Source organism: Halorubrum sp. CGM4_25_10-8A (assembly GCF_005435025.1).
In the GTDB taxonomy this organism is placed as follows: Archaea; Halobacteriota; Halobacteria; order Halobacteriales; family Haloferacaceae; genus Halorubrum; species Halorubrum ezzemoulense.
Genome location: NZ_SGTX01000012.1, coordinates 55,798 through 111,116, shown reverse-complemented (window position 1 = coordinate 111,116; position 55,319 = coordinate 55,798). Strand labels below are relative to the sequence as shown.

At 69.6% G+C, this 55,319-nt stretch carries 54 protein-coding genes, 1 tRNA gene and 1 pseudogene (2 of these 56 only partly in view); 26 read left to right on the top strand and 30 right to left on the bottom strand.

Annotation, left to right across the window (positions count from 1 at the left end; translation table 11 throughout):
- The 6 genes and pseudogenes from EXE52_RS13140 to EXE52_RS13115 form a co-directional block, all read right to left on the bottom strand.
- On the bottom strand, positions 1-470 hold the start of the coding sequence (locus tag EXE52_RS13140; RefSeq protein ID WP_089307583.1) for a DEAD/DEAH box helicase. It extends 1,975 nt beyond the left edge of the window; the window shows 470 of its 2,445 coding nt (coding positions 1-470); it begins with the start codon at positions 468-470; its stop codon lies off the left edge, out of view.
- Positions 471-593: 123 nt separating this feature from the next.
- Positions 594-1,259 carry a GNAT family N-acetyltransferase gene (locus EXE52_RS13135; protein ID WP_089307582.1) on the bottom strand — a complete coding sequence of 222 codons (666 nt, stop codon included), beginning with the start codon at positions 1,257-1,259 and terminating at the stop codon, positions 594-596.
- A 104-nt stretch (positions 1,260-1,363) separates the two neighbouring features.
- The gene (locus EXE52_RS13130) at positions 1,364-2,152 is read right to left on the bottom strand and encodes a mechanosensitive ion channel domain-containing protein (protein ID WP_049929411.1); all 789 of its coding nucleotides are present in this window, start codon (positions 2,150-2,152) and stop codon (positions 1,364-1,366) included.
- Positions 2,153-2,155: 3 nt separating this feature from the next.
- A complete protein-coding gene (dacZ, locus tag EXE52_RS13125) occupies positions 2,156-2,965 on the bottom strand; it encodes a diadenylate cyclase DacZ (RefSeq protein ID WP_089307581.1) in 810 nt (269 codons plus the stop codon).
- Positions 2,966-3,120: 155 nt separating this feature from the next.
- Positions 3,121-4,739: pseudogene (locus EXE52_RS19160) on the bottom strand (GMC family oxidoreductase).
- A gap of 110 nt (positions 4,740-4,849) precedes the next feature.
- Positions 4,850-5,578: an SDR family NAD(P)-dependent oxidoreductase gene (locus tag EXE52_RS13115; protein ID WP_049929408.1), complete on the bottom strand. Its 729-nt coding sequence runs from the start codon at positions 5,576-5,578 to the stop codon at positions 4,850-4,852.
- Between the two features lie 269 nt (positions 5,579-5,847).
- Here EXE52_RS13115 and EXE52_RS13110 point away from each other — a divergent pair, with 269 nt between their 5' ends.
- From EXE52_RS13110 to EXE52_RS13095, 4 genes are all read left to right on the top strand, one after another.
- Positions 5,848-6,468: a class I SAM-dependent methyltransferase gene (locus EXE52_RS13110; RefSeq protein WP_089307579.1), complete on the top strand. Its 621-nt coding sequence runs from the start codon at positions 5,848-5,850 to the stop codon at positions 6,466-6,468.
- A gap of 83 nt (positions 6,469-6,551) precedes the next feature.
- Positions 6,552-7,664, top strand: a complete 1,113-nt coding sequence (locus tag EXE52_RS13105) for an aldo/keto reductase (RefSeq protein WP_089307578.1) — start codon at positions 6,552-6,554, stop codon at positions 7,662-7,664.
- A 57-nt stretch (positions 7,665-7,721) separates the two neighbouring features.
- Positions 7,722-8,378: a hypothetical protein gene (locus EXE52_RS13100; protein ID WP_089307577.1), complete on the top strand. Its 657-nt coding sequence runs from the start codon at positions 7,722-7,724 to the stop codon at positions 8,376-8,378.
- Positions 8,378-9,730 (top strand): hypothetical protein, encoded by a 1,353-nt coding sequence (locus EXE52_RS13095; protein WP_137703730.1) that lies wholly within the window; start codon positions 8,378-8,380, stop codon positions 9,728-9,730. Before EXE52_RS13100 ends, EXE52_RS13095 begins: the two co-directional genes overlap by 1 nt.
- A gap of 145 nt (positions 9,731-9,875) precedes the next feature.
- Here EXE52_RS13095 and EXE52_RS18540 read toward each other — a convergent pair whose 3' ends face one another.
- On the bottom strand, positions 9,876-10,046 hold the full coding sequence (locus EXE52_RS18540) for an HVO_0758 family zinc finger protein (protein WP_167373059.1): 171 nt from the start codon (positions 10,044-10,046) through the stop codon (positions 9,876-9,878).
- Positions 10,047-10,217: 171 nt separating this feature from the next.
- Between EXE52_RS18540 and EXE52_RS13090 the strand changes: the two genes are divergently transcribed.
- The 3 genes from EXE52_RS13090 to EXE52_RS13080 all read left to right on the top strand — a co-directional run bounded on the left by EXE52_RS13090 (position 10,218) and on the right by EXE52_RS13080 (position 13,224).
- The gene (locus EXE52_RS13090; protein ID WP_049929403.1) at positions 10,218-11,402 is read left to right on the top strand and encodes an MFS transporter; all 1,185 of its coding nucleotides are present in this window, start codon (positions 10,218-10,220) and stop codon (positions 11,400-11,402) included.
- A gap of 110 nt (positions 11,403-11,512) precedes the next feature.
- Positions 11,513-12,697, top strand: a complete 1,185-nt coding sequence (locus tag EXE52_RS13085; RefSeq protein WP_089307576.1) for a glycosyl transferase family 2 — start codon at positions 11,513-11,515, stop codon at positions 12,695-12,697.
- Between the two features lie 2 nt (positions 12,698-12,699).
- Positions 12,700-13,224: a hypothetical protein gene (locus tag EXE52_RS13080; protein WP_089307575.1), complete on the top strand. Its 525-nt coding sequence runs from the start codon at positions 12,700-12,702 to the stop codon at positions 13,222-13,224.
- A gap of 19 nt (positions 13,225-13,243) precedes the next feature.
- Here the strand turns inward: EXE52_RS13080 and EXE52_RS13075 are convergent, their stop codons facing one another.
- Positions 13,244-13,696 carry a DUF5804 family protein gene (locus tag EXE52_RS13075; protein WP_049929400.1) on the bottom strand — a complete coding sequence of 151 codons (453 nt, stop codon included), beginning with the start codon at positions 13,694-13,696 and terminating at the stop codon, positions 13,244-13,246.
- Positions 13,697-13,845: 149 nt separating this feature from the next.
- Entirely contained in the window at positions 13,846-15,048 is a 1,203-nt protein-coding gene (locus tag EXE52_RS13070; protein WP_049929399.1) for a methionine adenosyltransferase, read from the bottom strand.
- Between the two features lie 182 nt (positions 15,049-15,230).
- Here EXE52_RS13070 and EXE52_RS13065 point away from each other — a divergent pair, with 182 nt between their 5' ends.
- Positions 15,231-16,238 (top strand): hypothetical protein, encoded by a 1,008-nt coding sequence (locus EXE52_RS13065; protein WP_089307574.1) that lies wholly within the window; start codon positions 15,231-15,233, stop codon positions 16,236-16,238.
- Positions 16,239-16,263: 25 nt separating this feature from the next.
- On the opposite strand, the gene EXE52_RS13060 is transcribed toward EXE52_RS13065, so the two are convergent.
- The 4 genes from EXE52_RS13060 to EXE52_RS13045 form a co-directional block, all read right to left on the bottom strand.
- A complete protein-coding gene (locus EXE52_RS13060; protein ID WP_089307573.1) occupies positions 16,264-17,385 on the bottom strand; it encodes a pyridoxal phosphate-dependent aminotransferase in 1,122 nt (373 codons plus the stop codon).
- A gap of 84 nt (positions 17,386-17,469) precedes the next feature.
- Entirely contained in the window at positions 17,470-18,507 is a 1,038-nt protein-coding gene (locus EXE52_RS13055) for a DUF5821 family protein (RefSeq protein WP_089307572.1), read from the bottom strand.
- 75 nt (positions 18,508-18,582) lie between these two features.
- Positions 18,583-19,323: a tRNA (adenine-N1)-methyltransferase gene (locus tag EXE52_RS13050; RefSeq protein ID WP_089307571.1), complete on the bottom strand. Its 741-nt coding sequence runs from the start codon at positions 19,321-19,323 to the stop codon at positions 18,583-18,585.
- Entirely contained in the window at positions 19,320-19,730 is a 411-nt protein-coding gene (locus EXE52_RS13045; RefSeq protein WP_049929393.1) for a nascent polypeptide-associated complex protein, read from the bottom strand. Before EXE52_RS13045 ends, EXE52_RS13050 begins: the two co-directional genes overlap by 4 nt.
- A 142-nt stretch (positions 19,731-19,872) precedes the next feature.
- Here EXE52_RS13045 and EXE52_RS13040 point away from each other — a divergent pair, with 142 nt between their 5' ends.
- Entirely contained in the window at positions 19,873-20,655 is a 783-nt protein-coding gene (locus EXE52_RS13040) for a creatininase family protein (protein WP_089308080.1), read from the top strand.
- Positions 20,656-20,661: 6 nt separating this feature from the next.
- Here EXE52_RS13040 and EXE52_RS13035 read toward each other — a convergent pair whose 3' ends face one another.
- The 3 genes from EXE52_RS13035 to EXE52_RS13025 form a co-directional block, all read right to left on the bottom strand.
- Entirely contained in the window at positions 20,662-21,387 is a 726-nt protein-coding gene (locus EXE52_RS13035) for a 6-hydroxymethylpterin diphosphokinase MptE-like protein (protein WP_089307570.1), read from the bottom strand.
- A 162-nt stretch (positions 21,388-21,549) separates the two neighbouring features.
- Positions 21,550-22,812, bottom strand: a complete 1,263-nt coding sequence (gene folP, locus EXE52_RS13030) for a dihydropteroate synthase (RefSeq protein ID WP_199239151.1) — start codon at positions 22,810-22,812, stop codon at positions 21,550-21,552.
- 405 nt (positions 22,813-23,217) lie between these two features.
- A complete protein-coding gene (locus tag EXE52_RS13025) occupies positions 23,218-23,790 on the bottom strand; it encodes a DUF192 domain-containing protein (RefSeq protein WP_049929391.1) in 573 nt (190 codons plus the stop codon).
- 231 nt (positions 23,791-24,021) lie between these two features.
- Here EXE52_RS13025 and EXE52_RS13020 point away from each other — a divergent pair, with 231 nt between their 5' ends.
- Genes EXE52_RS13020 through EXE52_RS13005 form a run of 4 tightly spaced genes read left to right on the top strand, consistent with a single transcriptional unit; the run spans position 24,022 to position 26,472 of the window.
- The gene (locus EXE52_RS13020; protein ID WP_049929390.1) at positions 24,022-24,609 is read left to right on the top strand and encodes a hypothetical protein; all 588 of its coding nucleotides are present in this window, start codon (positions 24,022-24,024) and stop codon (positions 24,607-24,609) included.
- Entirely contained in the window at positions 24,606-25,427 is an 822-nt protein-coding gene (locus tag EXE52_RS13015; protein ID WP_086215588.1) for an RNA methyltransferase, read from the top strand. Before EXE52_RS13020 ends, EXE52_RS13015 begins: the two co-directional genes overlap by 4 nt.
- 2 nt (positions 25,428-25,429) lie before the next feature.
- Entirely contained in the window at positions 25,430-26,119 is a 690-nt protein-coding gene (locus EXE52_RS13010) for an AzlC family ABC transporter permease (protein WP_049929387.1), read from the top strand.
- Positions 26,116-26,472 carry an AzlD domain-containing protein gene (locus EXE52_RS13005; protein WP_049929386.1) on the top strand — a complete coding sequence of 119 codons (357 nt, stop codon included), beginning with the start codon at positions 26,116-26,118 and terminating at the stop codon, positions 26,470-26,472. The genes EXE52_RS13010 and EXE52_RS13005 overlap by 4 nt, the downstream gene beginning before the upstream one ends.
- Positions 26,473-26,504: 32 nt before the next feature.
- Here the strand turns inward: EXE52_RS13005 and EXE52_RS13000 are convergent, their stop codons facing one another.
- Together EXE52_RS13000 and EXE52_RS12995 are read right to left on the bottom strand one after the other, a co-directional pair.
- Positions 26,505-26,837 carry a hypothetical protein gene (locus EXE52_RS13000; RefSeq protein WP_086215587.1) on the bottom strand — a complete coding sequence of 111 codons (333 nt, stop codon included), beginning with the start codon at positions 26,835-26,837 and terminating at the stop codon, positions 26,505-26,507.
- 99 nt (positions 26,838-26,936) lie between these two features.
- On the bottom strand, positions 26,937-28,868 hold the full coding sequence (locus EXE52_RS12995; RefSeq protein WP_089307569.1) for an aldehyde ferredoxin oxidoreductase family protein: 1,932 nt from the start codon (positions 28,866-28,868) through the stop codon (positions 26,937-26,939).
- 278 nt (positions 28,869-29,146) lie between these two features.
- On the opposite strand from EXE52_RS12995, the gene EXE52_RS12990 reads away from it, so the two are divergent.
- On the top strand, positions 29,147-29,629 hold the full coding sequence (locus tag EXE52_RS12990) for a VanZ family protein (RefSeq protein ID WP_394334920.1): 483 nt from the start codon (positions 29,147-29,149) through the stop codon (positions 29,627-29,629).
- Between the two features lie 12 nt (positions 29,630-29,641).
- Here EXE52_RS12990 and EXE52_RS12985 read toward each other — a convergent pair whose 3' ends face one another.
- On the bottom strand, positions 29,642-31,534 hold the full coding sequence (locus EXE52_RS12985) for a bifunctional UDP-sugar hydrolase/5'-nucleotidase (RefSeq protein ID WP_089308078.1): 1,893 nt from the start codon (positions 31,532-31,534) through the stop codon (positions 29,642-29,644).
- 275 nt (positions 31,535-31,809) lie between these two features.
- On the opposite strand from EXE52_RS12985, the gene EXE52_RS12980 reads away from it, so the two are divergent.
- Together EXE52_RS12980 and EXE52_RS12975 are read left to right on the top strand one after the other, a co-directional pair.
- A complete protein-coding gene (locus tag EXE52_RS12980) occupies positions 31,810-32,904 on the top strand; it encodes an archaeosine biosynthesis radical SAM protein RaSEA (RefSeq protein ID WP_089307568.1) in 1,095 nt (364 codons plus the stop codon).
- Between the two features lie 264 nt (positions 32,905-33,168).
- A complete protein-coding gene (locus tag EXE52_RS12975; protein WP_089307567.1) occupies positions 33,169-33,372 on the top strand; it encodes a hypothetical protein in 204 nt (67 codons plus the stop codon).
- A gap of 27 nt (positions 33,373-33,399) precedes the next feature.
- Here EXE52_RS12975 and EXE52_RS12970 read toward each other — a convergent pair whose 3' ends face one another.
- Positions 33,400-34,149, bottom strand: a complete 750-nt coding sequence (locus EXE52_RS12970; protein WP_089307566.1) for a 5-formyltetrahydrofolate cyclo-ligase — start codon at positions 34,147-34,149, stop codon at positions 33,400-33,402.
- Between the two features lie 86 nt (positions 34,150-34,235).
- Here EXE52_RS12970 and EXE52_RS12965 point away from each other — a divergent pair, with 86 nt between their 5' ends.
- Both EXE52_RS12965 and engB read left to right on the top strand, forming a co-directional pair.
- The gene (locus EXE52_RS12965) at positions 34,236-34,931 is read left to right on the top strand and encodes a DUF4013 domain-containing protein (RefSeq protein ID WP_086215583.1); all 696 of its coding nucleotides are present in this window, start codon (positions 34,236-34,238) and stop codon (positions 34,929-34,931) included.
- 53 nt (positions 34,932-34,984) lie between these two features.
- Entirely contained in the window at positions 34,985-35,605 is a 621-nt protein-coding gene (engB, locus tag EXE52_RS12960; protein ID WP_089307565.1) for a GTP-binding protein EngB, read from the top strand.
- Positions 35,606-36,097: 492 nt separating this feature from the next.
- Here the strand turns inward: engB and EXE52_RS12955 are convergent, their stop codons facing one another.
- On the bottom strand, positions 36,098-37,144 hold the full coding sequence (locus EXE52_RS12955; RefSeq protein WP_089307564.1) for a hypothetical protein: 1,047 nt from the start codon (positions 37,142-37,144) through the stop codon (positions 36,098-36,100).
- A 59-nt stretch (positions 37,145-37,203) separates the two neighbouring features.
- Complete coding sequence (locus tag EXE52_RS12950; protein ID WP_089307563.1) at positions 37,204-37,911, bottom strand: DUF1405 domain-containing protein; 708 nt, start codon at positions 37,909-37,911, stop codon at positions 37,204-37,206.
- Positions 37,912-38,023: 112 nt separating this feature from the next.
- On the opposite strand from EXE52_RS12950, the gene EXE52_RS12945 reads away from it, so the two are divergent.
- Both EXE52_RS12945 and EXE52_RS12940 read left to right on the top strand, forming a co-directional pair.
- Entirely contained in the window at positions 38,024-38,647 is a 624-nt protein-coding gene (locus EXE52_RS12945; RefSeq protein ID WP_086215581.1) for an FxsA family protein, read from the top strand.
- Between the two features lie 104 nt (positions 38,648-38,751).
- A tRNA-Ile gene (locus tag EXE52_RS12940) sits at positions 38,752-38,825 on the top strand.
- A 548-nt stretch (positions 38,826-39,373) separates the two neighbouring features.
- On the opposite strand, the gene EXE52_RS12935 is transcribed toward EXE52_RS12940, so the two are convergent.
- From EXE52_RS12935 to EXE52_RS12925, 3 genes are all read right to left on the bottom strand, one after another.
- A complete protein-coding gene (locus EXE52_RS12935) occupies positions 39,374-42,049 on the bottom strand; it encodes a DEAD/DEAH box helicase family protein (RefSeq protein ID WP_089307562.1) in 2,676 nt (891 codons plus the stop codon).
- A 2-nt stretch (positions 42,050-42,051) separates the two neighbouring features.
- Positions 42,052-43,935 (bottom strand): site-specific DNA-methyltransferase, encoded by a 1,884-nt coding sequence (locus EXE52_RS12930; RefSeq protein WP_089307561.1) that lies wholly within the window; start codon positions 43,933-43,935, stop codon positions 42,052-42,054.
- Positions 43,936-44,056: 121 nt separating this feature from the next.
- Positions 44,057-46,756 (bottom strand): DNA methyltransferase, encoded by a 2,700-nt coding sequence (locus EXE52_RS12925; RefSeq protein WP_089307560.1) that lies wholly within the window; start codon positions 46,754-46,756, stop codon positions 44,057-44,059.
- Positions 46,757-46,857: 101 nt separating this feature from the next.
- Here EXE52_RS12925 and EXE52_RS12920 point away from each other — a divergent pair, with 101 nt between their 5' ends.
- A complete protein-coding gene (locus EXE52_RS12920) occupies positions 46,858-47,589 on the top strand; it encodes a hypothetical protein (protein WP_089307559.1) in 732 nt (243 codons plus the stop codon).
- A gap of 70 nt (positions 47,590-47,659) precedes the next feature.
- Here EXE52_RS12920 and EXE52_RS12915 read toward each other — a convergent pair whose 3' ends face one another.
- The gene (locus EXE52_RS12915; RefSeq protein WP_089307558.1) at positions 47,660-48,664 is read right to left on the bottom strand and encodes a Gfo/Idh/MocA family protein; all 1,005 of its coding nucleotides are present in this window, start codon (positions 48,662-48,664) and stop codon (positions 47,660-47,662) included.
- 162 nt (positions 48,665-48,826) lie between these two features.
- Here EXE52_RS12915 and EXE52_RS12910 point away from each other — a divergent pair, with 162 nt between their 5' ends.
- Positions 48,827-49,438 (top strand): peptide-methionine (S)-S-oxide reductase, encoded by a 612-nt coding sequence (locus tag EXE52_RS12910; RefSeq protein WP_049930071.1) that lies wholly within the window; start codon positions 48,827-48,829, stop codon positions 49,436-49,438.
- Positions 49,439-49,520: 82 nt separating this feature from the next.
- Here the strand turns inward: EXE52_RS12910 and EXE52_RS18780 are convergent, their stop codons facing one another.
- A complete protein-coding gene (locus EXE52_RS18780) occupies positions 49,521-49,694 on the bottom strand; it encodes a hypothetical protein (RefSeq protein ID WP_241988251.1) in 174 nt (57 codons plus the stop codon).
- A gap of 24 nt (positions 49,695-49,718) precedes the next feature.
- Between EXE52_RS18780 and EXE52_RS18775 the strand changes: the two genes are divergently transcribed.
- On the top strand, positions 49,719-50,165 hold the full coding sequence (locus EXE52_RS18775; protein WP_255510319.1) for an MBL fold metallo-hydrolase: 447 nt from the start codon (positions 49,719-49,721) through the stop codon (positions 50,163-50,165).
- A 119-nt stretch (positions 50,166-50,284) separates the two neighbouring features.
- Positions 50,285-50,881: a GNAT family N-acetyltransferase gene (locus tag EXE52_RS12900; RefSeq protein WP_086220053.1), complete on the top strand. Its 597-nt coding sequence runs from the start codon at positions 50,285-50,287 to the stop codon at positions 50,879-50,881.
- 55 nt (positions 50,882-50,936) lie between these two features.
- On the opposite strand, the gene trpB is transcribed toward EXE52_RS12900, so the two are convergent.
- The gene (trpB, locus tag EXE52_RS12895) at positions 50,937-52,100 is read right to left on the bottom strand and encodes a tryptophan synthase subunit beta (protein ID WP_049929365.1); all 1,164 of its coding nucleotides are present in this window, start codon (positions 52,098-52,100) and stop codon (positions 50,937-50,939) included.
- A 112-nt stretch (positions 52,101-52,212) separates the two neighbouring features.
- Between trpB and EXE52_RS12890 the strand changes: the two genes are divergently transcribed.
- Positions 52,213-53,409, top strand: a complete 1,197-nt coding sequence (locus tag EXE52_RS12890; RefSeq protein WP_089307556.1) for a pyridoxal-phosphate dependent enzyme — start codon at positions 52,213-52,215, stop codon at positions 53,407-53,409.
- A 65-nt stretch (positions 53,410-53,474) separates the two neighbouring features.
- On the opposite strand, the gene EXE52_RS12885 is transcribed toward EXE52_RS12890, so the two are convergent.
- Together EXE52_RS12885 and EXE52_RS12880 are read right to left on the bottom strand one after the other, a co-directional pair.
- The gene (locus EXE52_RS12885) at positions 53,475-54,677 is read right to left on the bottom strand and encodes a redox-regulated ATPase YchF (RefSeq protein WP_089307555.1); all 1,203 of its coding nucleotides are present in this window, start codon (positions 54,675-54,677) and stop codon (positions 53,475-53,477) included.
- Between the two features lie 107 nt (positions 54,678-54,784).
- Positions 54,785-55,042: a hypothetical protein gene (locus tag EXE52_RS12880; RefSeq protein WP_089307554.1), complete on the bottom strand. Its 258-nt coding sequence runs from the start codon at positions 55,040-55,042 to the stop codon at positions 54,785-54,787.
- 118 nt (positions 55,043-55,160) lie between these two features.
- On the opposite strand from EXE52_RS12880, the gene EXE52_RS12875 reads away from it, so the two are divergent.
- Positions 55,161-55,319 carry the beginning of a universal stress protein gene (locus EXE52_RS12875; protein WP_049929361.1) on the top strand. Its footprint extends 384 nt past the window's final position, so only the first 159 of its 543 coding nucleotides appear in the window; it begins with the start codon at positions 55,161-55,163; the stop codon falls past the right edge of the window.

Sequence of the window (55,319 nt, the reverse complement as noted above, 5' to 3'; positions counted from 1 at the left end):
GGGTTCGAGAGGAGGACGGTTGGGCGGCGGTCGCGCACGTCGCGCTTCTCCGCCCGCGAGAGCCGCCCGGTGTACGAGTCGACCGACACGCGGCTGCCGAAGCCGAGGTCGGCCGCGAGCTCGGACAGCGACTCCTCCTGGTCGGCTATCAGCGCGTTCTGCGGGCCGATGTACAGCGTGCGCCCGCCGTGGTCCATCGCGGCCTCGAACGCCGGGACGGTGTACGCGAGCGACTTGCCGCTGGCCGTCTCGGTCGCGAGCACGACATCGTCGCCGTCGCGGACCGCGCCGATGGCGTCGGCCTGATGCCGGTAGAGCCGCTCGATCCCGCGGTCCGCGAGCGCGTCGGCGAGCCGCGGTTCGAGGTCGACATCGGCGAACTCCGGCTCGCGCGCCGGGAGCCGCCGTTGGTCGGCGATCTGTCCCTCGTAGAAGGGGCGGTCTCGCAGCCACTCGATGGCGTCGTCCACGGTTACGATACCCTCGGGTCGGCGGGGCCTAACGGTTGCGGTGGCACCGAGGAGAGTGCGGTGTCGACCAGGCGGTTGCGGGAACGCTGTGGCGGCCAGTCGCCCGCGGGAGCGCCGTGCCGCTCAGTCGTCCGCGGGCGATCGCTCAGGCCCGCCGTCGGTCGGTGAGAGGTCGACCGCCGGCTCCGCGGGGCCCTCGCGGGCGAGCGGCGGCCAGCGGACCTCGGTCGCGATCGGCTGGTCGAGGTCGACCCGCATCCGGAGGTCGCCGCGCCGCTCGACGACTTCGAAGCCGACCGTCCGGTAGACGCTCCGCGCGGGGCGGTTCCCGGTCTCGACGTGGAGTTCGATCCCGTCGCGGCCGGCGGCCGCGGCGTTGGCGATCACGTGACGGCACAGCTCCGTCCCGACGCCGCGGTCCTGCGCGTCCGGGTGGACGAAGACGGCGAGTTCGGGGGTGTCGGCGTCGGTCGGGGTGTACATCGCGTGGCCGAACAGTTCGCCGTCCCGCTCGGCGACGACGTTGTTCCCCTCCGACAGCATGGATCGGATCCAGTCGACGCGCCGGCGCCGGCTCACCGGCGGGAGCCCCTGCGCGCGGTAGGGGCGGCCGAACCGCTCGTACATCTCTGCGAGGAACGGCTCGTCCGCGTCGGTCGCGGGCCGGATCGTCCAGCGCGCGCCCTCCTTGTCGACGAAGCGCGGACACCGCGGCGGGCAGTGCGGCGTCCCCTCGCACTCGCTCCCGTCCCAGCCGTCGCAAGCGGCGCTCGCGGTATCGGAGGTCATGTATCAACGTTGGCGTCGGGTCGTGTTATATGGTGACAACGACTTTCACAGCGTGAGAATCGGTAACGGAGTCGGCGTCGGCCGCAACGTGGTCGGATCGGGGGTTACTCCCGGATCAGCACGATCCCCTCGCGGAACACGACGTGGTTCGGGAGGACGTGCTCCTCGCCGTCGGTCTCGATGTGGGTGACGAAGAGGTCGACCTCCTGAACGACGCCGCGCTCGCCGGCGACGCGGACCTCGTCGCCGATGCCGTACGGCTGTCGGAGCAGGAGAAAGACGCCGGCGGCGGCCGACGCGACGAGGTCCTTCGTCGCGAGCGCGGCGAACAGCACCACCGCAAACGCGTACGCCGCGAGCAGCACGATGAGCGCGAGCGTCTGAACGCCCACCTGTCCGAGGGCGATGAGCGCGGCGACGTAGACGACGCTGTAGTTCACGACCGTCGGGAGGACGCCGAGTTCGGGGAGCTTGATCCCCCGGAGGCGCTCGGCGACGAGCAGCTCCGCCTTGTCGCCGACGACGACGCCGACGATGACGACGACGGCGGCGACGAACAGCCGCGGGAGGAAGGCGGCGACGCCGGACCAGAACTGTTCGAGGTAGTTCACGTCTGCGACCGTGAGGGCGACGATGACCGCGACGGCGACGATGAAGTAGCTCGACAGCTGCGCCAAGATCCGCACCGTCGAGGTGTCGAACTCGCGGGCTGTCCGCTCGAAGGTGGTCCCCTCGATCACCTCGGGGACGCCCGCCCGGCGGAGCAGCCGGCGGTTGATCACGCCGGTGAGGTACGCCAGCGCGAGACCGAAGAGGAGCACCGCCAGCGCCAGCCAGATCCGGTACCGCACGTTCAGGAGGAACTCTGGGACGGTGATCTGGACCGCGGACATGAGTCAGTACTCCTCCGGATCGATCTCCAAGACGAGTTCGCCCGCCTTGAACGCCCGGACGAGCCCGTCCGACTCGGAGAGGACGATCGCGGTCGAGTTGGTGTCGCGGGTGATCGCGGCTCCGGACATGTGGCGCGCGCCGAGGCCCTTCGGGATGTCGACCCCCTCGGCGGCGGGTTCGAGGTAACGGTACGCCGAGACGATCTTCCCGGAGTCGGAGACGACGAACGCGCCGTCCAGCCGCGAGAACTCCTTGAGCATGACGTTCACGATTGGGTCGCCGACGTGGACGTGGCTCTTCTCGAATGGGTTGTACGACAGCGGCCGCGACTTGTTCATCACCTTCCCCGCGTCGCCGACGACGAACAGCGCGCCCACCGGCTTCCCCTTTTGTCCCTTCTGACCGAGTTCGATCGCGACCTCGAACACGTCGCGGATCACGCTCGGCTCGGCGCGGGAGTTGGCGAACAGGTCGAAGATGCCGGTGTGGATACTCTCGTCGACGGTGACCCGGACGACCGCGTCCGAGCCGCCCTCGAAGACGGAGGCGACGCACGCGACCTCGTCGCCCTCGGAGACGAGGTCCGCGTCTATCGCGCCCTCGATGCCGAACCGGATCCGGTCTTTCACGTTGTCGAAGGGGAGCGGGAGATCGACGAACGTCTCAGCGTCGACGTCGTTGTCGGGCGCGACGACGACGACCTCGCTCCCGCCGTTCGCGAACCGCTCGTAGAAGGAGCTCGTCGGAGAGAACAGCAGCGCGGCGTCGACGTCAGCGACGAGGTCCGCTAGGTGGTCGGTGAGCGAGTCCATTGACGCAACTGACACGAGGAATCCGTATAGTCGTTGCGTCGGCGTCGTGCGTGCGTCTGACGCCGAGCGAGAGCGGCGGCGGCGCGGTCCGGAGCGAAGCGGCCAGCGGGGCGCGGTCCGGAACGAAGCGGCCGCTGGCGCGGGCCCGAACCAGGTCAGTCGTCGGCGGCTGCGGCCGGCTCCGTCGCGCTCGGCGTCGGCCGGTCGCGGATCAGGTCCGCCGCCCGCTCGGCGACGGCGATCGTCGGGGCGTTCGTGTTGCCGCCGACGAGCGTGGGCATCACGCTCGCGTCGACGACGCGGAGCCCCTCGACGCCGTGAACCCGAAGCTCCTCGTCCACGACCGCCGCCTCGTCGTCCCCCATCGCGCACGTGCCGACGGGGTGGTACACGGTGTGGCACGTGTCGCGGACGTGCCGGGCGATCGCCTCGTCGGTCTCGGCGTCCTCGCCGGGCCACACCTCGCGCCCGACGTGCCCGGCGAGCGCGTCCTGCCGGGCGATCTCGCGGGCGAGCTTGACCCCGTCCACGAGCGTTTCGAGGTCCGCGTCCGCGTCGAGGTAGTTCGGGTCGATGATAGGGTCGTCGAACGGGTCGGGCGAGCGAAGCGTGACGCGCCCGCGGCTCTCCGGCCGGAGTTGCGTCGCGCCGATCGACAGCCCCCGCCCGGTCTCGGGGTTCGCGAAGCCGTGGTCCATGAAGTACGAGGGAGCGAAGTGGAACTGGAGGTCGGGCCGGGAATCGGCGCCGTCGGTTCGGACGAACCCGCCGGCCTCGGCGACGTTGGAGGTCAGCTTCCCGCGCTTGCGGAGGAACCAGTTGAAGACGTCCAGCAGGCCGCCGGCGTCGTCGAGCGTGCTGATGTCGCCGTCGGTCTCGTAGACGGTGAACGCGAACAGGTGATCTTGGAGGTTCCGACCGACGCCGGGCGACGCCGTCTCGACATCGATGCCGTGGTCCGCGAGGTGGTCTGGGTCGCCCACGCCCGAGAGCATGAGGAGCTGCGGGGAGTTGACCGCGCCGGCGCTGAGGAGGACCTCCTCGGCGGCCCCCGCGGACCGGCTCTGATCGTCCTGACTGTACTGAACTCCCGTCGCGCGACCGTCCTCGATGGTCACCTCGGTCACCTGCGCGCCGGTCTCGGCGGTGAGGTTCGGTCGGTCGAGGGCGGGCTTGAGGTACGCGTCGGCGGCGCTGTGGCGTTCCCCGTTCTTCTGCGTGACATCCCCACGCCCTCCTGTGCCGCCCCGTTGAAGTCGTCCGTGCGGTCGTAGCCCGCCTGCGCAGCGGCGTCGACGAACGCCCGGGAGACCGGTCGCGGCGAGGACTGGTCCGTCACGTTGAGCGGCCCCGCGGACCCGTGGTAGGGCGATCCCGACGGCGTGAACGTCTCCGCCCGCTTGAAGTACTCCAGCATGGTCTCGTACCCCCAGCCGTTGTTGCCGAGGGCCGCCCAGTCGTCGTAGTCCGACGAGTGGCCGCGGATGTAGATCATCGCGTTCGTGGAGGAGCACCCGCCGAGCGTCTTACCGCGCGGCCAGTAGAGCCGTCGACCGCCGCAGCCGTCCTGCGGCTCGGTGTAGTACTCCCAGTCCGCGTCGCTCTCGAACAGCTCCGGAAAGCCCGCCGGGATCCGCATGTTCCGGTCGTCGTCGGGTGTGCCCGCTTCGAGGAGCAGCACGCTCCTGTCCGGGTCCGCGGTGAGTCGGTTCGCGAGGACGCAGCCCGCAGAGCCCGCCCCGACGACGACGAAGTCGTATTCCGTGTCTGTCATAGACTAGCATGTGAGAGACTAGTATTTAAACGGATCAGCGACTACGAGGTCGCTCGGGTCACGCCGAATATGACTGGACAGACCGGGGTCGAAGCCGACGGGGCCGCGCGTCAGTGCGTCGTCCACCCGCCGTCGATCGAGAGGTTGACTCCGGTGATGTACGAGGCCTTGTCCGAGACGAGGAACGCCGCCGGTTCTGCGATCTCTTCCGGTTCGGCGATGCGGCCGATCGGCGTCTGACTGAGGACGAACTCGTAGAAAGAGTCGTCGTTAAGCTCTGACGCAGTCATCTCGGTCTCGACGAAGCCGGGACAGATGCTGTTCACCCGGACGCCGGCGTCGGCGTAATCGACGGCCGTCGTTCGGGTGAAGTTGACGACAGCGCCCTTCGCGGTCGCGTACGCGGCCGTCTGCGGTCCCCCGACCAGTCCGAACACCGACGCGACGTTGAGGACCGCCCCCGAGGACTCGCGCAGGTACGGCATGGCTGCTCGCGTCCCGTAGATGACGCCGTTGAGATTGACCTCTAACAACTTGTGCCAGTCCTCGAGCGACGTCTCCTCGACCGTTCCAGTGAGCCCGATCCCGGCATTGTTCACGAGGATGTCCAACCCGCCGTGTTCCTCGACCGTCTGTTCGACCAGCGATTCGACGGATTCGTACGACGAGACGTCGCACTGGACGAACGAACAGCCGAGCTCCTCGGCGGTCTCTCGTCCCGCCTCCTCGGTCCGGTTCGCGATCACGACCGACGCCCCTTGATCGACGAACTCCGCAGCGATGGCCTTCCCGATGCCGGCCGAGCCGCCGGTGACGATAGCGGTCTTTCCGTCGAGCATATTTACTCGTTTGTGTGTATATTTTGTATTTCTTTCGGAATATTGATACTGATATGTACTTCCCTCGTTTCGTTGTACCGGGAATCCGCCGGGCGTTTGAAGTCCGCTACGACCGTACCAACGGGTTTAAACGCGCGATAACGGCCGCGTACGGAGTACGAACGTCGGAGGGCCGTCGGCGCCTGACGCGTCCGAGCGGGCCGCGGCGGCGTCGGCGCACACCGCGCGCCGTTCGACGGCGTTATGCCTCGCTGCCAGAATCGTTATCCGTGAACATCAACACCGTCCGAGACTCCTGGACGAACCGGACGGGCGAATACTCGCCGGCGTACTACGCCCACCGCGGGCCGAACGAGACGAGCGAGCTGATCCGTGAGGGCCTCGACGCGCGCCTCGACCGCGACGCGGCCGTCCTCGAGCTGGGGTGCGGGTCGGGCCGGCACCTCGACCACCTCGCAACCCACGGCTTCGAGGACCTCTCTGGCGTCGACATCAACCCCGGGGCGTTCGACGAGATGCGGGACGCCTACCCCGAGCTCGCCGCCGACGGGACCTTTCACTGCGGCGCGATAGAGGACGTGGTCGGCGGGTTTGACGACGGCGCGTTCGACGCGGTGTTCTCGGTCGAGACGCTACAACACCTCCATCCGGACGCCGAGCCGGCCTTCGAGGAGATAGCGCGGATCACCGACGAGCTTCTGATCACGGCCGAGATCGAGGCCCCGACGCAGGGGTCGGCGTCAGCTCCGCCGGACGTGAACTACGTCGACGAGGGGACGCCGCTGTTCTACCGGGACTGGGGCGAGGTGTTCACCTCGCTCGGGCTCGTCGAGGTCGACGTCACCCGCGGGAAGCGAGACACCACGCGGACCTTCCGCGCGTCCCGTTGACAGACGCCCGTTCCTGACGCGGTGTGAGCGCGACCGGCGGTCTCCCGCGCGACTTTTACCCGCGAGCCGACAACTCCGGACACATGGCGACTCGCGAGGCCCTCTGGGGGTACCGGAACCGGTTCGGCGACGCCTTCGGGCGCACCTACTTCCGGCGGTTCGGTCCCGGCGTCGTCTCCAGCGTCGGGATCGGGACGTACCTCGGCGACCCGACGCCCGCGGTCGACGAGACCTCGCGCGAGTCGATCGAGCTGGCGCTCCGGTCCGGCGTGAACCACGTGGACACCGCGGCCAACTACCGCTGCGGCCGCGCCGAGCGCGTCGTCGGCGAGGCGCTCCGGGACGCCCCCCTCGACCGGGAGTCGGTGGTCGTCGCCACGAAGGGCGGCTTCCTCCCGTTCGACGGCGAGCGACCGAGCGACCCGAGCGCGTACGTCCGCGAGCGCTTCGTCGAGCCGGGGATCGTCGACCCCGACGACCTCGCGAACGGGGCGCACGCGATGACCCCCGACTTCCTGGAGTGGTCGCTCGACCGCTCGCTCGACCGGCTCGGCCTCGACGCGGTCGACTGCTTCTACGTCCACAACCCCGAGACGCAGCTCGCTGTCAGGTCGCGTGGCGACGTGTACGACGCGCTCGAAGTCGCGTTCGAGGCGCTCGAACGCCGGCGCGCCGCGGGCGACGTCGGGGCTTACGGCGTCGCGACGTGGGACGCGTTCCGCGTTGCGGAGGACGGCGACCGGTACCTCTCGCTCGCGGAGGTGCTCTCGCGGGCCGAGGCCGCCGGCGAGGCGGTCGGCCCCGACGACGACCACGGGCTCGCGGCGGTCCAGGTCCCCTTCAACGTCGCGATGGCGGACGCGTTCACCCGGCGGAACCACCGCGCGCCGTCCGAGGGTGACGCGGACGGGCCCGTCTCGGCGCTCTCGTTCGCCCACGAGGCCGGGCTCTCTGTGGTGACGAGCGCGAGCATCGGACAGGGAGACCTCGCGGTCGAGGGCGCGGTCCCGCCCGACGTCGACGCGACGCTCGCCGGGGAGACGCCGGCCCAGCGCGCGCTCAACTTCGCGCGGAGCGCACCGGGCGTCACCTCGTCGCTCGTCGGCACGACCGACCCCGACCACGTCCGCGAGAACGTCGCCGCCGGCACCTTCGACCCGCTGGGCGCGTCGGCGTTCGACGCCGTCTTCGAGTGACCGCGGACGACGACCGGCCCCAAAAGAGGTTTACCCGGACCGACGGTATCGCCTCCTATGTCCCCCAGCCGACGAGCCCTCCTCCGCGGCGGCGCCATCGGCGCTATCGCCGCGCTCGCCGGCTGCTCCGGCGCGGACGGCACAGGATCGGAGTCGGTCCGACGGCAGGTCTCCGGGACGGACACGGACCCGACCGTCCTGAAGCCGCGGAACCCGAGCGGCGACCCGGTCCTCCTCGACGGGAGCGCGACCAACGGCGCCGGAGAGCCCGTCGCGATCGACCGCGAGCTCGTCACGAGCGCCGAGCGGGCGGCCGAGCTGCTCGTGGCCGAGGACGTCGCCGAGGCGGACCGCGATCGGATCCGGTCGTTCCTCGACGAGACCGACTACGACGCGGAGACGGTGTACGTGTCGCCCGCCGGCATCGAGTCGTGCGAACGACTCCACATCGAGTCCGTCTCGTGGGATCCCGGGCACGTGGAGTTCGAGTACTGCCGCGAGCTCAGGCCGCCGGACGAGGCCTGCGAGGCCGACGCGCGGGTCGCGCTCGCCCTCCTCTTCCGGCTTCCGGTCGTCCTCGACGACCGGCTCACCGGGTCCGGCTCCAGCGGTAGGTCGCCGTGTCGGACTACAGACACGGAGTACGCGGTGATCGACGGGAACGCGACCGTCCCCGGGAACGCCACGGCGACCGACGAGTGGGGTGAGCTCTGATGCCGCGGGGGCTCACCCGGCGCGGCGCGCTCGCCGCCGCCGGCGCCGCCGCGCTCGGCTCGCTCGCCGGCTGCTCGGGCCGAGGGAGCGAGCGGCGGTTCTGGGACGACCCGCCGTCGCTCGACGTCGACGCCGTTCCACGCGAGTTCGACGATTCCGTCCCGGCTCGGCCGCGGATCGTCCCCGTCGGCTTCGAGCCGGAGGTCGCCGCCGCGTTCGCGGACCGCGTCGACCGCCTGCTCAGCCCGATCCCGGACCCCCTGACCGCGGAGCGGCTCCCGCACGGCGGGTTCCGCGGGCGCATCGAGGCGGAGCGGGCGGCGGCCCGCGAGGCGCTGCCGGGACCCGACGAGCCGCTCGTTCCGCTGGAAGCGGTTGAGCGGTACTCAACGGCGCGCGATCACGCCGCGAGCGCCGTCGGCACGTGGGCGGGCGTGACCGTCGAGGGCGATCCGGGAGCGGTGGCGCCCGACGTCGGGGCGGTGCGTCAGCGCGCGTCTGAGACGCTGGACGCGCTCCCCGGTCCCGCCGCGGACCCCCTGGCGGGCGCCGCGGTCTACGGCCCGATCGAGCGGTGGTACGACGAGGCGCTCCGCCGGACGCTGGTCGGCAGCGGGAGTCCGGCCGACGAGGCGAACCCGATCCGCGCGGGAGAGGCGGTCGGAGACGTCGAGCGGGTCCAGTCGTACGTCGAGGCGGGACGGTACCTCGGCGACCGGTACGCGGCCTCGCTCGCCGACCCGCAGCCGGTCGCCGAACCGATCCGCCGCGAGATGGACCGCCTCGGCAGCGCGGTCGGCGACCGGCTCCGCGAGCTCCACGGCGAGGGGGTCGAGGACCTCAGGGAGAACCCCGGCCCGGAGGCCTTCGTCGACGAGCGCGCCGTCGCGCGGGACGCGCCGAGCGCCGACCTCCTGTCGAGCGCGGTCTACCGGAGCTTCGACGGGCTGTGGTTCGACCCGGTCGCGGTCGGCGAGTACGAGCCCGACCACCCGGCGACCGGGCTGACCCGGACCGCGCTCGTCCAGACCCGGCTCCGAGCGGTCGACGCCGTCGCCGCGCGCGTCGAGGCGGGCGACACGATGTTCCCGGACGACGCCGCGGCGATCGGCGCGGCGCGGGGCGCGGCGGTTGAGTCCGCCGCGGCGCTCGCGGAGAGCGAGAACCCGCTGGCGCGGTGGCTGGCGACGCAGTTCCTGCCGCTGTTCGCGGAGCAGGACGACGCGCTCGCGGCCGACGAGCGGAGCGCGCTCTCGGCCGCCACGGCGTACGCCGAGTACCGGTGGATCGAGATCGTCGCGGACGAGGCGGGGGCGGTGGCGGAGTCGGTCGCGACGGCGATCGATTCGTGAACGGCGACGGTCAGCGAGGAGAGGCGCGAGCGGTAGTCGAAGTCCGGCAGCGCGGCGGAGGCCGGTGCGGTGCGGGGGAGAGCGATTCGGAGCGGAGTGGTGCGGCGCGGGGGCCGGTGCGGTGCGACGACGGGCGAGACGACGGTCAGCGGAGCTCCTTGAACCGGCTTCCGCACTCCGGACAGATGCGGACGGAGAACACTTCGTCGGGGTCGTTCTCCTTTTTCAACACCTTTTCGCAGTCGGCACAGTTCAGCCGCTCGTAGGTGTCCTTCATCAGGTCGCCGTCGCGGAGTCCCTTGCGCGTGGATTTCATACTCCGCCGTTCGTCGTCGGGGCGGATAAAAACCCCGTACGACATCGGTCTGACGCGTCGAGCGAGATCGGCACCCGGCGGAGGGACGCGGCCGCAGCCCGCGAGCGGCTCCCGAGATCCGGGTGCGTGCGCTTCCGCAACGCTTGTGTCCGGGCGCGGAGAACCGCCGCCGTGTCACGGACCCGGCTGTTCGGATCGCTTTGCGCGCTGGTGTTCCTCGTCAACTTCGCGCGCGTCGTGTTCGCCCCTCTGGTGGGAGAGTTCATCGACGCGTTCGGGATCCGCGAGGGGACCGCCGGGCTCATCGTCACGCTCGCGTGGCTCGGCTCGGCCGCGCCGCGCATCCCGGCCGGCTGGGCGCTCACGCGCTTCGCGCGGCGGCGCGTCATCCTCGTCTCCGGCGCGATGCTGACCGCGGGGGCGCTCGGCGTCGCCCTCGCGCCGAGCGTGCTCGCGCTGATGGTCGCCGCCTTCGCGATCGGCTTAGCCTCCGGCGTCTACTTCGTCGCCGCGAACCCGTTCATCGCGGAGCTGTTCCCGCAGCGCGTCGGACGCGTGATGGGCGTTCACGGCATGGCCAGCCAGCTCGCCGCCGTCATCGCCGCGCCCGCCGTCACCGTCGCGCTGTGGTACGACTGGCGGTACGCCTTCTACGCGCTCGCGCTCGCCGCGGCCGCCAGCACGGTCGTGTTCGTCGCGCTCGCGCGGCGGACTGACCTCCCGGACGCCGGCGCGAGCGACACCGACTTCCTCGGGGCCGCCCGCGGCGAGTGGAAGCTGATCCTCGCGGGCATCGTGCTGATGGGCCTCACGAGCTTCGTCTGGCAGGGCCTGTTCAACTTCTACGAGCTGTACATGATCGACAAGGACCTGACGCGGTCGACCGCGCGGAACCTCTTGACGGTGATCTTCGCCGCCGGCGTGCCCGCCTTCCTCGTTTCGGGCGACCTCGCCGACCGGCTTCCCCACGTCCCGTACCTGCTCGGCATCGTCACGGCGTTCGTCGGCGGGGTCGTCCTCGTGGTCGTCGCCGAGGGGCTGGCGGCGGTGATCGCCGCGAGCGTCGTCGTGGGGTTCGCCATCCACATGCTGTTCCCCGCTGGCGACACGTACCTGCTCGCGTCGCTGCCGGACGAGTCCCGCGCGTCGGCGTACGCGATGTTCTCGGCCGGGATGATGTCAACGCAGGCGGCCGGCTCCTGGGCCGTCGGCGAGGCGATCGAGGCGGGCGCGACGTACGACGCCGTCTTCCTCTCGCTCGCCGGGGGGCTGGCGCTCCTCGTCGCGGCGTACGCGGTGCTGTACCGCCTCGGACGCGTTCCCGGGGGCGCGGCGGGCGCGACGCGGAGGGTCTGAGGCGACGCCCCGAGCGCCGACCTCGCGGCCCGGCCGACCCCCCGGTCGGGGACCGACGCCGGGTTGGGGCACCGCACCTGTTTTGGTCGTCGCTCCCGTGTGATCGGTAAATGGAGTACGTTCAGGAGCGCGTGACGACCCTCCACGCGTTGACCGACCACCGGCCCGACGCCCCCACGGACCGCGCGGCGGTCGTCGTGCCGATGACCGAGCGCGAGTACGGGACGCTCGCGGCCGAGCGCGTGCTCTCGACGCTAGAGACGGTCGACCCCGCCCGCGTGATCGTTCCGCTCCGGGCGTCGCCCGACCGCGCCGGCCCGTTCGCGGACTGGCTCGACGGGTTCGACCTCGACGTCGAGACGCTGTGGTGCGACGGCCCCGAGCTCGCCTCGCTGCTCGAAGCGCGCGGGCTCGACGGCGACCGCGGCAAGGGTCGGGACGTGTGGCTCGCCCTCGGTCGCGCGCTCGACGAGGAGTTCGTCGTCGTCCACGACGCCGACACGAAGACCTACTCGCCGGCGTTCGTGAACCGGCTGCTGTTCCCGCTCGGGGAAGGGTACGCGTTCTCGAAGGGGTACTACGCCCGCGTCGAGGACGGCTCGCTGTACGGGCGGCTGTTCAGGCTGTTCTTCCGGCCGCTCGTCCGCGCGCTCGGCGACGCCGCGCCGGGGCGGGAGCCGGACGTGCTGGCGTACCTCTCGGCGTTCCGCTACGCGCTCGCCGGCGAGTTCGCGGCGACGAGCGAGCTCGTCTCCGAGCTCCGCGTCCAGCGCGGCTGGGGGCTGGAGGTCGGCACGCTCGGCGAGGCGTTCGACCACGCCGGGTTCGCCGACAGCGCGCAGGTCGACCTGGGGAGCTACGAGCACGACCACCGCTCCGTCGAGGGGCCGACCGGCCTCGCGGACATGAGCCGGGCGGTCGGCGAGGCGACCCTGCGCGCGGTCGAAGACGCCGGCGTCGACGTCGACTACGACGGCCTCGCCGAGCGCTACCGCGAGGCCGCGGAGACGCTGGTCGACGGGTACGCGACCGACGCGGCGTTCAACGGGCTCTCGTACGACGCCGCCGACGAGCGGTCACAGGTGGCGACGTACGCCGAGGCGCTGGGGGAGCCCGGGCCGGACACTCGACTCCCGGCCTGGCGGAACGCTCCCGTCGACCCCGACGAGGTCTTCGAGGCCGCGACCGCCGACCTCGACGGGGCTCGGGGCGGGGGCACGGACGGCGGAACCGGCGCCGGCGGCAGCCCCGCGACCGACGCCGGACAGACGGGGCCCGCGCCGGGGGAGGACTGACGATGGCGCACGGGAGCGGGCCGAGCGTGGCCGCACGCGACGACCTCGCCGGCGTCGTCGACCTGTTCGAGTGGCTCACCCGCGCCGAGCTCTCGCGGGCGCTCTCAGAGCTGGCGTTCAAACAGCGGACCGAGGCCGACGAGGCCGCCATCGACGCCGCGATCGGCCTCGCGGTCGACGAGTACGCGCTCGTGCCGGCGCCGGACGGGGCGCTCTCCGGGGACGACGTGACGGGCCACACCGCCGAATCGACCGCGCTCGCGGTCGGTCCCGCCGCGTTCCCGACGCTCCCGGAGGGCGCCGAGGACCTCCCGCACATCCTCGACGTGCCCGACCGGGGCGTCGACCGCGAGGCGCTCGCGGACGCGGTCCTCGACCGGCTCCGCCGCGAGGCGGTGACGGCGATAGACGAGGGGGACGCCGAGCGACTGGAAACGCTCGCGGACGTGACCTACGACGTGGAGGCGTGGGCGCCGGTCGACGTGGGCCCGGTCCGGACGCGGATCCTCGCCGAAGTGGACGAGTGACGGCGTCGGACTCGGGAGCTTACCCCGAGAACTCTGACTCGCTCACGCGGACGACGAGCGTCTCGTCGACATCGCGGAGGTCGTACTCGGGCGTCTCGCCCTGTCGCCGCCGGACGTAGAGGGGTTCGACCGGGAGACCGTCGACGAGACCGAACACCTTCAATCGCTGGTCGGTCTCCTCGGGCGGCACGTCGCCGTCGCGGACCTCGCGGGCGAGGTCGCGGGAGAGCCACTCGTCGGACGCGACGGAGGGCTCTAACACGAGCGCCTCCTCGACGAAGCGGACGAGGTACCAGTCGAGGTCGTTGAGGAGCGAGACGGCGGCGCCGAGGCTCACGGTGTCGACGGCGACGCTGTTCTCGAACGGCTCCTCGATTCGGTAGGTCGCGAGCGCGTCGCGAGCCGTCTCGCGGGAGAGCAGCTCGTAGGAGAGCTCCACGTCGGGGTCGCCGAGGAGACACACCCGCGTCATGGTCCCACGTCGGACCGGCCGGCGCAAATCCGTTGCGGTCGGCGAGCCGTGGAGGGCGCGGCAGGGGGTCGCGACCGGCGGGCGGTGGAGGAGAGAGATCGCGACCGGCGGGCGGTGGAGGAGAGAGATCGCGACCGGCGGCGCCCGGCTCAGAACGTCGAGACGTCGCCCTCGATGACGCTGCGGGTCACGTCCGTCACGTCGGCCAGCTCGCGGTCGACGATGTCGACGACGTCGGCCTCGATGTCGCTCAGCGTGACGCCGTCCTCGGTGACGATCTGCGCGTCCGCGACGTGCGGCTCGTCGATCGGCCGGCCGATCTGCGAGAGGAGCCTGACCTGGAGGTCGCGGATCCCGTCGACCTCCTCGGTGACGGACTCGGCGACGCGGGTGGAGAGCAGGTTGTAGATCTTCCCGATGTGGTTGACGGGGTTCTTCCCGGAGGTCGCCTCCATCGACATCGGGCGGTTCGGGGTGATGAGGCCGTTGGCGCGGTTGCCGCGCCCGACGGAGCCGTCGTCGCCCTGCTCGGCGGAAGTGCCGGTGACAGTCAGGTAGACGGAGCCCTCGTCGTAGTCGTCGGCCGTGTTCACGTCGACGTTGACCTCGCGGTCGGTGTACTCGCGGGCGAGGTCGTCGACGTACTCGCGGACGGACGCGACCGCGTCGTCGTACTCGTCGAGCCCGTCGACGTAGGCGTCGACCATCGCGGCGGCGACGGTGATGTCGATCCGGTCGCCCTCGCGTTTACCCATGATCTTCACGTCGGGGCCGAGCTCGGGGTGGTCGTCGTGGTAGGTCGTGTTGAGCGCGCGCTCGGCCTCGCGGACGATCGTCTCCGTCTCGGTGAGCGGCGCGTGGCCGACGCCGAAGGAGGTGTCGTTGGCCATCGGAACCTCCTGCGTCTCCTCGCCGAACACGTCCTGGAGGTCACCGGAGCCCTCGCCGAGCTTCACGTCGACGACCACGTCGGTGCCGTACTCGAGCTCAGGGATCGCCTCGGCGAGGTAGTCGCGGGCGGCCGCGAGCGCGGTCGAGTCGACCGGGAGCTGCTCGCCGTCGTACTCCTTCGTGGCGCGGCCGACGATGAGGATGTAGACGGGCTCGACGACCTCGCCGCCGCCGAACGCGGGGGCCGCGCGGCCGGCGACCAGCTGCGTCTCGTCGGTGTTGTAGTGGAGCACCTTGCCGACGCGGTCCAAGTAGAGCTGCGAGAGCGCCCGCGAGACCGACTCCGCGACGCCGTCGCAGATCGAGTCTGGGTGACCGATCCCCTTTCGCTCGACGATTTCGACCTCCTGGTCCTCGACCGCCTGCCGGTCGAGGCGGCTGACCTGTATGTTCCGGTCCATTACGCACCGATACTGCGCCGTCGGCACTATAACTTGCGGAAACTCTCCACCGGTAGTGAATAACCTGTAGTTATTTATAGGCGGCTTCGGCGGCCCCGGCCCGGTCCGCGTCGCGCCGGGTGACACAAGCGGGCGCTTGAGTTTCGGCAAGGACTTTGCCGCGGCGAGTGCGACTGCCCCGTATGGACGAACTCGCGCCCTCCCGCCGTCGACTGCTCGCCGGTGCGCTCGCGGGCGGCATCGGCGCCGCCGCCGGCTGTCTCGGGACCGATAGCGACGACGAGTCAGACGACGGGCCGGAACTGCGGCTCTCGCTCTCGCGGGTCGAGGGCTCGCTGCGCGACCGGTACGTTCGCGACCCCGACGCCCCGCCCGAGCGGTGGGACGGGGCGGCGCTCGACGCCGCGCTGGCGGGCGAGCCGTACACGATCCGACACCGGAAGCCGTTCTTCGCGGAGCCGGACGACCCCGCGTACGCCCGCTTCGAGGGGACCTACTACCGGCTCGGGTCGGTGATCGTCGACGAGGTCGCCGAGACCTACCCGGTTCTCCGGCTCTTCGAGGCCGAGAGCGACGGAGCGTCAGCCGGCGACGGCGAGTCGCCGGTCGACGGCGGCGAAGACGGGGATCTCCCGGAGGCCGACCAGCGGGCCGTCCACATCGCGCACTTTGCTGCGCGGGCCCGCGGTGGCGTGGGCGGCTATCCCGTCGGACTGGTCGAGCGCGGCGGCTACACGTATCGGGCCGAAGCTTCGCGCGCGGAGAGCGCGCTGCTCGACGACGACGGTCCCGACTACGTGACCTACCGAGACACCACCTACCGGGTCGAAATCGAACGGGAGCGGTTTCACGAGGCCGTCCACCGACCGACCGCCGAGGCGGTCGCCGAGAGCCCCGAGCGAATGGAGTCGATCCTCCGGGCGGCGCTCGTCGGTCCGAGGGTCGAGCGGGACGAACTCTCCGCGGAGGCCGGACGGATCGTCGACCGGGCCGAGGCAGAGGAGTACGGCGAGACGCACCCGTACTCCGACGCGTACGCCGAACTGCTCCGCGCGATCGACGCGCGCCACTACCTCGACGGGAACGTTCGCAAGGATGCCGGCGTCCGCGAGACCGAAGAAGCGATGATCCGGCACGGCGACGAGTACTACGAGCGGTACCTCCGGATCGTGAACGACGGGGGGAACTGATCGGCCGAGGCGCTTCGCCGTCGCCTCAGCGGGCCGCCTCGTACGCTTCCGCCATCACGTCGAGCGCCTCGCGCAGGTCGCTCTCGTCGGTCGCGTACGAGACCCGCGCGTGACCGGCGCCGTTCTCCCCGAACGCCTCGCCGGGGACGACGACCACGCCGCGGTCGAGACACTCGTCGACGAATCCCTCGGGCACCCGCGGCATCGCGTAGAAGGCCCCCTTCGGGGTGGGACAGTCGAGGCCGATCTCCGCGAACCCCTCCAAGACGATGTCGCGGCGGCGCTCGAAGGACGCCGTCATCTCGTCGACCACGCCGCGGTCGCCCCGCAGCGCGGCCTCGGCGGCGTACTGCGCCGGCGCCGAGGCGCACGCCTGCGCGTACTGGTGGACGCGCAGCATGCGCTCGACGCGCTCCTCGGCGCCGTACACCCAGCCGAGCCGCCAGCCGGTCATCGAGAACAGCTTCGAGGCCGAGTTGACGACGACGACGTTGTCCGTCTCGGCGAACTCGATCGGCGAGTGATGTTCGCCGTCGAAGACGGTGTACTCGTACACCTCGTCGGAGAGACAGAGCACGTCGTGCTCGTCGGCGATGCGCGCGAACTCCCGGACGTCTTCCTCGGAGGAGACCGCCCCGGTCGGATTCCCTGGAGAGTTGACGACGAACGCCGCGGTGTCCTCGGTGATCGCCGCCTCGACCGCGGCCGGGTCGATCGTGAGGTCGTCGCGGAGCGGCACGGGGACGGGTTCGCCGCCGGCCAGCTTCGTCAGCGCGTCGTAGGAGACGAACCCGGGGTCCGGGATCAGCACCTCGTCGCCGGCGTCGACGTGCGCCTCCAAGGCGACGTGGAGCGCCTCGCTGCCGCCCGCGGTCGCGATGACGTTGTCGGGGTCGAGGTCGATCCCCTGATCGGCGCGGTGCTTCTCGGCGATCGCCTCCCGTAGCGCGGGGGTCCCCTTGTTCTCGGTGTACGCGTCCGCCTTTCCGGACTCGATCGCGTCGACGGCGGCTTGGCGGGCGTGGGGCGGCGTCGGGAAGTCGGGCTGTCCGAGCCCGAGGTTGATCGCGTCGTCGCCGGCCGCCTCGAACACCTCGCGGATCCCGCTTATCGAGATCCGTTCGACCCTGTCGGAGAACGTCGTCATACCGTTCTGAGGGCGCCGCCGCGAGTTAGTTCTTGTCACGTCGGATCGACGGGCCGCCTCCGACGGCGAGTCGCGGGCCCGCACTCACCGACGCTTCCGCTCCCAGACCGGCCGGCGTTCGCCGCGGCCGGCGTCGTGTCGGGTCCGCCCGTCCGCGTCGGTCGGCAGATCGAACCGCCCTTCGAGGACGCTCGGCACTTCCTCGGCGCGGGCGCGCAACAGGGCGTCGTCGACCGCGCGGAGGCGGAGCATCGGCCGCCCCGGTCCCGCCGGCACCTTGATCGACTCGATCAGCTCCCGCTCGACGAGGGCCTGCCGGTCGCCGGTGAACTCCTGTGCCGGGGCGATCCCGATGCCGTCGGCGCCGGCCCACGCCCGGAGGTCGCGGAAGAGGTGGTCGTGTCGGGCCGCGAGCGCGACGAGGAGCGACCGGTCCGACGGCTCCGTCGCGCGGCCGAACTCGCCCGGCGGAAGCGACTCCAGCACGGTCGCGAGGTCGTCGGCGAAGCGGTCGTCGAGGATCTCCCGCGCCACCGCGAGCAGTCGCCGCCGAGAAGGCATCTCGACCGGCTCGACCGTCGCGGCGTCGAACCGCGCCGCAGCGGTCGCGCGGGCGGCGCCGACCGCCTCCGGACGGGCACCGGCCGCCGTCGTCGCGAGGGAGCGGTCCCCGCGGGGACCGACCACGGCGTCGGCGCGCTCCGGGGTCGCGAAGAGCGTCCCGCCCGTCCCGTGCCCGAGCGGGTCGCCGGTCCGGACTCGTATTTCGTCGCGTTCGACCGCCTCGGCGACCGCGGTGCCGAGGACCGGCGCGCGAGCGAGCGCGTCGACGACGCCGGGGCGACACGCGACCCGCCACAGCGGTCCCGGCGATCGCTTGCGGGCCGCGAGCACCGCCGGGAGGAGTCGGAGCGGGACGCCGACCGCGACGACCCCGGAACGCCCCGCCAACGCGGCCTCGACCGACTCGGTCAGGGGGTCGTCGGGACGCGGAAGGGCGTCGGCGACCTCCGTCGCGTCGCCGACGCAGTCGGGGTCGGCAGCGGCAGGAGCACCTGCCGAGGCGGACCCGTCGCTTCCGGCGGCTGCGTCGGTCTCGGGTTCAGCGTCGTCCGCGCCCACACCGTTTCGACCGTCGCGATCCGAAAGAGCGTTGCGCCGACCGGGGTCGGGAGGAGAGAGGTGTCGGCGGCTGGGTCAGGGGGCCCGGGCGAACACGAGGTAGCCCGTGTGGCCCACGCCCGCGGTGGAGGGGCGCGAGCCGCGGTCGGAGAAGTCCATCTCGCGCTGGATCGTCTCTAACGTCTCGACCTCGGTGAAGCCGGCCTCACGGGCCGCGAGCGCCGCCTCGCGGGTCCCCTCGACGAACGGCGAGTAGACGGCGAGGCGGCCGCCGGGCGCGAGCAGGTCGTCCGCGCGCTCGACGACCGCGGGAGCGTCGCCGGTGTCGAGCGTCAGGGCGTCGAACGGCTCGCCGTCGGCGAGCGCGTCCAGCTCGTCGGTGAGGTCGCCGGTCCGGACGTCGACGCGGTCGGAGACGCCCGCCGTCGCCATGTTCTCGCGAGCGACGTCGGCGAACTCGGGGTCGATCTCGTAGGTGGTCACGTCGGCGCCGGCGCGCCCCAGGTACGCGGCGAGGATCCCGGTCCCGGTGCCGGCGTCGAGGATGCGGTCGCCGCCGGACGCGCCTGTATGCCCCATCACGAGGCCCACGTCGCGGGGCATCATCGGCGCGCCGGTGCGTTCGAGGTGGTTGAACAGGTCCGGGCCGCGGAGCGCGCGGACCTCGAAGACGGTGCCGAGGTGCGTCTCGACCTTGTCGCCGGCCGAGACGTCCTCGGGGACCTCGATCACGCCGAGGTCGGTGCCGAACTCCTCGCCCGGCTCCAGTAGGTACTCGCGGTCCGCGTGGACGAGCAGGTATGCGGCGTCCGTCACTGGAGGTCCGAGATCGCCCGCGCGGGCTCGCCGTTGGCCGCCTCCAGCGCCTCGCGGGCGTCGTCCTTCGAGACGCCAGCCTGCTCGGCGACCAGCCGGACGTCCTCCTCCGGAATGCCATCGTCTTCGTCGGCCGCGTCCTCGGCTTCGATCGCGCTCGCGTCCGCACCGCCCTCGACTGCGGCCGCGCCGCCCGCGTCGGCCACCGCGTCGGGCGACCCGACGATCTGGTACGTCTCCTGCCCTTGGGCGTCCATCTTGGTGACCTGCGCGCCGTCGAAGACGAGGTCGTCGCCGTCGGCCGTCTCGATGACGACCCGCTCGGCGTCGAGCTCCTCGACGTCGATCCCCATCTGTTTCATCATCTGTTTCATCTTCCGCGGGTTCATGCCGCCGCCTCCGAACATGGTCACCGGTTCGGCCGGACGACACAAAAAGGGTGTCGACACGGGTCGAAGCAACGGCGCGTCGCGGACGCTCGCCGGTCCCGATCGCGGCGAACCGGACCGAGAGAGCGGGGTTGATACGTGTCGCGCGCGAGGCGGTGATATGTACCTCGCGGACCGCACCTGGCCGGAGCTCGGCGACGCGCTGGCTCCCGGCTCCGTCGCGCTCGTCCCGCTCGGCTCGACCGAACAGCACGGCCCGCACCTTCCGCTCGGGACCGACCACCTGATCGCCGAGGGGCTGGCGACGGCGGCCGCGGACCGATCCGACGCGTTCCGGACGCCGACGATCAACGTCGGCGTTAGTCCCCACCACCGCCAGTTCCCGGGGACGATGTGGGTCGACCCGCCGGAGTTCCGCGACTACGTCGAGTCGTTCGCCCGGAACCTCGCGTACCACGGGATCGACCGCGTGGTGTTCGTGAACGCCCACGGCGGCAACGTCCAGCACCTCCGAGAGGTCGGCCGCCGGCTCCACGAGGACGAGGTCGCCTACGCTGTCGAGTGGATGTGGGACGAGTCGATCCCGGAGCTGGTCGACGACCTCTTCGAGCGCAACGGCCCCCACGCGGGCCCCAAGGAGACGGCGATGGTCACCCACCTCGCGCCCGACCTCGTCCGCGAGGACCGGCTCGAGGACGCGCGCGACGGCGGGCTCGTCGACCTCGAAAGCGCCGAGACAACCGTCCACGGCGCGCGAACCTTCTACGACGCGGTCGACAACTCAGCGAACGGCGCGTTCGGCGACCCGACCGACGTGACGCCGGAGAAGGCCGAGCGCCTGTTCGAGGCGGCCGCCGACCAGCTCGTCCAGCTGGCCGAGTGGATCGGCGAGCGCGACGAGAGCGATCTGTTCCCCGAGCCGCGCGTGGAGCGGTCGGACTGACGCGGGCTACTGGTCGGCCGCGTCTCGGGCGAACGCCTCGCCGAGTATCTCTCGGAGCGCCGCCTCGGCGTCCGCACGCCGCCCGTCGAGCACCGCGAACCGCTCGTCGCGGCGGCGTTCGAGCCAGCGCAGCAGTCTGGCCGCCCAGTCGAGCTTCAGCGCTTTCATCGGGTCGACCGCGGGGTCGTCGAACTCCCACCCCGGAAAGACCAGTTCGCCGGCCCCGAGGTGGTCGGCGAGGAACGCCGCGCGGTCGCCGTCGGTGAACCCGCCGGGGTTGCGGAGCGGCCCGACGGGCGCCGCCTGCGTCGTCGCCAGCGTCCACTCGTCGGCGAAGCGCGGGAGCCACTCGCGGACCGCCGGGAGGTTGTCGCCGTGGGCGTGCGCGGCGACTGGGACGCCATCGCGCGTCAGTTCCGCGGCCGTCTCCGGGTTCTTGTCGAGGTCTGTCACCATACAGTCGACCGCGACGCCGCGGTCAGCGAGCGCGTCCGCCGCGGTCGAGGCCGCGACGACGACATCGGCGTCGCGGGCGAGTTCGACCTCGTCGGCGAGACAGGGGGCCGCGCCCGCGACGGCGACCGTCTCGTCCGCCCAGTCACCGAGGCGGCCGAGCGAGAACGGAGTCGCGAGGTCGGCGGCAGTATCGCGGACGCGCTCGTCGTCGGCCCGGTCGAACCCGAAGTCGGCGAGGATCGCCTCGTAGACGGGCTCGAAGGTCGCGAAGTTCACGTGCGGGCCCCCCTCGGGACGCGCGACTGGGCGCCCGTCGATCGGCGCCGCCGCTCAGCGGGCGAGATATGGTATGGGCCGGAGTGGCACAGAGTACCCCTACCCGCGTGCCCCTCCGGCGTCCGGTCGATCGGTTGTCTACACGAGGGCATAAACTTTCTCTTAATTCACGTGTCGGTCGATACCGTCGATCGCGGCGTCAAGCGCCCGTGAAGCGCCGGATACCGCCTCTCTAACCGAGTCGAGCGCCGCGGGCGTCGCGATCAGGAGCCCGCGGCGGCCGTCAGCGGGGTCGTCGCCGCCTGACGACGCCCCGCCGGTGCCGCCGTCGGTCGCGGACGGGGTCGCCGCGGCCGCCCGGTTCGGATCGCCCAGCGCGAACGTCGCGCCGGTCGCGTCGTCGCCGACGGTCGCGGCGCGGAGGGCACCGACGGCGGGGTCGTCGAGCCCGGTGAGTTTGTAGGTACGAACGACGGCGGTGTCGGCGGCGCCGCGGTCGCCCTGAGCGGCCTCCGGCGCGCCGATCCGGTCGAGGTGACGCTCGGCCTCGCGGACCGTCGTCACGTCGAGCTCCTCGACTCCGACCGCGTCGGAGTCGCCGCGAGAGTCGTGTCGGTCGCGGGCGAACTCGGCGCCGACGAGCGCCGCGTCGCGCGTCTCGGCCACGTCGTGGGTGCGGATCACGTGCGCGCCGCGCTCGACCGCCATCGACGTGGCGGCGAGCGAGACCGGCAGCGCCTCCTCGGTGCTGCGGCCCGCGATGGTCTTGAGGAAGCTCTTGCGGTTGATCGAGACGAGCAGCGGGCGGCCGTACCCCCGGAACTCCCGGAGCCGGTGGAACGTCTCCCGGTCGTCCTCGTGGGTCTTGGCCTCGGACCAGCCGCCGAACGCGGGGTCGAGGATCGTCTTGTCGGTGAGGCCGTTCATCGAGAGCGCCTCGTAGATGTCGTCGACGTCCTCGACCGCGCCCGGGCGTTCGAGGTCCGGCGGCGAGGCCATCTTCGACACCGCCACGTCGTGTTCGCGACAGACGCGGGGCATCTCGGGGTCGGCGAACCCGCAGATGTCGTTGACCATGTCGAACCCGCGCGAGAGCGCCTCGTCCGCGACCTCGTGATAGCGCGTCTCGATCGACCAGACGGCGTCGCCGGAGGTCGATTCGAGGGTCTCGACCGCGGTGTCGAGGCGGTCGAGTTCCTGTTCGGCCGAGAGCACGTCGAGGTCCTTGTTCGCCGACTCAAGCCCCACGTCCACGATGTCGGCGCCCTCGCCGATCAGTTCCTCGTCGACGTACGCGGCGGCCTCGCCGGGGTCGTCGTACACGCTGGGGTCGTACGGCGACTCCTCTGAGACGTTGAGCACGCCCATGATCCGGGGCGGATGGTCGTCGCCGATCCCGAGCCCCGCGGCGTCCACGTTTCGCATACGATCACCACGGGCGCGAGCGACATAAACGGGGCGAGTACCCGAGGCGCTCGCCGGAGAACTGCCCTCGCAATCGCTTATAAATGGTCGGCGGGCGGTGGTGCGTGCGACCGAGCGGCCGGAGCGAAGCGGAGGCCGCGAGGGGCACGCGCGAAGGAGTCGCGAACGCCCGAAAGGCGTGAGCGACGAGGCTGGGGAGGCGTGAGGTGCGGTCGCGGTCGGGTGGGACTCGAAGGGGCAGTCGCGAGGGGGCGCAGGCGACGCAAGCACCGCAGGGAGCGAACGGAGTGAGCGACCGAGGAGCACAACGAGCGTGCGCCCCCTCGCGACTGGGGGTTTGGAGGTGTTCGTCGCAGGGCCACGATCGGCTGGTTATAACTGATCGCACACGCCTCCGAACCCCATTTATAGATTAAACCGCACCGAGTCGCCGACCGCGACCTCGTGGCGGTCGGTCCACTCGTAGGGGACCTCCAGCACGTACTGCCCGGAGCCGGAATACCGTTGATCTTCACCGTCCTCGTTCGGTCCCGGTTCGGGCGCGTTGTGGATCGAGGTGATCTCTCGGTCGCCGTCGACGTAGACGATGTCGATGCCGAAGTCCATTTCGCGCATCACGTACGTCAGGGGGCCGGGCGAGTCGTGTACGAATAACATCCCGCCCCCGTTGGGCAGCGATTCGGCGCCGCTGAGGCCGAGGATTCGTTTGTCACGGGTGTCCGCGATTGCCGCCGTCACCGACCCCCGAGCTCCCCCGTCCGGACCTTCGACGGTCACGGTCGTCGTCTCGTAGTCGGCGTACGTTCCGGTCGGCCAGTCTGCGTCGTCGGCTCCGCCGTTCGCGCCGTCCGGCCCGCCACCCGCGTCGCCGTCGGTCGAATCGCCGCCGTCGCTCGTCGCGTCGTCGCCCCCGAGACAGCCCGCCGCGGCGCCCGTCGTCGCGGCCGCGGCCAGCCCGAGGAGTCGCCGCCGTCTCATGTCTGCGCCGAGGGGGGCCGGAGTGATAAACGGCGGCGTCGGCGTCGCGCCGTCACGGGTCCGGGGAGGGACATGTCACTCGGTGCGCCCACGACCCGTATGAACTCTCCGTCCACTCACCGTCGCGGTCTGGCTCTCGCTCGCGGCCGCCGCTTCGACCTCGCCGCGGCGTAGCGACCCCTCGTGCCGGGAAGGACGCGCTTTTATCGCCGCCGGAGCGTAGCGTGAGACATGGCGAAAGTGAGCATCGGCCTCCGCGGGTGGCGCTTCGAGGAGGACGAGATATTCACCGACGACGAGGAGCTGAAGCCCCTCGACGAGATCCCCGAAGATCCGCGAGAGCGACTCGTGCGGCTCGTCACCCTCGTCGAAGAGCCCTGCGACGTCTGTTACCTCGAGCACGGCGACGAGGAGATCAACCGCTGTAGGCAGGCGGAGATCGTGTACGGCGAACCGGAGGGCGAGGTGCTGCTCTGCGCCGAGCACGAACCCGACCTGCTCTACTGGTTCCGCGAGGCGGGCGGCAGCGAGTACAAGGGGTCCGTCGAGTTCGCCGACCGGTTCCACGAGTGGGTCGCCGCCGGCAACGAGGCGCCGGAGGGGTACGGCTCGGTCGAGCACGTCGACGAGGACCCCGACGGCCTCCCGGACCTGCCCGATCAGCAGGAGGTCCAGGAGCGGCTCGAAGAGGACTTCCAGGGCGAGCGGATCGACATCGTCGAACTCGCCGGCAAGGAGCGCTCGGACGAGGAGCTGACGGAAGAGGAGCTCGCCGAGTCCGACCTCGACCTCTCGACCGACTACCCGTCGGACCGATGAGCGACGAGGAGTCGGACGTCGACGCAGTCGAAACGCCCGCGAGCGGTCGACGGAAGCCCGTGGTCGTCGTCGTCGAGCCCGAGACGCCGGGCAACGTCGGCACCATCGCGAGGGCGATGAAGAACTTCGGGCTCACGGACCTCAAGCTCGTGAACCCGCCGGAGATCGCGGAGGACGGCGAAGCGTACGGCTTCGCCGGACACGCCCGCGAGGACGTGCTTCCGAACGCCGACGAGGTCACATTCGACGAGGTCGTCGCGAACTACCACACGGTCGGCACGACCGCGATCACCGGCGAGGACGACCGTAGCCACGAGCGGTTCCCGTTCAAGACCCCGGTCGAGCTGCGCGAGTCGCTGAAGACGGTCGACGCGCCCACCGCGATCGTCTTCGGCCGCGAGGGACGGGGGCTCAACAACGAGGAGCTCTCGCGGCTCGACGAGGTGTGCTCGATCCCGGCCGACGACGACTACCCCGTCTTGAACCTCGGGCAGGCCGCGACGGTCCTCTTGTACGAGCTTCGCGATCTCACGGTCGAGGAGACGCAGCTGCCCGACACGGAGGTGACCCGTGCTCCGGAGGCCGACCTCGAGCGCTTCCACGAGTTCTTCGACGAGTTCCTCGCGGCGACGGGGCAGCGCGACCACGTCCGCGAGAAGAACGCGCTGCTGATGCGCCGGCTGCTCGGGCGCGCGCACCCGACCGAGCGTGAGATCCACTCGCTGCTCGGCGCCTTCCGGAAGGCGAACGCGAAGCTGGACCACGCCGACCACCTCGCGGCGAAGTACGACGAGCCGCCGTACCCGCGGGAGGAGTAGCCGTGGGCGGGGGCGTCTTCGACGAGGACCTATTAGCCGGCGTGCGCGACGTCTCGCCGCTCATGCTCGGCGTCGCGCCGTTCGCCCTCGTCGCAGGGATCGCGGCGGTCGACGCCGGGCTCGGTCTCGCCGAGGCGGTCGGGATGTCCGTGATCGTGTTCGCCGGCGCCTCCCAGCTCGCGGCGCTCGAACTGCTCGGCGAAAACGCGCCCCTCGCCGTCGTCGTCGGGACGGCGGCCGTGATCAACCTCCGGATGCTGATGTACTCCGCCTCCATCGCGCCGCACTTCGCCGACTACGGTCGCCGGCTCCGCGCGGGGCTCGCCTACCTCCTCACCGACCAGGCGTACGCCCTCTCGGTCGCTGAGTTCGATGAGAACCCGGACCGGAGCCGGTGGCGCTACTACCTCGGCGCGGCCGCGTCGCTGTGGATCGTCTGGCAGATCGGGACGGTCGTCGGCGTCGTCCTCGGCGCGGGCGTCCCCGACGCGTGGGGGCTCACCTTCGCGGTGCCGCTCGTCTTCCTCGCGCTCCTCGTCCCCGCGATGAAGGACCGACCGACCACCGTCGCGGGCGTCGCGGGCGGCGCGGTCGCGGTCGTCGCGGCCGGGCTCCCGCTCAACCTCGGCCTGCTCGTCGGCGCGCTGTGCGGGGTCGCGGCCGGCCTCGTGACGGAGGTGAGGGTGTCGTGAGCAGTGGTCTCGGCGCCCTCGCCGCCTCCCCGCGCGCTTGGGTCGCAATCGCGGTCATCGGCGTCATCACCTACGGGATCCGGCTCTCCTTCATCCACCTGTTCGGGCGGATCGACGGCGTCCCGACGCGCCTCCAGCGGCCGCTCCGGTACGTCCCGCCGGCCGTCCTCGCGGCGCTCGTCCTCCCCGATTTGGTGACGCTCGGGCCGTCCGTCACCGCGACCTTCCTCGACGAGCGGCTGATCGCGGGCGCCGTCGCCGGCGCGGTCGCGTGGCGGACCGAAAACGTGTTCGCGACCATCGCGACCGGGATGGGAACGCTGTGGGTCTTCCGGTTCGTCGTGTTCGCGTGAGCGGGCAGTAATAGAGACGAGCGAGGCCGCCGTCAGCGATCGCGCTCGGTCGCGCGCTCCGACCGGCGCTCGCTCCCGTCCGGGCTCTCACGGTCGACGGGGCGGCCGGACCGGGCGTCGCGGTCGACCTCGCGCTCGCGGGCGGCGGCGATCCGCTGGGCAGCGTCGGCGAGCGAGTCGAGCGCGGCGAACAGCCGGTACGAGAGGTACGGTCCCACGGTGAGGACGAGGACGGTCCAGACGCCGAGCAGTATCTGTCCGAGGATCAGCAGCGAGTAGACGAACACGAACAGGCTCACGGCGGCGAGCGTGATGCCGACGCGCGTGCGGAGGGCCTCGGAGGGCGAGAGCGGGTCGTGTGCCATACGCGGAGCTTCCGGCGGAGCTCACTTAAAAATAAACACGAAGCGGCGAGAGGCGTCGACGCGCGAGCGCTCTCGCCCTCGCTCGGGACGCGTTCCCGCTCAGTCGTCGGCGGGGGCCGCGGAGTCGCCGGCGGAGACGCCGGTGCCGGGGCCGACGTCGATGCCGAGGTCGGCGAGCTTCTCGTCCGGGACGACGCCGTCGACCCAGCCGCGGCTCTCGTAGTACTCGGCCTTCAGCTGGTCGAGTTCGACGAGTTCGCCCTCGCTGGCGCCCGTGCCGGGGATGGCGTCCGGGTGGCCCTCGATGAACCGGTTCGGCAGCGTGTCGTCCGCGCCTTCGAAGCCGGCGAGGTTGTTGTAGTAGCGCTCGAGGTTGTAGATGCGCTCGCCGGCCTCGAACAGCTCGTCCTCCGAGAGGTCTTGGCCGGTCACACCGTTGTACTGGAGCACGTACTCCTCGATCCCCTCAGCGAACGCGCTGAACTTACAGATATCGAACGAGTCCGACACCGCGTGGAGGTCCTGGAAGGTGGCGGTGAGCTCGCCTTTCCCCTCCCACTCGTACGGATCGACCTTCTCCGGGATCCCGAGGATCTCGGCGGCCGGCGTGTAGCCGCGCAGGTGGCACGCGCCGCGGTTCGAGGTGGCGTACGCGATCGCCATCCCCTTCATACAGCGCGGGTCGTAGGCGGCCATCGTCTGGCCCTTCACGGAGAGCTTGTTGTCGTGCGCGTCCTTCGCGTCGGCGACGCGCTCGGGACCCTCCGCGAGGAGGTCGCCGAGGTCGGACGAGCGGTGACCGATCTCCTCGATGAGGTCGATCATCGTCTCCGAGTCGCCCCAGTCGAGGTGGCCGACGCCGTCGAGTTTGCCCTCCTCGCTCATCTCCATCGCCATCGCCATCATGTTGCCGGCCTCGATGGTGTCGAGACCGAGGTCGTTACACTGCTCCAACATGCGGGCGATCTCGTCGCGGTCGGAGTGGCCCGAGTTCGGGCCGAGCGCCCACGCGGACTCGTACTCGTACGACTCCGTGCGGACATTCATCTCCTGGCCCTTGTGGGTGACGTTGACGTCGACTTCCTTCTTACACGCCACGGGACAGGAGTGGCACGTCGGTTCGTCGACGAGGATGTTCTCGCGGACGTTCTCGCCGGAGACCTGCTCCGCCTCGATGTCCGCGCCCTCCGCGTCGTGGTACGCCTCGGTCGAGGTGTACTTCGCGTTCTTCGTCGGGAGGCCGTCCATCTCCTCGGTCGCGTTCATCAGGACGTTCGTCCCGTACATCGAGAGGCCGCCCTCGTTGGGCGCGGTCACGTCGGACTCGCGGATGACCTCCATCGCCTGCTGGTACCCCTCTTGGAACGTCTCGGGGTCGGCGGGCTTCGGCATGTTGGTGCCCGACTTCACGACGACCGCCTTCACGTTCTTCGCGCCCATCACGGCGCCGGTGCCGCCGCGGCCCGAGGCGCGGTCGTCCTCGTTGATGACGCAGCCGTAGCGGACCTGATTCTCGCCGCCCTGCCCGATCGCCATCACGGAGACGTCGCGGCCGACCTTCCCGTCGACCTCCTCGCCGATCTGGTCGATCGTGTCGTGGACGCCCTGTCCCCAGAGGTGGGAGGCGTCGCGCACCTCCACGTCGCCGTCCTCAACGAACAGGTAGACCGGCTCGTCGCTCTCTCCGTCGAGGAGGACGCCGTCGAGTCCGGCCCACTTGAGCCGGGCGCCGGACCAGCCGCCGTGGTGCGAGTCGGTGACGGTCCCCGTCAGCGGGGACTTCGTCACCAAGGCGATCCGGCCGCTCATCACGGTCTGGGTACCCGTGAGCGGTCCGGTCATGAACGCCAGTCGGTTCTCCGGTCCCAGCGGGTCCACGTCGGGCCCCTTATCGAAGACGTATTTAACGCCGAGTCCGCGCGCGCCGATGTACTTCTCCGCGTCCTCGTCATCGATCCCGTGGTAGTTGACCTCCTCGCCGCTGAGGTCGACCTGTGCCACACGGTCGCGGTAGCCGCCCATTTCAGTCATGTAATGCTCTATCATTATAGAAGGACCACAGCGTGTTAGTTGTTGACCTCCGTACGAAACCGTAAAGCGTTACAAAAGTGAACGCCTCGGAGGTGCGACGTTTATCAGTAGCCCGAGCGTTCACCGCGCGAATATCCGGAGACTGCGGCGCGGTGTGAGAGATTCACAGCGTCCGGTAGCGGCGTAGTGTAAACGACCGGTTTCGGTCGGTCTTACGGGTCGGGCGCCGAATATCGCGAAGACGCAGTCCATAATTGCCGGCGACTCGAAGCACGACCGTGACCGACCGAGGCGGACGGGGAGAGGCGACCGCTCGGCGTCCGGGGGAGATCAGGCGCCGCTTAGGGTCGATCAGGCGTGAGCGAGCGAGGGCGTTCGGGTTCGCGCTCGCCGTGTTCGTCGCGTCGGTGGTCCCGGTGCCCGGATCGTCCGGCGGGGGCGAGAGCGCGCTCGGCGGCGTCCTCGACGCTCTCCCCGCCGAAATCGGACTCACCGATCCGTTCCACGTAGTCGGGTACGCGGTCCTCGCCGGCCTCCTCGTTCCGACGACGGGGAGACGGCGGGTCGACCCCTTCCTCGCGGCCGCCGCCGCGGTCGCGTTCGGGTTCGGCATCGAACTCGTCCAGGCGCCGATCCCGTGGCGCTCCTTCGCGTGGGGGGACGCCGCGGTCAACGCGGTCGGCGCGGTCATCGGAGCGGCGATCGCGGTCGCCTGGGGGCGCGGACCGGAGACGGCGGGCGACCGCGACGACGAGCGCTAAACCCGCCTGCGTTCAGCGTCCCGGCGGACCGGCGCTGCCGAGGCCCCGACCGCGGCGGCGCACGGTCGCCGACACGTCCGCGTTCAGCCGAGAGCGTTCGAAGTAGATGTGGTCGTACTCGCTAGACTCGTACTCGGCGTAGATGTCGAGCGCGACCTCGTCGCCGTCGTCCGCGTCCTCTATCGTGTCCGCCAAGTTGCTGTCGTCGACCCGGACGACGAGAGTCTCGTCCTCCTCGTCGAAGACGACCTTCTCCGCGTCGACGTGGTCACCTTCCGGCGTCCACACGGCGACGGTGTCCTCGGCGACCGACTGGACGTCGTCGGGCGCGTCGAACTGAGAGACCACCTTGCCGTTCCCGTCGACGGTGACGGCGGCGTCGGGCAGGTCGCGGTCGACGCGCTGCATCCGCCCCTCGACGGTCGGAGCGATGGTATCTTTCTCCTCTAAGTAGTTCACGACCGTCGTCGCCTGGAGTTCGCCGGTGTCCTCGACGGGCTTGTCGTCGAGCGGGTAGCTGCTCCCGCCGTTTGCGATGAAGCTGTTGACGGCCACTTCGTACGTCTCCTCGGGGTCGAGCGGCTCGCCGTCGACGTACACGTCGCGGATCGGTTCGTCGGCGTCGTTGTGGGGGACCCACTCGAAGCGCAGGCCGCTGGTCTGCTGAGAGATCTCTTCGCCGAAGTTCTGCCCGGTGTCGCTCTCCAGCGTGACGACCTGGCTCTCCAAAGTCTCGACGAGCTCCTCGCCAGTGAGCTCAAGCGAGACGACGGTGTTCGGGAACGGAAGCGTGTTGAAGATGTCTCCGCCGGTGATCTCGCCGGGCCCGTACACCGAGTCGGAGCGGATGCCGCCGGCGTTCGTGATCGCGACGTCGGCGTCGACGCGCTCGCGCATCGCGTCGGTGACCACGTTTCCGTAGTTCGTCTCGCGGTGGTAGTTCGAGCCGAACGTGGCGTCGAGCGGCGTCTCCGTCTCCACGATCACCGAGTCCAGGCTCACCTCTCCGCGGTACTCGTTGATGATGTCGGACGCGGTCGGGTCCTTCTCGATGTCGTCGGTGACCTCGATCAGCTCCCCGTCGAACGCGGTGACCTCGCCGCCGTCGATCGTCAGTTCGATTTCGCTGAGGTAACGGGCGCGGGCCCGAGCCTCGGAGACGATCGATCCGTCGACCTCCTCGGGCGGATAGAACTGCTCGTCGTCGCCGACGACGATCGCGTCGATGTCGTCGTCCGCGTCGGCCTCGGCGAGCGCCTCCGCGTCGCCGATGCCCGTGTGCGCGAGGGCGACGACGGCGTCGACGCCCTCGTCCTCCTTGAGCCGCTTCGCTTCGGCGGGGCCGGTTTCGGTGTACTCTTCGAGGGTCAATCCTTCTTCGTTGAATTTGATGTTCGTCTTTCCGAACGTCGCGCCCTCGTCGACGAGTCCGATCAGACCGACCTTGACACCGCCTCGCTCGACGATTCGGACGGACTCCGTTCCGTCGAACGCTTCGCCGGTCTCGCTGTCGACGAGGTTCGTCGCGAGCCACGGGAACTCGGAGTCGGCCGTCACGTCCGAGATAGGGTCGAGCCCGTAGTCGAACTCGTGGTTCCCGATCACGTCGGCGTCCGGCTCGACCTCGTTGAGCACGTCCACCGGCGCGCGCCACTGCGAGACGGGGCTCAGCGCGTGCGGCCCCACCTCGTCGCCGCCGCCGACCACGACGACGGGCCCGTCGGCCGCCGCCCGGCGCTGTTCGATGAGCGTCACCAGCCGCGGGAACTTCTTGTCCTCCGCCGCAGCCGTCTGAATGTCGTTGTACGACAGGACTGTGAGCGTCGTCGCGCCGTCGCCGTCGGCGGCCGTCGCCGACCCCGAGACGAGCGACCCGCCGAGTACGATTCCACCCGCTCGCAACACGTCACGCCGTCCGTAGTCACGGTCCCGTGACATCGAATTATTTCACTTAGTGATATGTATAAAATCTTTCTATGAAATAGTATATATTTATCAATTCGCGATGTTTGAGAATCTTTCACAAACAACCCTTCTGAGACGGGTCGGCGAGGGACTCGACCGCGGTGGGCGCGCGGAAGAGTGTCCCCGCGGGCCAGACGCGATCACACCCGCAGCGACGCGCCGGCCGTTCCCGCGATGACGACACCGCTTTACGCGCTCGCCCGCTTCCACCGACAATGAGCCAGCCGAGCCCCGACGCGTACGAGCAGGGGCGCGGGATGGACGCGCACAACGCCGTGATGCGCGACATCCGCGCCGAGCGCTCGGAGACGTACGACCCGACGGAGCCCACCCGCGTCTGGATCGACGAGGACAACACGCCCGACGGCGTCGTGAACTCCCTCACGATCATCCTGAACACCGGCGGCTGTCGGTGGGCGCGCGCCGGGGGCTGTACGATGTGCGGGTACGTCGCGGAGTCGGTCGAGGGCGGCAGCGTCGCGCACGAGGACCTCATGACCCAGATCGACGCGTGCCTCGATCACGAGGCCGAGGAGGCCGACGAGCCGGCCGAGCTGATCAAGATCTACACCTCCGGCTCCTTCCTCGACGAGCGCGAGGTCCCCGCGGAGACGCGGCGGGCGATCGCCGAGACGTTCGCGGACCGCGACCGGATCGTCGTCGAATCGCTGCCGGACTTCGTCGACCGCGAGAAGATCGCCGACTTCGCGGACCACGAGATCGCCACCGACGTGGCGGTCGGGCTGGAGACGGCGACCGACCGCGTCCGTCACGACTGCGTGAACAAGTACTTCGACTTCGCCGACTTCGAGGACGCCTGCGCCGAGGCGGCCGCGGCCGACGGCGAGTTCGCCGCCGACGTGGGGATCAAAGCGTACCTCCTGATGAAGCCGCCCTTCCTCGCGGAGCCCGAGGCCGCCGCCGACATGATCAATTCGATCCGGCGCTGCGCGGCCGTCGACGGCTGTCACACGGTCTCGATGAACCCGACGAACGTCCAGCGGTACACGATGGTCGACGAGCTGTTCTTCGAGGGGGGCTACCGGCCGCCGTGGCTCTGGTCGGTCGCGCACGTACTGGAGGAGACCGCCGACGTCGACGCCATCGTCGTCTCCGATCCCGTGGGGCACGGCTCCGACCGCGGCGCGCACAACTGCGGCGAGTGCGACGACCGCGTCCAGACCGCGATCAAGGACTTCGACAGGCGGCAGGACCCGAGCGTGTTCGAGCAGGTGTCCTGCGAGTGCGAGGCCACCTGGGAGTACGTGATGGACGAGGAGACGAGCTACAACATGCCGCTGGCGCGGTAAGCGCGGTCGGCGCGTCGACCCAGAGCGGGCAGGGGAGCGCCCTCGCGCGAGCACAGCCCCCGCCAAACCCCCGGACGCGACCCGCCGATCCCGCGCCGGTCTCCGCGGAACAATTGTGAACAATGCCGATCAATATTTTCCTCATTTAGTAAACATACGGCCTAGAATATTCGGAAACGGGTCACAAATCGGCGTGGCAAAGTCGATCATACTGAACGATCAGGTCGAACAAGGCCCTTATACCTCGGACCCGTACAGTAGAACATGAACGCAGACGCCAGCGGTTCCCCGCCCTCCCGCGGGAAGTCGGTCCTCTTCTGTTCGGAGTGTCGCTTCGAAAGCCCCCTGTCGGACGGGTGGCTCGTCGTCAGCGACGGCGACGAGCGGACGCTCGTCTGTCCGAAGTGCGGCCACGTCGCCGACCACCGGTCGGCGCGATCAGCACCGACGCCGCAGCACGCCGACTGATTCCCGCGGCGAGGGTCGCAGCCGTCGTTATCCTTCTTCCGGCGCCCGTTCCGCGAGAACCGGTATCTCGGACAGCTTCTCCGCGTCGAGCGCGTCCCAGTCGACGCCGTCGGGTCGCGCGTACGGCGTCTCCGTTCGGAGCGCTCGCTCCGGTGTGACGACGAGGTCGAGCGGCACGTCGTGAGCGTCGGGCTCCTGGAGGTCGACATCGGCTCCGACCGCCGACTCGGGTCCGTCGAGGACGGAGAGCTCGTGAACCGTCGTCGCGACCGTCGTGTCGTCATCCACGACGTCGAGTTCGCGGAGCACCGCCCACTCCAGGTCGCTGTACCCCTCGCCCTTGCCGACCCGGGCGCCGCCCGTCGTGACGCCAACGGAGCCGACGACGATCAGGTCGACGCGCGCGACGCCATCGGGCGCTGTCGGCGTCCCGTACTCGGAGATGCCGGAGACGGTCGTCGCGTCGTCGATCTCGTCGGGCGAGATCTCGGCCGGATCGAGGCGGAGGAACGGGTTCGGGTCGCGGAGCCGCGGCTGCGCGACGTAGACGGTCTTCCCGGCGCGGAGCGCGGCCCGACGGACCGGCAGCTGCGGCGCGTCGGGGTTGGCCTTCAGCGTCGCGGCCGACTCCCACGCCTCGGTCTCCGCGAGCCGCGTCGCCGCGGCGTCCGCGCCGGCGAAGTTCGGGATCCGGTCGTGCGGCGGGAACGGGAACCGCGCCTGATCGCCCTCGTCGAACGCGTCCCACACCGCCTCGCGGACAGCCTCTTTGTCCATGGGAGTCGGTCGGCCCTCGCGGACAAGTAGTCGGCGACGCGGCGAACGGCGGGGAGTTATATACCCGATCGCCGTCATCACGGCGTATGATCGAAGACGGACTCTCCTATCCCGTGCGCGGCGACTGGGTCGGGCGGATGGTCGTCGGCGGCGTATTGGGGCTGCTCTCGGTGTTGGTGATCCCGACGTTCCTCGTGTTCGGATATCTCGTGCGGGTGCTGGAGCGCACCGTCGCGGGGGACGACGAGCCGCCGGAGTTCGACGACTGGGGCGACCTGCTGGCGAAGGGCGTCGTCGGGACGCTGATCGCGCTCGCGTACTCGGTCGTCCCGGTCGTCCTCTACGTGGTCCTCGTCACCGTCGTCGCCGGGATCGGGTCGGGCGTCGGCGGCGATCTGGGTGCGCTCATCGGGGTGACCGGCGCGCTGCTCGCGCTGGCGTTTCTCCCGGTGCTGCTGTTCGTCTACTACGCGGTCCCGGCGGCCCTCACGGCGTACGCGGTCCGCGGCAGGGCGGGCGCGGCGTTCGACGTCGACCTGCTCAAACCCACGCTTTTCAGCGCCGACTACCTCCTCGCAGTACTGGCACCGATTCTCGTCGCGATCGGGGTGTTCGTCGTCTCCGTCGTGCTCCTCGTGACCGTCGTCGGGTCGGTGCTCGTCCCGTTCGTCCAGTTCTACGGACAGGTCGCCGTGTTCCGGATGTTCGGCGCGGCGTTCGCGGACCGGACCGACGGGATCGACGCCGGGAGGGAGAGCGTCGGCGACGCCGCGACCGCCTGAGACCGCGCCGCCGCGACGCGCCTTTTAAACCGCTCTACCGACCACGTACGCGTATGTTCGAAGACCGGCCGGACCGCGACGCCGAGGTCGTCCTCGTGGGGCGCTCGAACGTCGGCAAGTCCACGCTGATGCGCGAACTGACGGGCCACGACTTCTCGACCGGCGGCAAACCGGGCGTCACCCGCCAGCCGAACCACTTCGACTGGGCCAGCGAGAGCTTCATGTTCACGGACCTACCCGGCTTCGGCTTCATGTCCGGCGTCGAGGAGGAGCACCGCGAGCAGATCAAGACCGACATCGTCCGCTACCTAGAGGACAACGCGGACTCCATTCTCGCTGGCGTCGTCGTGATGGACGGGAAGGCCGCGGTCGACATCATCGACCGTCACGCCGAGCGGGGGAATATTCCGCACGACGTGGAGATGTTCGGGTTCCTCGAAGACGTGGGAGTCGAGCCGATCATCGCCGTCAACAAGACCGACAAGATCGACGACCTCGACGAGCGGCTCGACGCGATCTGCGACCGGCTCGACCTCTACCCGCCGTGGCAGCAGTGGTCCGACCGCGTGGCTCCGATCTGCGCGAAGCGCGGCGACATCGAGGCGCTGGAGGAGTGTCTCCGAACGCGCTTCCACGACCACAACCGCGACGACCTACTGAAATTCGTCTCTTAAGTATCGGTGTGAGACGGTGGGGTCGGTTGCGCAGAGATTTCAGCCGAATTGGTACAATCGGCCAGCTGTGGATCGGCGGAAAACACCTCCAGACCCCAGTCGCTCGGCTGTACCTGACTGACGAACGATCGACGGTGAACAGCTCCAAAGACTCAGTCGCGAGGGTTCGGTGCGCTCGCTGTCGTTCGAGACGCCGGAGGCGTCTCGTGATAACGAGAGAGCTTTGCTCTCTCGAACCACGCTCCTCGTCGCTCGCTCCACTCGCTCCTGCGGTGCTCGCGTCGCGCGCCTTCGCCCTCGCAACTGTCTATTTGAGTCCCACCCCGCAACCGCACCTCACGCCTCCCCAGCCTCGTCGGCCTCCCTCCGCTTCGCTCCGGTCGACCGACTCCCTCGCGCGTGCTGCTCGGCCGCGGAGCGGCCTCGCAGGCACGCGCCGCCGCGAATTTGTTTATAAACTACCGCGTCAGTGCCCGGCTCGAATCCCTCGCTTCAGAACTCGAAGCCGACCGCGTCATCGCTCGGGCGGAGCGGGCTCCTCGGGTACGGCGGCTCGGCGTCGGGGTCGTTGTACGCGCGCGGCGCCACGTCGTTCGGCCCGTCCGAGTAACAGAGCGCGGCGAGCGTCTGGATCGCGGTGCGGCCGCTGGCGAGTTCGAACTGGCCGCCCCCGTACATCCGGATCCCCTCGCGCTCGCAGTATGCGATCGTCTCGAACAGCGATTCGAGGGTGCCGAACCGCGAGGGTTTGATATTACACCACCCCGGCTCGACGGGGAGCGATTCGAGACTCTCGACGCCGTCGACCGGGTAGTCGAACGAGAGGCGGTCAGCCTGCGGCTCGACGAGTGCGCTGGTCGCGGGCGTGAACGCGGGGTCCTCCACGACCGCCGCCGGGAACGCCGCGAACACGTCGCGGTACAGCTCCGGGTCGGGCTCGACGTCGACCTCGGTCCCCTCGTACCACCCCTTGAGGTCGAGGACGCGCACGGCGTCGGTTTTCCGGAGAGTTTCGAACGCCGACTGCGGCCACTCCGCGGTGGGGTCGAGCTTGAACTCCAAGTCGGCGTTGCGCGCGAGCAGTTCCTCGACCCGGTCGGTCGACGGGGGATCACCGAGGCGAGTGGAGACGACAAACCGAACCGAATCGGGGTCGACGCCGAGCCGGTCGCCCAGCGTCTCCTCGCGTTGCCGGAGCGCCAGGTCGAGCGCCGCGCTCTCGACCGCCCAGCGCCGGTAGTTGCGTGCGGTCTCGTTCTCGGGCGGCGTTCCGTGGAAGAGGTCGATCTCGTCGAGTCGGTCGGAGAGCGCGTCGATCGTCCACTCGCCCTCGATGTCGATCGGGTCGGTCCCGGCGAGCGCGTCGTGGTCGGCGGTCTCGTAGGTCACGTCCTCGCCGCGCCCCACGACGCCGTCGCCGGAGAGCCGGTACTCCGTCGTCGTCCGCTCGAAGCCGCTCGTCGTGTCGGCGACGTACCGCCGGCGGGCGACGGACTCGATCGTCACCGACATGTCGGCGATCCGCTCGTAGTGGCTCATAGCACAGTCGAAGCGGGCCGATCACTTAAATCGGTGAGCGGGAGGTGGCGTCGGACTGGCTACGTCCCGAGGTCGCCCGCGCGGCGTCGGAGCGTCGCGATACGGGTTCCGAGCGTCCAGAACAGCGGGATCACGGTAAGTACGACCGCGCCGGCGGCCGCGACCTGAAGCACGGTCGTCGTGAACCACGGCTCGCCGTCGGCGTACGGCAGCGCGGTGTGTGTCACGTCGCCGATCACGGGGACAAAGTAGTCCATCAGCAGGTCGACGGTGTACCACGCGGTCGCGATCGCCACCGCGCGGAGCGGGAAGTCGGTGATGCGGTAGAGGACGAACGCCTGAACGACCATCGCGAGGTGGCTCACGAGCAGGAACGCGTACAGCCCGGGGCCGTTGACCGCGAGGAACTCCGGCCAGAAGACGACGAGGACGTACGGGGTCCACAGCCCGAGCTTGACGTTGCCGAAGAAGGCGAGCGCGGCGAGGGTGTCGCTCGACCGCCCGAGCGCCCACGCGCCGAGCGCGAGCGCGATGAGCAGCGTCGCGCCGGGGCTGTCGGGGATGAAGAGCCACATCTCCGTCGGGAGGGCGCGGAACTGGAACCGGTAGTACCAGAAGCCGAACGCGGTGCCGACGAGGTTGATGACGACGATGACCCACGCGAACCGGAAGGCGACGTCCTCCAGCCGTTTCGGGAGCGGCGCGACCCACCGCGGCAGCGACTCGCGGTCCGGCGGGTCGCGTCCGAGCGCGCCGACGATGTCCATACCGCGGGCTCGGACCGGGCGGGCAAAGCGGTGGCGGTCGCGGTGGACGCGACCGGCGATGCGGGCGACCGCGACGAAAAGGGCTATGCGTGCCCGGCGGGAAGGCGGGGGTATGCGCCCGCGAACGCTGCTCGCGCTGCTGCTCGTCGTCCCCCTCGTGGACGCGCTGTTCCTGATCGTGGTCGCGACGCGGCTCGGGTGGGCCGTCACGGTCGCGCTCGTCGTGTTGACGGCCGTCCTCGGCATGCTCCTGCTGCGCGCCGAGGGACGCGCGACGCTCGCGCGCATCCAACGCAAACTGGCCCGGGGCTCGCCGCCGACCGACGAACTGCTCGACGGCGGGCTGCTCATCGCCGCGGGTGCGTTCCTGCTCACGCCGGGGCTCGTCACCGACGCCGTCGGGTTCCTGCTTGCCCTCCCGCTCTCGCGGGTTCCGATCCGAATGGCCCTGAAGAAGTACGTCGTCGTCCCGTACCTCGAACGCGAGACGGACGGCTTCTTCTCGGGGAACGTCTACGTCGGCGGCTTCCCGGGCGACGGTGAGGGCGGGTTCTCGATGGGCGGCGGCTTCCCCGGTGGTCCCGGGGGCGACCCCGACGGGTTCGACGGCGGCAGCGGCACGGACGCCGACGAGAGCGTCGCAGGGAACGCGGGCTCCGGTGGCGCGTCGACGGACGACGACGTCGTCGACGTGGACTTCACCGTCGAAGAGGAGGAGCGGAAGGGAAGCGACTGACGGCGCCGGGGTCGCGATCCCCCGTGAAACCGCCACACGGCGGGGCGGCCTTCGAAAGGAAACCCTTAAAATCCTACCCGCGCAACGACTGAATGCGCTCACCTGGGCCAATAGCTCAGTCAGGTTGAGCGCTCGGCTGATAACCGGGAGGTCCACGGTTCAAATCCGTGTTGGCCCACCTACAACGCCCACGGTCTTCGGCCGTGGCGTGTTAGGGGCCGGGAACTCCCCAGCCACCTAATTCCGTCCTAACTCTCGATAATTAGAGCCTTCTGTACCAGTAGAATTCGACCGTCGTGTCCACGGATACCGCGACGTGGTCAGCCCCATCGTAGCCTAGCCGTAGCGCACGGCGCCACGTTCGTGGACCTCCGACCGCGTCAACGAGCGCGGACCGGTGACGGTATCGATCGAGTTGCGATCGACGACGGTGAAACTGGAAGCCGTCCCGAAGCAAGCGAGGAGAGATATGCGCGGGTCTGCCTCTGACGTGGTGTTCCGGTTACACCGACCTGCTAGAGGGACTAGAGGCGGAAAAGTTTGCTGAAATATGTTGTCGTCCCTTCGCTGAGAGCCCTCTGGCAGAGGCCATTGACAACGACCCACACGGCTCTGACTGTGGGTTCGGGCCGATACGCGAACGGTCCGACGACGAGAGGAGACCGGCCGTGAGCGAGGGCAGCGATATCGGCCCACTCCGAGACCGATCAACGCTCGGTGAGCGCCTCACTCGGCGTCGACGTCGATGTTGAGGACGTCTTCGATGATATCGTCGTCCCGAAAGTCGGTCGCGAGGTCGAAGTCGACGTTCAGCGCGTCGTAGTGAGCGCGGGCGCACTCGATCTTCGTCGCCTCGGACGGCCGGAGGTCGTCTTCGGTGCCGAACTTCGTCTCCCTGATGAGGTACAGTCGGCGGTCTTCCGCGTCCGCGCGGACCGCCGTCTCCTTGTCGAAGAGGACGGCCCAGTCCGGGTTGTACGGCCCTATCGGCGTGGGGAGCTGATACTCGCGCGGGAGCTTGATGAACAGCGCGACGGAGTCGTCCCGGTCGAGGCGGCGCGCGAACCGCCGCTCACCCTCGCTGTCGCAGATAACCTTATCGTAGACGCTCTTGTCCACGCTGACAGTATTTTCGGCGTAGGTCTCGACCTCGCTGAGGATGTCCGTCGGGTGCGCATCGCCGATCCGCTCGTAGTCGATGTGTTCGACCACGTACTCGGTTTTGACCGCGTCGATCGTCTCGCGGGCCGCGACCCGATACGCGTGGGGGTTCTTCAGTAGCTGGTCGACCGTCTCGGATTCGAGGATGATCTCTGCGACTGTTTGCTTCGTCAGCCCCGTCTCGGCGGCGATATGACTGACGACATCCGGGAGCGGGCCGTCGCGGTCGACGGACTCCACCTGCGAGGCGATGCCCACCGTCTCGATGTCGGCGCCGTCGTCCATCGATAGCTCTCCGCGGGAGACGCGGAGCCGCGGCTCGTCGACCGTGACGCCGGCGAGTTCGGCCGCCGCGCTCTCGACGAGCGCCGGCGAATCGATCGTCGTCGTGTACGTCGTTTTCGGCGCGATCCGCTCCCACAGCCTCGCGAACGCCGGGGACTCGTCGACGACCTCTGTCCGCGGCGTGACGACGGTCCGGTCCCGGTGATCATTCGTCTGCGCGCGCATGTCGTCGCCGTAGTCAGTCGCCGAACTGTACTCCGCCTGGAGGTCGTCGGCGTAGTCGGCGTAGCTCTCGTTGGCGATCACCGTGAGGCGATTGCGCCGGTCGCCCGGCGGCAGGCGCGTCCCGTCCTGATAGACGGGGAGTCGAACGCCGCGTCCGATCTCCTGGCGTTTCTTCACCGAACTGACCGTATTGTTGAGCGTACAGATCTGGAAGACGTTGGGGTTGTCCCACCCCTCCTGGAGCGCGCTGTGCGAGAAGATGAACTGCGTCGGCTCGTCGGCGGAGAGCAGCGTTTCCTTATCTCGCATGATGAGCTCGTACGACTCCACGTCGTCCCGGATCGAGCTCTCTCGCACCTTGATGTCGCCGCTCGTCGTCGTGGCGAAGTACGCGCCGGCGACGTCCTCCGGCGACTGATCGGGGAACAGATCGCTGTACCGGTCTTCGGCCTTCAGCTCGGTGAACGCCTCGCAGAAGGCTTCCCAGAGGTGGCCGGTCTCGTCGCCGCTCCTGCCGCGGAAGTTGTCGATCCGATCGATGAAAAAGAGGCTCAAGACTTTGATCCCGTCTCGGCGGTAGTCGAGCGCCTTCTCGAAGTGCTCGCGGACCGTCTCCCGGATCTGCCGGTGCTGGATCGTCTCGATGTCGGTGTCCGTGGACTCCCCGCTGTGGAGCCGCGTCCCGTCGCTGAGCTCGATGACTTCGTGGCGGGCGTCGATCGACGCCACCTCGACACCCTCGTACGGCGGTAAGCCGTTGCTCGCCGCGTAGAGGCTGTCCCCGGCGCGGACCGTCTTCTTTCCAAGTTGGGCCCCGGTCGACCGGTCCTTGTACAGCTCTATCCGTGCCTTCGGACCGGCGTCGAACGACAGCGGTCGAACGTATCGCTTGTCGAAGTCCTCGTCTTGGACGACGGAGAGCACTTCGATGGTTTTCACCAACCCCTTCTCGTGCGCGTCGACGGGCGAGAGCTCGTACACCTTGTTTCTGATCCGTCGGTGCGTCGCCGAGTACCGAAGCGTACAGAGGGGGTCCAACGCCGAGATGGCCGCTTTGCTCTTCTCGCCCTCCATGTTCTGCGGCTCGTCCAAGACGGCGATCGGATTGGTCGCCGCGATGCGGTCGACCGGGCGGTCGCCGTTGAGCTTGTCGTGAGGCCGGAACATGACGTTCTCGTCGCTCCGGTTGATGCTCTGGAGCGTCATGACCATGACCTCGATCTGGCTGCTGCTGCCGAACCGGATCACGTCGCTCAGCGTCGACGAGTCGTACTCGGTCCAGTTGAACGGCGGCCGCGAATACAGCGAGTCGAAGTGGGCTCGCGTCTGCTGTATCGTTTTCACGACGCCCTCGCGGATCGCCACGCTCGGAACGACGATGAGGAACTTTCGCCAGCCGTACCGCCGGTAGAGCTCGTGGATCGTCCGGAGGTAGACGTACGTCTTGCCCGTCCCGGTCTCCATGTCGACGCTGAAGCTCAACAGGTCGGTCGTCTCGCCGTCGGCCGCCCGATAGAGGTCGTCGCTCTGTGCGAGGTCGTGACGCCGCTGGACCTTTCGCGTGTTGGCCGTGAGCTGCTCCTCGGAGAGTGCTAACTCGTTCGGAACGGTCGTCCCGTGCGTCCCGAACGCGGGCTGCTCGCCGACGTTCGGCTGGCCGTCGAAGATGTCGGTGACCGCGTCGACGGCCTCCTGCTGATACTCGAGGTCGGGATCGAATTCGAATTCCATGGTCAGATCGTTCGGAGCGAGAGGTCGCGGTTGAGGCGTTCCTTGTCCGTATCGGAGAGGCTCCCGTCCAAGCAGACGTACTGCGTGTCCGCCGGGAGATCGAACTCGGTGAGCGTCTCGTACGTCACCGATTCCGCGAAGGTGACCAGCGCGTCGCGGTCGTCTTCGGACAGGTGATAGGTGTGGTCCGCGAGGGCCTCGACGGCGGCGTCCAGCGAGAACCCGAGCAGGAGCTGTACCTCGACCAGCGCGGCGTCCGGATCGGTCAGATCGACGGCCGAGCCGGCGCCGGCCGCGTATCGTTCGAGCGCGGCGCGGGCTTCCGACTCCGTGTCGGGGCGTCCCCACCGCTCGAAGCGCGACTCCCCAAGCGTGTACTTGTCGAAGCCGAGCCCCGGAGCGGCGTCCGGCAGGTCGTGGTCGTCGGCGACCTGCTCGCTCGCCAGCCGCAGGCGCCGCTCGCAGACCTCCGCGTGGGTCGTCTCTTCCCCCCGCGGCTCGTCGAGTTCGTCGTCCAGTTGGACGAGCATGAACCGGACGGGGTCGTCGAACTCCTCGGTCGCGTTGAGCTGCATGACCGCGTGGCCCGTCGTCCCCGATCCCGCGAAGAAGTCCAAGACGATGTCGCCGCCGTCCACGCTGTGGCGGATCAGCTTCCGGATCAGGTCCGTCGACTTGGGGAAGTCGTACGCCTTGTAGCCGAACAGCGATTTCAGCTCGCGCGTCGCCGTGCCGGTCATCCCCGTCTGGAGGACGGTGCGGTCGAAGGCGTCCTCGAACAGCTCGATGTCCTCGTCGGTCGTCGTCGTTTCGATCCACGACGAGAGCGGCTTGTACCGGCTCTCGATCTCGTTTTGGAAGCGTTTGAACTTGGGCACGCCCTCGCCGTCGTCGGGGAAGAGGATCCGACCCTCCTCGATGTACTGCCGCATCGTCTCCTCGCCGAGGCGCCAGACGCTGTTCGGGTCCGGCTGATAGGTGTGGCCGGTCTCGGGGTCCGTGATCTCGTAGAACATCGTCGGCCGCTCGTCTTTCGTCCGCGAGTTCTTCAGATCGCCGGCGACCCACGGGCCGCGGGGATCGTCGTCCGGGTTCGTGTAGTTGTCGAACGACTTCTCGACGCCCCGCATCTCGAACGCGTCGGACCGCTGGTACACCACGACGTACTCGTGGTCGATGGACATCCCGCCCGAGTTCCGTGCGTCGGGGGTCCGGCGCTTCCAGACGAAGGTGCCGACGTAGTTGTCCTCGCCGTAGATCTCGTCCATGAGGTGGCGGAGGTTGTGGTACTCGTTGTGATCGATGCTCACGAAGATCGCCCCGTCGTTCCGGAGGAGATTCCGCCCGAGGAACAGCCGGGGATACATCATCGACAGCCAGTCGCTGTGGTACCGCCCGTTCGTCTCCGGGTTGCTCACCAGCTTGTCGCCGTCCGCCGTCCGCTGGCCGGTCTCCCGCTCGTAGTCGGCGGCCGCGGTCGAGTAGTCGTCCTTGTAGATGAAATCCGACCCGGTGTTGTACGGCGGGTCGAGGTAGATCATCTTTATTCGCTGCTGGTAGGACCGCTGGAGCGTCTTCAGGGTCGCGAGGTTCTCGCCCTCGATGAAGTGGTTGCCCGACTCCCCGTAGTCGACGCTCTCGTCGGGACGCGGGACCAGCGTCTGCTCCGTCGCCGCCTGGGCGCGTGCGGTGGCCTCGCCCTTTCCGGCCCACGAGAGCTCGTACCGCTCCGCCCCCGACGACTCACCGTCGGCGTCGAGCAGCGATTCGAGCTTCGCCGCGTCGAGCTCTCCCTCGGAGAACGCGCTCGGCACAATCTCACGAAGTTTCGCCCGTATGGCGGCCGCGTTGGACGGTTTCTCCAGTCGGTCACGCTCATCGCTCATATACACCCGGAGAGAACCGACACGGGGTTAAACCATCGTACTGGGGACCGAGATCGGGCCCGAGCCTCGTTGAGAGCCCGGTCGACGACGCCGGTTCGCGTCGCGGGCGGGGCTCGCCGAGTCAGGGCGGCGTCGTCGCGAGTTCGAACAGCCGTTCTTCGCCCCGCTCCGCGGGCGACCGGCGCCCGCCGAGGAGCTCGATCAGCTTCGAATACGTGAGACAGCGGAACGGGTTGTCGTCGGTCAACTCGTCGAGGGCGGGCTGCGTGACGGCCTTCTCCCATCGATCGTATCGGTTGTCGGGGACGACGGACACGGCCCGGGGCGTCGCGCCGGTTTCCGCGTACGCGTTCCCCATGCGAACGATTCCGTCCTGCGGGTCCGTCGAGTGCTCCACCTCGAACATCGCGACCGGCGTCTCGCCGTCGAACCAGATCAGGTCGACGTTCCTGAGCCGCTCGCGAACGGTGTCGGAGAAGTCGCCGGGTATCCGCAGCCGCGTCTGCGTATCGCGGAGGACCTCGCTGCGATCGGTCTCCGGGTCCCCGATCCACGCGTCGTAGCCGACGGACTTGCCGAACTCGGCGAGTCGGTTGATGATCCGGTCGTGGTCCAGTTCCAGCTGCTCGCGCTGCGTTTCCGTGTCGACCAGGCCCTCCTCCTCGGCCAAGGTGTTTCCGGCGAGCGTCTGCTGGTACGAGTCGCGTCGCCGCCAGTAGACGACGCCGTCTTTCTCGACCGGCTCAGCGGTCGACTGTAACACGTCCAATATCTCTTGGTTCTCCGGCGTCTGCGCGTCCTTGAGGCTCGTGAAGATCCGCGAGAGGATCTCGTCGAGCGTGGCGGCGGACCCCTCCTTCCCCGCGTAGACGGATTCGATCAGCCACCTGATGCGGCGCTGGAGCGGGATGTACTCGACCTCGTCGGTCGCCGCCCAGTCGGCGGTCGTCCACGCGTCGCCGTCGGGGGTGCGTTCGAGGTAATCGTCGAAGAGGCGGCGATAGTCGAAGTCGCGCACCTGTTCGGAGTGCATCCTGTTGTCCTCGATGAGCCGCAGCGTCACCCCGCGGACCAGCTGATCGTACGTCGCGCGGCCGTCGTGGAGCCGGATGACGCGCTTCGCCTCCTCCAAGATGGACTCCCGGACCGCCTGAATGTCACCGAAGTCCAGTTCGGGCTGTTCCCGGGTCTCCGGTCGCCGGAACGTGATGTAGATGTCGCCGTTCATCGTCCCCGGCTTCCGGCGGTTGATCCAGTTCGTGTACTCCTGTGCGGGAACCTGATAGACCGCGTCGACGTAGTCGAACCCGGCCTGCTGGATCGCGTGTATCAGGGAGTTCCAGTATTTGAGTTCGCTGCTGTGGAACGTGACCGTCAGATGTCCGCCGCTTTCGAGCACTCGGAACACCTCCTCGAACGCCGCCGCGAGCATCTCCTCGTAGCGCTCCCGCGGCTTCTCTTGGCGCGGATTGACGACGATTTCGTCCTCCCAGTTGACGCTGCTGTCCAGCCAGCTGTTCGCCATGTAGCTGAGCTCGAAGTACTGGACGGCGTCGCCGTACTCGGGATCGGTGAACACGTACTGTACCGACTGGTCGTCGACCGGGAGGTCGCGCGCGTCTCCCTGGATGAACCTCCCTCGGTCTCCCACGGGGTCGCCCCCGTTCAGTTCGTCGTTCGCCTCGCGCATGCCGTCGAGCACGGTCGAGAACCGGTTCCGGAACGCGTGCGCGACGTTGAGTTCGAGGTTCTCCGGGTGGATGACGTAGTTCTTCGCCGCCCAGCCCTTCTTGTTCGGCCGCTGCATCCGGCTCACGTGTTCGAGAATGGCGACGAAAGTGAGCAGGAGGGCGTCAACGACGGTCCGGTCAAATTCCTGTGTTTCCAGCCGGTGTATCTCGTGCCGGAGGATAGACAGCGCGATCAGATTCCGGTCGGTGAACAGCTTGTCGACGCGCTCGGTCCCCGGACGACTCGTGTAGAAGTCCTGTCCGTTGGGGTACACCAGCTCGTTGTCGGGGTAGTAATAGGGGGGCGAGAGCTCGCCGATCCGGTCGAGTTTGGCCTCGTCCGCCTCGTCCAGCGGGACCGTTTCACTCGCGTCGCACTCCGGACAGACGTACTTGAGCTCGTTCGGAACGTCCTCCTCGATCCGGATGTACCCGTTTTCGAACAGCCGCTGGTTGATCGCCCGCGTTATCTCCGACTTGCGCGCGTCGCCGAACTCGTCTAAGTCGATGCGCTCCACCAACGCGTCGTGCGAGAGGCGCTCGGCCTCGCTGAGCTGATCGTAGATTTCCGTCGCAAGGGCATCGAGCGTCCCGTCGCCGGATATCGGCTCGCTCGCTTGCCCCGGACTGGGTGAGTACACCCGAGTCGCGGTCGTTTCGAGCGTCCGCGCCCGTTCGTGGCCGCAGTTCCGGCACGTCGTCTCGTAGAGCCACCGGAATGACCGCTGCGCGTCGCCGTCGGCGCCGCCGACCTCGTGGCGCCGGTACCGGAGGTTCTCCATCACGGTGTCGAACCCGTCTTCGAGTTCGTCCAAGTCCACGTGAGCGGCGGTCGTGCGGGCGATGTGGCGGAACAGCGGGTTCAGGTCGTTGTAGATACCGCGACGGTCCGCCCGGAGCGCCTCCAAGGCGGTGACGCCGCTCCCGGAGAACGGGTCCAGCACCGTCTCTCCCTCGTCGGTGAACTGCTCGATGTAGCTCGTGACGAGGTTCTGTGGCTTCCGCCCCCAGAACCGAACCATGTTGTACATCGGTGTGTTCGGCGAGGAGACGGCGTGTTCGGGGGGCTCCGTGATATCGTCCGCAGGCATATCGATCGGTTACCGGGGGGAGGTAGCTGCCGGGGATAAGGGCACCGCCTCACGACCGGCGATATCTCTATAAGATAGCTGACTGTTTAGACGGAACGTCGATGGACATCACGACGGAAACGATAGACTGCGACGGGCACGGCGGCTTCGACTGCGTTCGGTATCGGTTCGACTACGGCGGCGAGGACCGCGCGCTGCTCGACGAGCTACGAGACGACGGGGAGCGTCTCGCTGAGGGCTCCGACGGACGGATGGCCCGGGACAGCTCCCGCGGCAGGTCGGCCGACACGCAGAGCGTCGACGGTATCTCGGGAGTGCTGGCGGAGTGGGTGTGGAAAGACTGGCTCACCCGAACGGCCGAGCGGCGCGACACGGGCGCGGACGTGTTCCAAGACGACGAGTGGGACACCCCACAGGAACAGGTCGACATCACCGTCGACCGCGGCCGCGGCGAGAGCGCCGCCGTGGAGGTCCGGTCGTCGTTCCCCTACACGGGCGCGGAGAAGGCGGTGTGTACCCACTTCGACGTGATTGGCTGGTACAACAACGAGGTGAAGAAACGCGAGATACGGAAGGACTACTACGTCCGCGTGTTGTTCCCGTTCCACAAGAGTAACTTCTGGACGGAGTTCGAGTCGAACTCCTTCGACGTCTACCTGGCCGGGGGTGCGCCCCGAGCGATGCTAGAAGACAGCCCGCACGCCGAAGACAAGCCGTTCACGCCTCACTGGGACGACTCCTCCGACGGTGGCCAACGGGGGACGTACCGGGTGATCAGCCCGATCGCGAACGCGATGGACACGCCGGCGATCACCGACGAGATCGTCGCGTAGGCGGGGCGAACGTCGAACCGAGCGCCACGGCCGCCGGAGCGACGGCGATCTGTACCCCAAGCGATCCGAGTCAGAGGTCGATCGGAGAACCGTTCGCGGCGCTCTCCGACAGCGCGTCGAGGATCCGCATGTTCGCAACGGCCGACGCGCCGTCGGTCACGGGGGTCGCGTCGCCGGCGACGCGGTCGGCGAAGTGCTCGACCTGAAGCCGGTACTGATCGACCGCCGGGAACGTCTCGACCCCGCGACGGCCGTCGATCTCGTACTCCAGTTCCAGCCGCTCGTCGGCCGGGGCGTCGAAGGCGTTCTCGACCGCGACCCACCCGTTCGTCGCGTCCACGCGGTACCGCTCGACGTGGCGGGTGTCGAACCCGGAGGCGACCCGGGCCGACCGGCCGTCGCCGTACGCAAGCACGCCCGCGAGTTCGGTGTCGACGCCCGCGTCGCGGGTGTCCCCCGTGTGGGCGTACGCCCGGTCGGGAGCGCCGAGGACGGTGCGAGCCAGCGAGACGGGGTAGCAGCCGACGTCCATCAGCGACCCGCCGGCGAGCTCCGGGTCGAGTCGAACGTCGTTCGGGCGGTCGGACAGCGGGAACCGGAACGTCGCGGTCACCGTGCGCACGTCATCGAGTTCCGTCGCGGCGAGCTCGACGGCGCGCTCGGTCCGGGGGTGGTACCGGTACATGAACGCCTCCATCAGGGTGACGCCGCGGCGGTCGCAGTGGTCGGCGACCGCTCGCGCCTCGGCGGCGTCGGCGGCCAGCGGCTTCTCGCAGAGGACGGCGAGCCCGGCGTCCGCGGCGCGTTTCGTCCACTCACCGTGGAGCCCGTTGGGGAGCGGGACGTACACCGCGTCGATGGCGTCGTCGTCGAGCAGTGCCTCGTAGGTGCCGTAACTGCGGGGGATCGAGTGGCGGGCGGCGAACGACGCCGCGCGGTCGGCGTCCCGGGACGCGACCGCGCCGACGGCGTGGTCGCTCGCGGCGATCGCCGGGACGACGGCCTTGTCGGCGATTCCCGCGGTCCCGAGGACGCCGAATTCGAGGCGGGCCGGTTCGGTCGAGTGAGCGCTCATGTCCGCCGCGACGCGGCCCCACCTCAAGTGGTTTGGGTCCCGGCCGAACGAGACGCTCGACGTGGGGCGGCGCGCAATGTATCCGTCTGCGAGCCCGAGACACGGGCGATGCGGTCCGACCCGCGAACCGCGCTCCGGCGGCTCTACAGACAGGTGGCACCCATGGAACTCACACGGACACAGGTACGCGAGTACGACCGCCGCGCGGCCGACGCCGGCGAGACCGAGACGGCGACGTTCGGCGTCGGCTGCTTCTGGGGCCCGGACGCGCAGTTCGGCGCGGTGGAGGGCGTCGTCCGCACCCGCGCGGGGTACGCGGGTGGGACCAAACGTGACCCGACGTACCACTCGCTGGGCGACCACACGGAGGTGGTTCAGGTCGATTTCGACCCCGAAACGATATCGTACCGGGATGTGCTGGAACGGGTGTTCGCGGCGCACGACCCGCGGCGGCAGTCCCGGAAGACGCAGTACCAGAACGTCGTCCTCGTCGAGCGCGCGGCCCAGCGGGAGGCCCTCGACGAGTTCCTCTCGGCGCGGGGACTCACCGCCGACGGGATCGACACGCGCGTCGAGCGGCTGTCGCGGTTCTCTCCCGCGGAGGACTACCACCAGAAGTACAGGCTCAGGTCCGCCTCGTCACTAATTGAGCCGTTCGACGCGGCCGGATACGACGGCGCCGAGCTGCGAGAGTCGCCGCTCGCCGCCAAGCTGAACGGGTACGTCGCCGGACACGACGTGAACGTCGCCGAGGAGCTCCCGGCGCCCGAGTGAGTCCGTCGAGGCTCGCCCGCTCGAACTCGATCGGCGACCAGCGTTCGCCATGGAACTCGCGCCGGGCGTACGCGCACTCCCGCTACACGTATCGCTGGACGGCCGGGAAGCGACACTCACTCCCACCGCGGTCGAGACCCCGCAGGGACTCCTCCTGATCGACGTGGGCCTGCCCGACGAGGTCGGCGTCCTCGGAGACGCGCTCGCGGACAAGGGGTTGTCCCTCGACGACGCGCGGGGCGTCCTCGTCACGCATTAGGAGCTCGACCTCGCCGCCTGTCTGGCGGCCGTGGTCGACCGGACCGGCGCCGCCGTGTTCGCCCACGAGGCAGAGGCCCCGTACCTGGAGGGCGACGAGGAGCTCGTCAAGTCGAGCGAGGAGCGGCCGACGGCGATCGAACCGGCGACCGTCGACGTCCGCCTGACCGGGGGCGAGACGTTCGCGACGGCGGCCGGTCCGACGGAGGTCGTCCCGACCCCCGGCCACGGCCCGGGGCACGTGTCGGCGTACTTCCCCGGCGCCGAGCTGCTCGTCAGCGCCGACGCGCTCACCGTCGCCGACGGCGAACTCGCCGGGCTCAGCCCGGAGATGACCCCGGACCTCGACACCGCGCTGGAGAGCGTCGCGGTCCTCGCCGACCGGGACGTGGCGGAGACGGTCTGCTTCCACGGGGGCCACGTCGAGGCCGGGACGGAGCGCCTCGAAGAGATCGCTGGCGGTGAGTAGGGTCGACGCGCTGAGCGCGGACGCGTCGAGCGCGGATGTGCGGTAACGTCGACGCTCCGAGAGCGAGCGCGCCCCCCGCGATCCGTGTCTTCAAGCCGGACGCGCCGTCACGGTTCGTCGTGGACGCGAACGAACTCTCGCTCCGGTCGTACGATCCGCGGGACGACGCGGCCGTGTGGGCGCTTCACGAGTGGGCGATGCGGGAGACCGGGGTCGACCCGTCCGACATCCCCGGCACCGACGACCTGCGGTCCGTGGCGGCGTCGTACCTCGACGCGGGGGGCGCGTTCGTCGTCGGCGTCGTCGACGCCGTCGACGCCGACCAGTCGCCGGACGATCCGTCGCCGGAGCGGCAGTCGGTGGATTCGGCGGCGTCACGGGCCCCGGACCAACTGGCGACCCACGACGGGACGCTCGCCGCGATGGGCGGCTACGTGCCCAACGAGGCCGGGCACGGCGACGAGCGCGACCGCCCCGGCGCCGCGGAGCTCCACCGGATGCGCGTCGCGCCGCCGTATCAGCGGCGCGGCTACGGACGGGCGCTGCTCGACGAGCTGGAGCGGCGGGCGGCCTCCGGTGGGTTCGAGACGCTCCTCGCGACGACCTCGACGCGCCAGCCCGCGGCGCTCGACTTCTACGCGAGTCGGGGATACGAGCGGACGGACACCTCGACCGCCGGCGCGTACGAACTCGTCCACTTCGAGAAGGAGCTCTGAGCGCCGCGCCGGAAGGGGTCAATCGGGCGGGAGAGTCTCGCCCGGAGAGGTGACCTCACCCGGAGAGATCGAAGTGCTCCGCCGCCGTCTGCATGTCCTTGTCGCCGCGCCCGCAGAGGTTGACCAACAGCGTGTCGTGTCGGTCCTCCTCGGCGAGCTTGGCGGTCAGCGCGAGGGCGTGGGCCGGCTCCAGCGCCGGGATGATCCCCTCGGCCTCGCTCAGTTCGCGGAACGCGGCCAGCGCCTCGTCGTCGGAGACCGCGTGGTACTCCGCGCGGCCCATCTCCTGGAGCGCGGCGTGCTCCGGCCCGATGGCGGGGTAGTCGAGCCCGGCGGAGACGGAGTGGTTCTCGGTGTCGTCGCCGATCGTCTTCGTCTTCATCCCCTGGAAGATCCGCGGCTCCTCCTGTTTCGTCTTCGAGAGCGGGGCCGAGTGGTTCGCGTCGTCGGTGCCGCCCGGCTCGGCGCCGTAGAACATCACGTCGTCATCCTTGAACGCGTGCCAGAGGCCGATCGAGTTCGACCCGCCGCCCACGCAGGCGACGCACGCGTCGGGGAGGTCGCCGTGGCGCTCTTGGATCTGCTCGCGGGCCTCGGTCCCGATGACGGACTGGAACTCGCGGACCATCCGCGGGAACGGGTCGGGCCCCACGACGCTGCCGACGAGGTAGTGCGTCGAGTCGACGTTCTCGGCGAAGTCCTCTAACGCGGCGTCGACCGCCTCCGCGAGCCCCTCGTTGCCGCGGTCGACCGGCTCCACGTCCGCGCCCATGAGGCGCATCCGGAACACGTTCATCTCCTGTCGCTGCATGTCGTGCCGGCCCATGTACACGGTCGTGTCGAGGTCCAGCAGGGCGCCGACCATCGCCGTCGCGGTGCCGTGCTGCCCCGCCCCGGTCTCCGCGATCAGGCGGTCCTTCCCGGCCCGCTTGGCCAGCAGCGCCTGCCCGAGCGTGTTGTTGAGCTTGTGCGCCCCGCCGTGGAGGAGGTCCTCGTGTTTGAGGTAGATGTCCGCGCCGTACCGCTCGCTGAGCGTCTCCGCGTAGAAGACGGGCGTCGGCCGCCCCGCGAAGTGTTCGAGCAGGTCACGGAACTCCGCCATGAACTCGTCGTCGGCGACGGCCTCCTCGTAGGCCGCCGCCAGCTCCGCCAACGGTTCCTCCAGCGGTTCCGGGACGTGTCGGCCGCCGAACTCGCCGAACTCGCCTGGCGTACCCATGCGTGACCGGTGTGGCCGCGACTCAAAAAAGACGAGGGAACCCCCGGGCGCTGCCGCGGTCGCGGCGCCCGCCCGTGACCAACGATTTGTGTCGCGACCGAGACCGTGGCGTATGGAACGACTGGTCTGTTACGACTGCGGCGAGACGTACCCCGCCGGCGAGGCGGCCCGCTGCGCGTGCGGCGAGCCGCTCTGGTTCGACACGCACGGGACCGGGTTCTCGTGGCCCGAGGCGAGCGGCGGCGGTGGCGTGCGGCTCGGGCGAGACTCCCTCTGGCGGTACGAGCCCGTCCTACCCGCGGCGACCGTTCCGAGCGGCCTCGCCGCGGCCGCCGGGGGCACGCCGCTGTTCCGCGCGCCGTCGATCGAGCCGGCGGACGGGCCGCGGGTCCACCTCAAGGTCGAGGGGACCAACCCGACGGGGAGCTTCAAGGACCGGGGGACGGCCGTCGGGATGGCCCGCATCGACGGCCCGGTCGGGACGGTCTCGCACGGCAACATGGCACTGAGCGTCGCCGCGCACGCGGCGGCGCTGGACCGGGAGGCCGCGATCCTCGTCGCCGAGGACACGCCGGACTCGCGGCTCGCGATGATCGCCCAGCACGACCCGCACCTGTTCCGGGTCCGGGGGGAGTACGGGCGGCTCTACGAGGACACGCTCGACCACGACCTCGGGGTCGCCTTCCTCAATTCCGACGCCCCGCTCCGGGTCGCCGGCCAGAAGACGGTGGCGTACGAGATCTGCGAGGCGTTCGCTCCCGACGCGCCCGACGCGATCGTCCTGCCGGTCAGCAGCGGCGGACAGGCGAGCGGCGTCTGGAAGGCGCTCCGAGAGCTGGACGCGGCGGGAGTGCTCCCGTCGATCCCGCGGATCTACCTCGCGCAGGCCGCCCGCTGTGACCCGATCGCGCGGGCGTTCCGGCGGGGAGACTCCCGCGTCGAACCCGTCGCGGGCGAGCCGACCGCGGCCGTCTCGATCAACAACGCCGACCCGCCGAGCGGGAACCGCGCGCTGGCCGCCGTCCGGGCGACAGACGGCGGCGTCGTCTCCGTCTCGGAGGAGTCGATGCTGGCCGAGACTGACCGGCTCGCGGCCGACGCCGGAGTCTCCGTCGAGCCGTCGTGCGCGGTGGCGACGGCCGCCGTGCGAGAGCTCGCCGCGGTGGGCGAGTTCGGCCCCGACGACGACGTGGCCGCGATCCTGACGGGGTCGGGGTACAAGTACGGAGCGACCGAGGTCGAGGGCTCGTCCGTTCGGGAGGTCGACCGGGCCGACGTTCCCGACGCGGTCCGCGATATCGTATCGTGACCGGCCGGACGCACGGAGGTCGTTCGGAAGAGCGGCCAGCGGGGTCGGCGGCCTCGTCGGAGCGGCTACGGCGCGGCCTGCTTCGTCGAGACCAGTTCGATCACGTCGCGGTGGGAGAGCTCGCGGTCGGTGCCCACCTGCCGGCCGCTCCGGCAGTCGGTGCCGTGGAGCAGCCCCTCGCCGATGTCCGAGTGGATGTGGTACGCGAAGTCCTCCGTCGTCGACCCCTCGGGGAGGATGAAGCAGTCGCGGAAGACTCCCTTCTCGTCTTTGCTCCCGTTCGCGGAGCCGGGGAAGACGGCGATACAGCCCAGCACGTCGAAGACGGCGGACTCGAGCGCGCCCTGGACGCCCGTGCCGTCGTACTCGTCGACGAACTCGGAGATCTGGTCGAGGCCGGCCTTCTGCTCCCCGGAGACGTCGCCGACGACCTCGAACGCGTCGTCGCCGGGCGTGTAGTCGACGACGCCGGCGTCGTCGGCGTTCTTCAGCGCCTTCTCCGCGTGGGCGCTCGCGGGGACGAACGAGAGGTGGTCGTAGTCGGGGTCGCTCGTGATCTCCGCCCAGTTCGCCTGCGCCTCGGGGGTGTCCATCTTGTTGGCGGCGATCACCATCGGCTTCGTGCGCTTGCGGATCTCGCGGGCCAGTTCGACCTTGTCCGTCTCGTCCCACGTCTCGGGGTCGAGTTCGAGGTCCTGCGCGAGGATGGTGCGTTTCATCCGGTCTTTGTCGGTCCCGAACGCGGACATCTGGTCGGCGAGCTCCGCCTCGATGGCCGCGTCGGCGCCGTGATACCGCGTCTCGAACTTCTCTAAGCCCTTCTCCAACACGTCGAGGTACCACGCGTCGAGCTCCTCCTCTAAGAAGTCGATGTCCTCACGGGGGTCGTGGCTCTCGGTCGCCTCGCCCTCGATGTCGGTCTTCCCCGAGAAGTCGACGACGTGGATCAGCACGTCGGTCTCGTTGAGGTCGGTGAGGAACTGGTTGCCGAGCCCGCGGCCCTCGTGGGCGCCCGGGACGAGCCCGGCCACGTCGACCAGCTTCACGGGGACGAACCGCGTCCCTTCGCGGCAGACGCCGACGCTCGGCGTACAGGTCTCGTCGAACTCGGGCGCGGCGCAGTCGACGCGGACGTACGCCTCGCCGACGGTCGGGTCGATGGTTGTGAACGGGTACGCCCCCTCCGGTACGTCGTTCATCGTCGCGGCGTTGAAGAACGTCGACTTGCCCACCGAGGGCTTGCCGACGAGACCGATCCGATAGCTCATTACCACCGCTGCGCGGCGCGGCGGCAAAAGCGATGCGAGACGCGCCGTGGCGTGGGGATCGGTGACGAGGGAGGGGCCCGGCCGCGAGCCGTCGCGGGAGGCCCGATCTACGCGTCGCCGTCGGACTGCCCGGGCTCCCCGAGCGCCTCGATCGGGAGGACATTCTGGAGCGCGGCGTGCGCGTTGGCGGCGCCCTCGAACCTCGCCTGGTCGACCTCGGCCAGGAGGTCGCCGAGGTCGGCGTCGCCGTCGGCGAACAACACCGTCGTGCCTGCGACCGAGTCGGCGAGCGCTCCGCGGTCGGCGGGGTACGCGCGGTCGGCGAGCGTCGATTCGAGGCGGGAGCGGTTGATCTCGTCGGACATACCGACCCGTCGTGCGAGAGAGCATAAGCGTGCGCTCGGCCCGGACGCCACCGGACTGCGGCGAGAAACCGGCAAGAACAAAGGGTTATCCCTCCCGGTCGTCATGCTACACGTGAACATGCCCCTATACGACCGGATTCTGGTCCCGACCGACGGCTCCTCGGAGGGGGAGTTAGCGGTGTGTCACGCGCTCGACCTCGCCGCGGTCCACGGGGCGTCGGTGCGCGCGATATACGTGGTCGACACCGCGCGGTACGCCGGGATGCCGATGGAGACG

Bases quoted from the DNA above. Each gene is read 5' to 3' on its own strand.
- EXE52_RS13020 (WP_049929390.1), top strand. From the start codon at position 24,022: ATGGCGAAAGTGAGCATCGGCCTCCGCGGGTGGCGCTTCGAGGAGGAC.
- EXE52_RS12975 (WP_089307567.1), top strand. From the start codon at position 33,169: ATGAACGCAGACGCCAGCGGTTCCCCGCCCTCCCGCGGGAAGTCGGTC.
- EXE52_RS13045 (WP_049929393.1), bottom strand. From the start codon at position 19,730: ATGTTCGGAGGCGGCGGCATGAACCCGCGGAAGATGAAACAGATGATG.
- EXE52_RS12885 (WP_089307555.1), bottom strand. From the start codon at position 54,677: ATGAGCTATCGGATCGGTCTCGTCGGCAAGCCCTCGGTGGGCAAGTCG.
- EXE52_RS12920 (WP_089307559.1), top strand. From the start codon at position 46,858: ATGGACATCACGACGGAAACGATAGACTGCGACGGGCACGGCGGCTTC.
- EXE52_RS13040 (WP_089308080.1), top strand. From the start codon at position 19,873: ATGTACCTCGCGGACCGCACCTGGCCGGAGCTCGGCGACGCGCTGGCT.
- EXE52_RS13100 (WP_089307577.1), top strand. From the start codon at position 7,722: ATGTCCCCCAGCCGACGAGCCCTCCTCCGCGGCGGCGCCATCGGCGCT.
- EXE52_RS13070 (WP_049929399.1), bottom strand. From the start codon at position 15,048: ATGGACCGGAACATACAGGTCAGCCGCCTCGACCGGCAGGCGGTCGAG.
- EXE52_RS12965 (WP_086215583.1), top strand. From the start codon at position 34,236: ATGATCGAAGACGGACTCTCCTATCCCGTGCGCGGCGACTGGGTCGGG.
- EXE52_RS13060 (WP_089307573.1), bottom strand. From the start codon at position 17,385: ATGACGACGTTCTCCGACAGGGTCGAACGGATCTCGATAAGCGGGATC.
- EXE52_RS12935 (WP_089307562.1), bottom strand. From the start codon at position 42,049: ATGGAATTCGAATTCGATCCCGACCTCGAGTATCAGCAGGAGGCCGTC.
- EXE52_RS12910 (WP_049930071.1), top strand. From the start codon at position 48,827: ATGGAACTCACACGGACACAGGTACGCGAGTACGACCGCCGCGCGGCC.
- EXE52_RS18540 (WP_167373059.1), bottom strand. From the start codon at position 10,046: ATGAAATCCACGCGCAAGGGACTCCGCGACGGCGACCTGATGAAGGAC.
- EXE52_RS13000 (WP_086215587.1), bottom strand. From the start codon at position 26,837: ATGGCACACGACCCGCTCTCGCCCTCCGAGGCCCTCCGCACGCGCGTC.
- EXE52_RS13105 (WP_089307578.1), top strand. From the start codon at position 6,552: ATGGCGACTCGCGAGGCCCTCTGGGGGTACCGGAACCGGTTCGGCGAC.
- EXE52_RS12890 (WP_089307556.1), top strand. From the start codon at position 52,213: ATGGAACGACTGGTCTGTTACGACTGCGGCGAGACGTACCCCGCCGGC.
- EXE52_RS18780 (WP_241988251.1), bottom strand. From the start codon at position 49,694: ATGCGTGACGAGGACGCCCCGCGCGTCGTCGAGGGACAACCCCTTGTC.
- EXE52_RS12945 (WP_086215581.1), top strand. From the start codon at position 38,024: ATGCGCCCGCGAACGCTGCTCGCGCTGCTGCTCGTCGTCCCCCTCGTG.
- EXE52_RS12915 (WP_089307558.1), bottom strand. From the start codon at position 48,664: ATGAGCGCTCACTCGACCGAACCGGCCCGCCTCGAATTCGGCGTCCTC.
- EXE52_RS13130 (WP_049929411.1), bottom strand. From the start codon at position 2,152: ATGTCCGCGGTCCAGATCACCGTCCCAGAGTTCCTCCTGAACGTGCGG.
- folP (WP_199239151.1), bottom strand. From the start codon at position 22,812: ATGCGAAACGTGGACGCCGCGGGGCTCGGGATCGGCGACGACCATCCG.
- EXE52_RS13085 (WP_089307576.1), top strand. From the start codon at position 11,513: ATGGAGTACGTTCAGGAGCGCGTGACGACCCTCCACGCGTTGACCGAC.
- EXE52_RS13075 (WP_049929400.1), bottom strand. From the start codon at position 13,696: ATGACGCGGGTGTGTCTCCTCGGCGACCCCGACGTGGAGCTCTCCTAC.
- EXE52_RS12925 (WP_089307560.1), bottom strand. From the start codon at position 46,756: ATGCCTGCGGACGATATCACGGAGCCCCCCGAACACGCCGTCTCCTCG.
- dacZ (WP_089307581.1), bottom strand. From the start codon at position 2,965: ATGGACTCGCTCACCGACCACCTAGCGGACCTCGTCGCTGACGTCGAC.
- EXE52_RS12950 (WP_089307563.1), bottom strand. From the start codon at position 37,911: ATGGACATCGTCGGCGCGCTCGGACGCGACCCGCCGGACCGCGAGTCG.
- EXE52_RS12980 (WP_089307568.1), top strand. From the start codon at position 31,810: ATGAGCCAGCCGAGCCCCGACGCGTACGAGCAGGGGCGCGGGATGGAC.
- EXE52_RS12880 (WP_089307554.1), bottom strand. From the start codon at position 55,042: ATGTCCGACGAGATCAACCGCTCCCGCCTCGAATCGACGCTCGCCGAC.
- EXE52_RS13135 (WP_089307582.1), bottom strand. From the start codon at position 1,259: ATGACCTCCGATACCGCGAGCGCCGCTTGCGACGGCTGGGACGGGAGC.
- EXE52_RS12955 (WP_089307564.1), bottom strand. From the start codon at position 37,144: ATGAGCCACTACGAGCGGATCGCCGACATGTCGGTGACGATCGAGTCC.
- EXE52_RS13015 (WP_086215588.1), top strand. From the start codon at position 24,606: ATGAGCGACGAGGAGTCGGACGTCGACGCAGTCGAAACGCCCGCGAGC.
- trpB (WP_049929365.1), bottom strand. From the start codon at position 52,100: ATGGGTACGCCAGGCGAGTTCGGCGAGTTCGGCGGCCGACACGTCCCG.
- engB (WP_089307565.1), top strand. From the start codon at position 34,985: ATGTTCGAAGACCGGCCGGACCGCGACGCCGAGGTCGTCCTCGTGGGG.
- EXE52_RS12995 (WP_089307569.1), bottom strand. From the start codon at position 28,868: ATGACTGAAATGGGCGGCTACCGCGACCGTGTGGCACAGGTCGACCTC.
- EXE52_RS12970 (WP_089307566.1), bottom strand. From the start codon at position 34,149: ATGGACAAAGAGGCTGTCCGCGAGGCGGTGTGGGACGCGTTCGACGAG.
- EXE52_RS12930 (WP_089307561.1), bottom strand. From the start codon at position 43,935: ATGAGCGATGAGCGTGACCGACTGGAGAAACCGTCCAACGCGGCCGCC.
- EXE52_RS13115 (WP_049929408.1), bottom strand. From the start codon at position 5,578: ATGCTCGACGGAAAGACCGCTATCGTCACCGGCGGCTCGGCCGGCATC.
- EXE52_RS13080 (WP_089307575.1), top strand. From the start codon at position 12,700: ATGGCGCACGGGAGCGGGCCGAGCGTGGCCGCACGCGACGACCTCGCC.
- EXE52_RS13095 (WP_137703730.1), top strand. From the start codon at position 8,378: ATGCCGCGGGGGCTCACCCGGCGCGGCGCGCTCGCCGCCGCCGGCGCC.
- EXE52_RS13065 (WP_089307574.1), top strand. From the start codon at position 15,231: ATGGACGAACTCGCGCCCTCCCGCCGTCGACTGCTCGCCGGTGCGCTC.
- EXE52_RS13025 (WP_049929391.1), bottom strand. From the start codon at position 23,790: ATGAGACGGCGGCGACTCCTCGGGCTGGCCGCGGCCGCGACGACGGGC.